We start from the raw sequence: 57,671 nt of genomic DNA, 5'->3' as shown, positions 1-57,671 counted from the left end.
CATGGTCTTCGGCGACCTGGTCGCCGGCGAGGTGAATGTGCGGATCTGGATTCACCCGGACTACCGCAAGCAGGGGTACGGCACGGCCGCGTTGCGCAAGTCGCGCTCGGAGATGGCCGCGTACTTCCCGGCGGTGCCGTTGGTGGTTCGGGCGCCTGCCGCCGGCTCGTAACGCCTCGGCCCCCGGCGTCACACCGATCGACCACCGGCGTCACACCGATCGGCCCCCGGCGTCACACCGATCGACCACCGGCGTCACACCGATCGACCACCGGCGTCACACCGATCGACATTCCGCAGACCCCTTCTCGGGTGGATTCAAGGTTTGGTTGCAACAGTGGTTTCTGCTGCGGCTGACAGTAGTTGGTTGAGTCGGTTGGTGGGGTTGTCCCAGCCGAAGCGTTTTCGGGGTCGTCCGTTGAGTTCGTCGGCGACGTAGGCGAGGTATTCGGCGGAGTGCACGGATAGGTCGGTGCCCTTCGGGAAATATTGGCGCAGAAGGCCGTTGGTGTTCTCGTTGCTGCCCCGTTGCCACGGTGAATGGGGGTCACAAAAGTAGATTTCGATTCCGGCGTCGACGCTGATACGGGCGTGTTGCGCCATTTCGTGGCCCTGGTCCCAGGTCACCGTGCGCCGCAGTGTGGACGGTAGTTCCCTGATGGCGGCGATCATGGCATCGGCGACGACATCGGCGGTGCGTGAGGTGGGCAGGTGCAGCAGCCGCACGTAACCGGTCGAGCGTTCGACCAGGGTGCCGATCTGAGATCCCTGATTCGCACCGATGATCAGATCGCCCTCCCAGTGCCCCGGCACGGCACGATCGTCGGCCTCAGCGGGACGCTCGCTGATGTTGACCATGCCCACCATGCGACCGCGGGCCGGGGCCGCGCCGGTGCGTTTGCGCGGTTTACGCAAGGTCCGTCGGGTGCGCAGGCAGCGGGTCAGCTCACGGCGTAACTCGCCGCGTCCTTGCACGTAGAGCTCTTTGTAGAGAGTTTCATGCGACATCTGCATCTCCGGGCGGTCGGGGTACGTCAGCGCCAGCACCCCGGCGATCTGAGCCGGGCTGTAGCGCTTGATCAACAACGCTTGCACCTGCTCGCGCAGCTCGACACAGCGGCTCAATTTGGTCGCCTTGGGTCGGCGCGCCCGGGCCTCACTGCGCTGTTGAGCCAGCCGCGCCGAGTACGACACGCTCCTGGGGTGACGACGATACGGGGCCCCGAACCGGTGCCTGGCCCGATACCTGCCCGAATGGGCCGGCTCAGCTCCGCTGTTCTTATTGATCTCCCGAAGGATCGTCGACGCAGCGCGCCCTAGCCGACGAGCCATCGACCGAATCGACTCACCAGCAGCGATGCCGACCATGATCTCCTCACGCTCAGCGTGACTCAATCGCGGCCGCCGACACCCCCGAGCACTCTCAAGACGTGGATTCACACCACCAAACCTGGCGAACCATCGCCACCCGGTGGTACCCACCACGCCGACAGCGACCCCAGCATCCTCCGAAGAAACCCCCGCAGCAATCAGCTCCCAGAACCGACGCTGCACCGACACCAACTCAGCCGCACGACCCATCCTCAACACTTCCAATCACGAAGTGTTGCAACCACCCCTTGAACTCAAGTCGACTTTTCGCTGCAAAACGTTGGTCGATGTGACAGATGTGATTAGTTCGCGCGCCGAACGGTGCGTCTGCGCGACGTTGAGGTCTCGAGTTCGTAACATCTGCCCCAATGGCAACTACAGCATCACGGGTAGCAGTTCTGGTGACAGCCGCGGCGGTCGTCGTCGCGCTCGGTAGCGCGTGCACGCCGAAGCCCGCCGGGCCCGAACCGACCGCCGAGAAGTTCTTCGCAGCGCTGGCTACCGGTGACACCGCGCGGGCCGCCGAGCTCAGCGACCGGCCCGTCGAGGCACGCGAAGCGCTGAACGACGCCTGGGCGGGCCTGCAGGCCACGCACCTCGACACGCAGATTCTCGGCTCGAAGTACGCCGAGGACACCGGCAGCATCACCTACCGCTACACCTGGCATCTGCCCAAGGACCGCACCTGGACCTACGACGGCCAGCTGAACATGATTCGCGAGGAAGGCCGCTGGCAGGTGCGGTGGACCGCGACCGGACTGCATCCGAGGCTCGGCGAGAACCAGACGTTCGCGCTGCGGGCGGACGCGCCGCCGCGGGCATCGGTCATCGAGCGCGGGGGCTCCGAGGTGCTGGTGCCCGGCTATCTGTACAACTACTCGCTGGACGCGCGCGCCGCCGGTGAGGCGCTGATGCCGACCGCGCGCGCGGTCGTTGACGCCTTGCGGCCGTTCGACAACACGCTGGACCCGCAGCGCCTCGCCGAGCAGGCCAGCTCCGCCAAGCAGCCGTTGAACCTGATCACGCTGCGTCCATCCGACAACGACCGGGTCGCCGCAGCGATCGGTGCCCAGCCGGGTGTGGTCATCACGCCGCAGGCCGAAATGTTGCCCACCGACGAGACTTTCGCCCCGGCGATCGTCAACGAGGTCAAGAAGTCGGTGGTCGACCAACTCAGCGGTCAGGCGGGCTGGCGGGTGGTCATCGTCAACCAGAACGGTGTCGACGTCGACGTGCTCAACGAGGTGCCCGGTGCGCCGGCGCCCGCCGTCACGATCAGCCTCGACCGCGCGGTGCAGGACGCCGCGCAGAACGCCGTGAACTTCACCGGCAAGAAGGCGATGATCGTGGTGATCAAACCGTCGACGGGGGAGATCCTCGCCGTCGCGCAGAACGCGTCGGCCGACGCCGAAGGGCTCATCGCGACCAAAGGCCTGTACCCGCCGGGGTCGACCTTCAAGATGGTGACCGCCGGTGCGGCTATCGAACGCGACATGGCCACCCCGAACACGCTGCTTCCGTGTCCTGGATCCATGGACATCGGCCATCGGACGGTGCCGAACTACGGCGGCTTCGACCTGGGCACCGTGCCGATGTCGCGGGCGTTCGCCAGCTCGTGCAACACCACGTTCGCCGAATTGGCCAGCCGGATGCCGCCGCGCGGGCTGACGAAAGCCGCGGCGAAGTACGGCATCGGCACGGACTACCAGATCGAGGGGCTGACGACCGTGACGGGTTCCGTCCCGCCGACGGTGGACCTCGCCGAGCGCACCGAAGACGGCTTCGGCCAGGGCAAGGTGCTTGCCAGCCCCTTCGGGATGGCCATGGCCGCGGCGACTGTCGCCGCTGGGAAAACACCTGTGCCGCAATTGATTCAGGGCAAGCAGACAGTGGTCGACGGTACGCCGGAGCCGATCAGCCCGAAGATGCTCGACGGGCTGCGGCCGATGATGCGACTGGTGGTGACCAACGGCACGGCGAAGGACCTGCAGGGGGCGGGCGACGTGCGGGGCAAGACCGGCGAAGCTGAGTTCGCGGGCGGTTCGCACTCCTGGTTCGCCGGCTACCGCGGCGACATGGCGTTCGCCGCGCTGATCGTCGGCGGCGGGTCCTCGGAGTACGCGGTGCGGATGCTCAAAGGGATGCTCGACGGGTTGCCGCCGGACTATCTGGCCTGAGTAGCCTGGTTGCCGAAGGCATGAGAAGGCCATGAGAAGGCTATGACGGGTATCGACAACCACGACGCCATGCGCGTCTCAGACGCCGACCGCAACGGCACGCTGCGGCGGCTGCACAATGCCGTCGCTCTCGGCCTGATCGACATCGAGGAGTTCGAGGAGCGCTCGGCCGCTGTGGCCTTGGCCCGGCAGCACTCCGAACTCGACGCGCTCGTCGGCGATCTGCCCGGCCCGGGGGCGATCGTCACGTCGGCCGCCGACCGGGTGGAGTTGCGCGGTGTGCTCGGTTCACTCAAGCGACAGGGCGAATGGACGGTGCCGAGCCGGCTCTCCCTGCGCCGTCGGATGGGTTCGGTGGATCTCGACCTGACCAGGGCGCGATTCGCGGGTCCGATGATCGTCATCGAACTCGACCTGATGTTCGGCGGGCTCGAACTGCGACTGCCGGACGGCGCCAGCGCCTCCATCGACGATGTGGAGGTCAACGTGGGCAGCGCACACGACCATCGGCGGGACGCACCGGCCGAGGGCACGCCGCACGTCATCCTGACCGGCAAGGTGGTCTGCGGCTCGGTGGACATCCGCGGGCCGCGCAGGTCTTGGCGGTTCAGCCCGTTCGACCGCCGGTAGCCTCGACTACCCTGGTGACATGCCCGTTCGTACCGCCCTTCGCCCCGGCGTGGTGTCGCCGACGTTGCCGGTGCCCAACTCGATCGCCCGCCCCGAATACGCAGGCAAGTCGACCGCGCGCGAGGGCAGCGAGCCCTGGGTGCAGACGCCCGAGGTGATCGAGAAGATGCGGGTGGCGGGACGGATCGCGGCGGGTGCGCTGGCCGAGGCCGGCAAGGCGGTCGAGCCCGGCGTGACGACTGACAAGCTGGACCGCATCGCGCACGAGTACATGGTCGATCACGGCGCCTATCCATCGACGCTGGGCTACAAGGGCTATCCGAAGTCCTGCTGCACCTCGCTGAACGAGATCATCTGCCACGGTATCCCCGACGACACGGTGGTCGAGGACGGCGACATCGTCAACATCGACGTGACCGCGTACATCGACGGCGTGCACGGCGACACCAATGCGACGTTCCTGGCCGGCGACGTGTCCGAAGAACACCGACTCCTCGTCGAGCGCACGCATGAAGCGACGATGCGCGCGATCAAGGCCGTCAAACCGGGCCGACAGTTGTCCGTTGTCGGCCGGGTCATCGAGGCTTACGCAAACCGATTCGGCTACAACGTCGTTCGTGACTTCACCGGCCACGGCATCGGCACCACCTTCCACAATGGTCTGGTGGTGCTGCACTACGACCAGCCCGCGGTGAACACCGTGCTGGAACCGGGCATGACGTTCACCATCGAGCCGATGATCAACCTCGGCGGCTTGGACTACGAGATCTGGGACGACGGCTGGACCGTCGCCACCGTCGACAAGAAGTGGACCGCGCAGTTCGAGCACACGCTGGTGGTCACCGACGACGGCGCCGAGATCCTGACCCTCACCGGCTAGGGCGCTCGATTGTGAATCTGACGACGCCGGGGCGCCATTTTCCGTCGCCGGTTTCACAATCGGTGGGCGGTGCGCTGCTCGTCGCCGGCACGACGTCGGACGCCGGCAAGTCGATGGTGGTGGCCGGGCTGTGCCGGCTGTTGGCACGCAAGGGTATTCGCGTCGCACCGTTCAAGGCGCAGAACATGTCCAACAACTCCGCGGTGACCGTCGACGGTGGCGAGATCGGCCGCGCGCAGGCGAAGCAGGCGCGCGCAGCGGGTCTTTCCCCGCACACGCGGTTCAATCCGATCCTGCTCAAACCCGGCAGCGACCGCACCTCCCAACTGGTGGTGCGCGGGCAGGTCGCCGACACTGTCAGCGCCCGCGACTACATCACCCACCGGGACCGCCTGGCGGCGGTGGTACGCGACGAGCTGACGCGACTTCGTACCGAGTTCGACGTCGTCATCTGCGAAGGCGCCGGTTCGCCTGCCGAGATCAACTTGCGCGCAACCGATCTGGCAAACATGGGCCTGGCGCAGACTGCGGGGCTTCCGGTGATCGTCGTCGGTGACATCGACCGCGGCGGGTTGCTCGCCCACTTCTTCGGCACGGTCGCGGTGCTGGAGCCCGACGATCAACGGCTGATCGCGGGGTTCGTCGTCAACAAGTTCCGGGGCGACCCGGCTCTGCTCGCCCCGGGGCTGGCGCAACTGGAGAAGCTGTCGGGACGGCCGACTTACGGCGTCATCCCGTACACCGAGGGATTGTGGCTCGATACCGAAGACTCGGTGTCGGTAATGGCACATCGTGTCGTCGGAGAACCGCAGGCGCCGCGCGGCCGGGAGTGGTTGCGGGTGGCGGCAATTCGGCTGCCCCGCATCTCCAACTCGACCGACGTCGAGGCCCTGGCGTGCGAACCGGGCGTGCTGGTGCGCTGGGTGGTGGACCCCGCCGAACTCGCCGACGTCGACGTCGTACTGCTGCCAGGAAGCAAGGCCACCGTGGCCGACCTGGACTGGCTGCGTCGCAGCGGGCTGGCCGACGCGCTGACCGCCCACGCCGCTCGCGGCCGACCGGTGCTCGGAATATGCGGCGGGTTTCAGATGCTGTGCTCGCACATCGACGATGCGGTGGAGTCGCGCGCCGGAACAGTGCCGGGCTTGAACCTGCTGGACGCCGACATCTTCTTCGCCGCAGCCAAGACGTTACGCCGCCACGAAGATCCGTTGTCGGGCTACGAGATTCATCACGGTCAGGTCAGCCGCTCGACGGAGGAGGACTGGCTCGGCATCGGCCTGCGGCGCGGGGTCGTGTACGGCACCCACTGGCACGGCGTGCTCGACAATGACGCCGTCCGGCGCGCGTGGCTGGCCGAGATCGCCGACGCCGCCGGCCGCAGCGAGTTCGTCGTCGCCGAGGACGTCGATGTCGGTGCCCGGCGCGACGCCCAGCTCGACCTGATGGCCGACCTGCTGACCAGCCATCTCGACATCGACGCGGTGCTCACCCTGCTGTCCGACGGCGCGCCCGGCAGACCCGTCGTCGAGACCGGGCTGCGCCCATGAGGCGCACGATCGTGGCGGTGCTCGTCGCGGCGATGCTGACCGGGTGCGCCCACGAGATCGCCGGCACCCCGACATGGCCGGGCGCGAGGCTGGACCGGGCGGTGCTCACCGCCGCAGACCTGCCGCGGGGCGTGCAGTACGACCGCGTCGAGCGCGAACCGGGGCAGGGCGCGGCAGGAGGTGCCCCACCGGCCATGCTGTCGCGACCGGTGGGCTGTTCGGACGGGCTCACCCGGGTGATCGCCGAATCGGGAGAGCGGGGGCCGGGCAGCGCCGCCGAATACATCGTCGGCTACGACGGCGCCCGCATCGTGATGACGGTGCTGACATGGCGTCTCGATCTCGAGAAGCTGGCTGCGACGGCCGAGCGGTGCGCGAACTTCCAGACGTTCTTCGACCCGTTCTCCGCAGGCATCCCCATGACCACGAAGAAGATCGACAGCGCCCGTCCAGACGCACTCGTCTACGAGCAGACGATGCGGCTCGCCGGCGTGGACAGCAGCATCTACTTCTCGTTCGAGAACGTCGGCGCCATGGCGGTGTACGGCATCGCCTTTCCGGTGCCGAATCCGTCGGTACCCGTCAAAGCCGCGCTGCCCCAGACCTTTCTGGACATCGCGGCCGCGCAGGCGCAGCGCATCCCGGCGGCCTGAGCCCGGCGTTCACTCCCCGCGAAACGACCGCGGCGCTCCTGCGGCCGCTGTAGCGTGGCCCAATGCCATCCACCACGGTCAGCGTCGACGGGATCAGCGTGCCCGTCGACGTGGCGGGTCCTGACAAGGGCTCGGTGGTGGTGCTGCTCGGCGCGGCGCATCAGTCCCCGGCCGCCTACGGCGCGATCTGTCAACGGCTGCACACGGCATCGCTGCGGACCGTCGTGCTGCCGCCCGATCCGCGGCTGACCGCCAAGTCCGTCGTCGCCATCCTCGACGCGCTCGACGTGAAGTGGGCGTTGCTGGTCGGCGACCGCATCGGTGGGGAACTGGCGTGGGAACTCGCCGCCACCCGGCTGGACCGGTTCATCGGGTTGGTCGTCATCGACCGCGGACATCCGCGCGTCGCCGACGCCGCCGGCATCGTGCGCGACGAGCATTGCCCGCCCGTCGAGATGAACACCACCGCGTTGGTCAGCACACCCGCCGCCCGCGCGATCGCGCGCGCCAGTCAGCGGTATGTGTACGGCGACTACCGGATGGTGGACCTGCTCGCCCGGCGCAATGCCCAGGAGTCGACGGCGCAGCTCGCCGCCGAGATCGTGATGCGCACCAGCACCTGGTAGCTCACCTGTCTTCGCGCGCGTTGCGCGCTCAGCCAGATGCCTCGGGGTTGGATGGTCGGCATCCTGTCTTCGCGCGCGTTGCGCGCTCAGCCAGATGCCTCCTCCGGCGTCCAGGCCTGGGGCAGCGCCGGGCTTCCCGGGAACAGGTAATCGACGAAAGCCTTTGCGGTGGGCTGTGGTTCGTGATTGGCCAGCCCCGGCCGCTCGTTCGCTTCGATGAAGACGTACTCCGGCTCGGTGACATCGGGCACCAGCAGGTCGATACCGGTCACGGGGATGCCGATCGCGTGCGCTGCCTGGACCGCTACCTCGGACAGGTGCGGGTGCACCTTCGCGGTCACATCGTGAATCGTGCCGCCCTGATGCAGGTTCGCGGTCCGGCGCACACGCAGCCGCTGCCCCTCGGGCAGCACGTCGTCGAACGACCAGCCCGCCTCACGGACCGTCGCCTCGGTGACCGCGTCGATCGGAATGCGGGACTCGCCGCCGGTCGCCGCTTCCCGGCGCCGGCTCTGCGTCTCGATCAGCTCACGGACGGTGTGATGTCCGGTGCCGACGATCTCCGCCGGCCTGCGCACCGCGGCGGCCACCACCTTGCCGTCGATCACCACCAGGCGCAGGTCGTCGCCGGGCGCGCGCTGCTCGATCAACACGTGCGGATGCTCCTCGCGCGCACGAGCCAGCGCGGCGTCCAACTCGTCCGGGCCGCTGACCCCGACCGTGATGCCCTTGCCCTGCTCCCCGCGGGTCGGTTTGACCACGACGTCGCCGACCTCCTCGAGGAAGGCATGGTCCTTCTCGTCGAAGGTCGCCAGCCGACCCTTCGGCACCGCGATGCCCTTCTCGGACACCAGGCGCCGGGTGAGCCGCTTGTCGTCGCAGCGGGCCATCGCCACCGCCGAGGTGTACTCCGACAACGACTCCCGGGTGAGCACGCTGCGGCCGCCGTGCGATAGGCGCATCTCGCCGGCGCCCGCGTCGAGCACCTCCACCCAGATGCCCCGGCGCATCGCCTCCTCGGCGATGATCCGCGCATACGGGTTCAGATCGTCGATGGTTTCGGGCGGGTGGGTGAACAGCGGCTCGTTGATCGCGTTCTTGCGCTTGACCGCCATCACGGGCACGCGTTCGAAGCCGAGCTTCTCGTACAGCGAGATCGCCGCGACGTTGTCGTGACTCACCGACAGATCCATGTAGGCGCGGCCGCGTTCGCGGTAGAGCGCGGCCAGCGCGCGGGTCAGCGCCGCCCCGACGCCGGGCAGGCTGGTGGTGGGGTCGACCGCCAACGTCCACAGGCTCGAGCCGTCCTCTGGGTCGGAGAACAGCCGTTTGTGATCGACGCCGGTGACCGTGCCGACCACGGTGCCGTCGTCGTCGCGCACCGCGACCAGGTAATCGAGCGAATCCTGGGTCTCGTGGTTCTGCCACAGCACCTCGACGGGCCCGGGCACCATCCCGCACCGCACGTAGACGCGGTTCATCTCGTCGGCGTCGTCGGCGCTCTGCAGATCCCGAACAGAGAACCCGGTGGGTGACTTGTCCGGTTCGTCGTCCTCGGTGAACCTCAGGCGGTAGGTGTGGCTCGGGTCGATGAACAGCTCCGCGGGAGCCATCGACACCAGCACGTGGGGTTCGCGCGCGTAGATGCAGATGTCGCGACGGCCCGGCCCCTCGTGCCGCAACACTTCGGCGAGCTTCTCGGGATCGGCGAACGTCTGCCCGAAAATGAGCCGCCCCCAGCCCATTTCGATGACGACATCGTCGGCCATCGCGTCGACGAGGTGCTGCGGGGAAGCGTGGTGCAGGCCGAGGGTGATCTCCTCGGTGTGATCTGTCTCAGGGTCCAGCGCGGTCATGCCGCCGGCCCGGTGATCCCGTGTCGCTGCAACCACAGCTCCAGCAACGCGAGTTGCCACAGCTCGTTGCCGCGCAGCGGGGTGAGCCGACCGTTCGGGTCGGCGAGCAACCGGTCGATCGCCGCGGGCCGGAACAGGTCGCGTTCCTTGGCGGCCGGCGCGTACAGCGCGTCGCGCACCATGTCCAGATACGGACCCTCGAGGTGCGTGAGTGCGGGCACCGGGAAGTAGCCCTTCGGCCGGTCGATGACCTCGCTCGGAATGACCTGCCGCGCAGCCTGTTTCAGCACGCCTTTGCCCTCGTGAGCGATCTTCAGCTCGGGCGGGCACGTCGCGGCGAGCTCGACGAGTTCGTGGTCCAGGAACGGAACCCGGCCCTCCAATCCCCATGCCATCGTCATGTTGTCGACCCGCTTGACCGGGTCGTCGACGAGCATGACGGTGGTGTCGAGGCGCAGCGCACGATCGATGCCCGTCTCGGCGCCCGCCCGCGCGAAGTTCTCGGTGACGAATCGCAAGCTCGGGTCGTCACCGGTCTGGTACGTCGGCGAGACGAGTGCGTCGTACCCGGCGCGGTCACGGTCGAAGAACGCCTTGCGGTAGCTGGCCACCGAACCGTCGACCGATGCGGCCTCGGGTGCGCCCAGCGGGGGATACCAGTGGTAGCCGGCGAACACCTCGTCGGCGCCCTGACCGGACTGGACGACCTTGACGTGCTTGGCCACTTCCTGGCTCAGCAGATAGAAGGCCACGCAGTCGTGGCTGACCATCGGCTCGCTCATGGCGCCGATCGCACCGTCGAGCGCGGGCAGCATGCGGTCGGTCCCGATGCGGATCTGGTGGTGGTCGGTGCCGAAGCGCTCGGCGATGATGTCGGAGTACTTGAACTCGTCGCCTGCCACCCCGCCCACCGACTCGAAACCGATGGAGAACGTCGCCAGGCCGTGCTGACCCGCCTCGGCCAGCAGCCCGACGATCAAGCTGGAGTCCACGCCGCCGGAGAGAAGGCAGCCCACCGGCACGTCGGCGACCAGGCGGCGGTCGACGGCCACGCGCAGTGCGTCGAGGACGGCGTCCTCCCAGTCGCGCTCGGACCAGTCGGTCCGGTCCGCACTGCGGGTGAAGTCGGGTTCCCAGTAGACCGTGGTCGTGGTCCGGCCGTCGGGTTCGATGGCCACGAGCGACGCCGGTGGCACCTTGGTCACGCCGCGCAGGACCGTGCGCGGTGCGGGCACCACCGAGTGGAAGGTCATGTAGTGGTGCAGGGCGACCGGATCGATGCGGGTGTCTATCGATCCGTCCCTGCCGCCGCCGGCCAGCAACGCGGGCAGCGACGACGCGAAGCGGATGCGTTCCGCGGTCTGGGTGAGATACAGCGGTTTGATGCCGAGCCGGTCGCGGCCGAGCAGGACCCGGCCGCTGTCTCGTTCGACGATCGCGAACGCGAACATGCCGTACAGGCGGTCGACGAACCGGTCGCCCCAGTGGTGGTACGCCTTGAGCAGGACCTCGGTGTCGCTGTGCGAGAAGAAGCGGTAGCCGTGCTCGCCGAGATCACGGCGCAGCTGCTTGTAGTTGTAGATGCAGCCGTTCCAGGCAACGGCGAGGCCGAGTTCGGAGTCGAGCATGGGCTGACCGCCCGCTTCGGACAGGTCGATGATCTTCAGGCGGCGGTGACCCAGCGCGACGCGGCCCTGAGACCACACGCCCGCCGAGTCGGGGCCCCGAGGCGTCATCGCCTCGGCCATGGCCGACACAGCTGTCACGTCGGGCACCCGGCCGTCGAGGCGCACCTCACCGGTGGCTCCACACACGTCAAGGACATTACCCCTGTGCAAGATGGCGCACCGGGTGACGGGTGTGACACGGGTCTACTGAGCTGGCTACTCAGCGGTGCCCGGTGCGAATAAACTCGCCACCTCGTGATCCGAGTGATCTGACGTCGAGGAAGGGCCCACAGCGGATGAGCGCCACATCGGGCATGGTGTCGCAGGCCGATCTCGAGCGCCTGGTGGCCGCGGGGGACATCGACACGGTGATCGTCGCGTTCTGCGACATGCAGGGCAGGCTGACCGGCAAACGGGTATCGGGCCGATTGTTCGTCGAAGAAGTCGCGGAGCACGGCGCCGAGTGCTGCAACTATCTGCTGGCCGTCGACGTCGACATGAACACCGTCGACGGGTACGCGATGTCGAGCTGGGAGACCGGTTACGGCGACATGGTGATGACGCCGGACTTCTCGACCCTGCGGCTGCTGCCATGGCTGCCCGGGACGGCGCTTGTGATGGCCGACCTGGGCTGGCTCGACGGAACACCCGTCGGGCAGGCCCCGCGCAGCATCCTGAACTGTCAGATCGACCGGCTCGCCGAACGCGGCCTGGTGCCTTACGCCGGCACCGAGCTCGAGTTCATGGTGTTCGACGACAGCTTCCGCGAGGCCTGGGCGAAGGGATACCGCGGACTGACCGCAGCGTCGGACTACAACGTCGACTACGCGATGCTCGGCTCGACGCGCATGGAGCCGCTGCTGCGCGACATCCGGCTCGGCATGGCCGGCGCGGGCATGTACTGCGAGGGCGTCAAGGGCGAATGCAACCTCGGCCAGCAGGAGATCGCGTTCCGCTACGACCATGCGCGCGTCACCTGCGACAACCACACGATCTACAAGAACGGCGCCAAGGAGATCGCCGACCAGCACGGCAAGAGCTTGACGTTCATGGCGAAATACGATGAGCGCGAGGGCAACAGCTGCCACATCCACATCTCGTTGCGGGGTGCGGACGGGTCTGCGGTCTTTTCCGACGACGACGATCCGCTGGGCATGTCGGCGCTGTTCCGCAGCTTCGTCGCCGGACAGCTGGCGACGATGCGCGAGCTCACGCTGCTCTACGCGCCGAACATCAACTCCTACAAGCGTTTCGTCGACAGCAGCTTCGCCCCGACCGCCATCGCGTGGGGGCTGGACAACCGGACCTGCGCGCTGCGGGTCGTCGGCCACGGTCACGGCATGCGGATGGAGAACCGTGCCCCCGGTGGCGACGTCAACCAGTACCTCGCGGTGTCGGCATTGATCGCAGGCGGCCTGTACGGCATCGAGCGCGAACTCGAGCTGCCCGAGCCGGTCGAGGGTAACGCGTATGCCAGTGGCGCCGAACGGCTTCCGACCACGCTGGCCGAGGCCGCGGCGTTGTTCGAGAAGTCCGAGGTCGCGCGGGCGGCGTTCGGGGACGAGGTCGTCGAGCATTACCTCAACAACGCCCGCGTCGAGCTGGCGGCCTTCAACTCCGCAGTCACGGACTGGGAGAGGATGCGCGGCTTTGAGCGGCTCTAGTTCTGCCCGGCAGGAAACGGTGCGGCCCGTGCTCGGGCTCACCACCTATCTGCAGCAGGCACAGACCGGTGTGTGGGACGTTCGCGCGAGCTTTCTGCCCGCCATCTACTTCGAGGGTGTGGCGTTGGCGGGCGGTATTGCGATCCTGCTTCCGCCGCAGCCGGTCGACGACGACGTCGCCGAGCGGGTCCTCGACGGTCTCGACGGCTTGATCATCACCGGCGGTCGTGACGTTGTGCCGACGCACTACGGCCAAGCGCCGCATCCGGCCACCGACGAGGACGTCGCCGACAACCGGCGCCGCGACGAGTTCGAGTTCGCGCTGGTGCGTGGAGCGATGCGGCGCGGCATGCCGGTGCTGGGCATCTGCCGCGGCGCCCAGGTGCTCAACGTCGCCCTGGGCGGGACCCTGCACCAGCACCTGCCCGACGTCATCGGCCACACCCGCCATCAGCAGGGCAACGCGGTGTTCGCCACCTCGACGGTGCGCACCGTGCCGGGCACGCGACTGGCCGGGTTGATCGGCGAGTCGTCGGACGCCCAGTGCTACCACCACCAGGCCATCGACGAGCTCGGCGACGGACTGCTGGTCTGCGCGCGCGACGAGGACGGGGTGATCGAGGCGGTCGAAGTTGCGGACAGGTGGGTGTTGGCGGTGCAGTGGCATCCCGAAGAGCGGCTCGACGACCTGCGCCTGTTCGCCGCGGTCGTCGAAGCCGCGGGCGCATACGCGAACGAAAGGGTCCAGGCTTGAGCGCATCCGAGGTGGTCAATCCCGCGACCGAGGGAGTGTTGCGCACCGTCGAGCAGACCGACCAAGACGCTGTCGACGGCGCGGTGGCGCGGGCGAAGGCGGCGCAACGGGATTGGGCGCGGCAGTCACCCGCGGCGCGCGCCGCCGCGCTGCGTGACTTCGCCGCGACGGTGGACGCGCACGTCGACGAGTTGGCGGCGCTGGAGGTCGCCAACTCTGGGCACCCGATCGGCAACGCGAGGTGGGAGGCCGGCCACGTCCGCGACGTGCTGCAGTTCTACGCCGCGGTACCGGAACGCTTGTCCGGCAAGCAGATTCCGGTGGCTGGTGGGATCGACGTGACGTTTCACGAGCCGCTGGGGGTGGTCGGCGTCATCACGCCGTGGAACTTCCCGATGACGATCGCCTCGTGGGGCTTCGCCCCGGCGCTCGCCGCGGGCAACGCGGTGCTGGTCAAACCCGCCGAGTGGACACCCCTGACCACGATGCGGTTGGGGGAGTTGGCCGTCGAGGCCGGCATACCCGCCGACCTGTTCGCAGTGCTGCCCGGAAAAGGCTCGGTGGTCGGCGAACGGTTCGTCACGCACCCCGACGTGCGCAAGATCGTCTTCACCGGATCGACCGAGGTCGGCACCCGGGTGATGGCGGGTGCCGCCGAACAGGTCAAGCGCGTCACGCTGGAGTTGGGCGGCAAGAGCGCCAACATCGTGTTCGACGACTGCGATCTGGAGCAGGCCGCGGCGACCGCGCCGTACGGCGTGTTCGACAACGCCGGCCAGGACTGCTGCGCGCGCAGCCGAATCCTGGTGCAGCGCAGCGTCTATGACCGCTTCATGGAGCTTTTCGAGCCCGCTGTCAAGGGCGTCGTCGTGGGCGATCCCCGGGCCGCGGCCACTGAAATGGGCCCGCTGGTGTCCAGAACGCACCGGGACACCGTCGCCTCCTTCGTTCCCGACGACGCGCCCGTCGCGTTCCGGGGCTCGGCGCCGTCGGGGCCGGGATACTGGTTCGCGCCGACCGTGCTCACCCCGCCGCGGACCGACCGCACTGTGCGCGAGGAGATCTTCGGCCCGGTCGTCACCGTGCTGCCGTTCGACGACGAGGCCGATGCGATCGCGCTCGCCAACGACACCGCCTACGGCTTGTCCGGGTCGATCTGGACCGACAACCTGTCGCGGGCGGTCCGGGTGTCGCGCGCTGTGGAGGCGGGCAACCTGTCGGTCAACTCGCATTCGTCGGTGCGCTACAACACGCCGTTCGGTGGGTTCAAGCAGTCCGGTCTGGGCCGCGAACTCGGCCCGGACGCGCCGCTGTCGTTCACCGAGACCAAGAACGTCTTCTTCGCGGTGCGGGAGGCCTGATGGACCTGACTCGACGGCTGGCCGGCAAGGTGGCCGTGATCACCGGCGGCGCCAGCGGAATCGGCCTGGCGGCCGCGCGACGTATGCGCGCCGAAGGCGCCGTCGTCGTCCTCGGCGACGTCGACGCCACGACCGGCAAGAGCGTCGCCGACGACCTCAACGTGACCTTCGTCCAGGTCGACGTCTCGGACGAGGTTGCGGTGGACAACCTGTTCGACACCGCGTTCGAGGTGCACGGCGGCGTCGACATCGCGTTCAACAACGCGGGCATCTCGCCGCCGGAGGACGACCTGATCGAGAGCACCGGGCTGGACGGGTGGCAGCGGGTGCAGGACGTCAACCTGAAGTCGGTGTTCCTGTGCTGCAAGGCGGCGCTGCGCCACATGGTGCCCCAGCAGAAGGGCTCGATCATCAACACCGCGTCGTTCGTTGCCGTGATGGGGTCGGCCACCTCGCAGATCTCCTACACCGCGTCCAAGGGCGGTGTGCTGGCGATGTCGAGAGAACTGGGCGTGCAGTATGCGCGCCAGGGGATCCGGGTCAACGCGCTGTGTCCCGGCCCGGTGAACACGCCGCTGCTGCGGGAGTTGTTCGCCAAGGATCCGGAGCGCGCGGCGAGGCGGCTGGTGCACATCCCGGTCGGGCGGTTCGCCGAACCCGAGGAGCTGGCCGCCGCGGTGGCGTTCCTCGCCAGCGACGACGCGTCGTTCATCACGGCCTCGTCGTTTCTTGTCGACGGTGGCATCAGCGGCCACTACGTCACGCCGCTGTAGCGGGTATTTCGGCGTTACATTGAGACCCGTGAACGAGCCTGTCGAGCATGCGTCGGCGACGGCCGACGTCGACACGGCCGGCTGGACCCAGCGCTTTGACTTGCTGTCGGACCCGCACCGGCTCGAGATCCTGCTGACCCTGCACCGGGTACCGGGCATCCGCGTCGGTGAACTCGCCGCCGCGCTGGGCCGTTCCGAGAACGCAGTGTCGCAAGCGCTTCGCGTGCTGCGCCAACAGGGCTGGGTCAGTGCGACGCGTGTGGGTCGCGGGGTCAGCTACCGCCTCGACGACGACATCGTGCACGACCTGCTGCACTGGATCGGCGCCCGGCACAACTAGCTTCGCCCCACGTGAACATCTGTTCAGCTAGACAGGTCTAGTAGGGTTGCGGGGGTGGCCTACCAGTACGTCGCCATGCACATGAGCGACGGCATCGTCAGCGCGCCGACCTCCGTCGTCTTCGGCCTGATTGCCGTCCTTTCCGTCGGGTTCTGCGCGGCCAAGGCACGCGACGAACTCGACGAACGCACGGTGCCGCTGGCCGGCCTCGTCGCCGCGTTCATCTTCGCTGTCCAGATGGTGAACTTCCCGATCCTGCCCGGGGTGAGCGGGCACCTGCTCGGCGGCGCGCTCGCGGCGATCCTGGTCGGCCCGTTCACCGGGGCGCTGTGCATCGCGATCGTGCTCGTGGTGCAGGCGCTGTTGTTCGCCGACGGCGGCGTGACGGCGCTGGGCACCAACATCACGAACATGGCCGTCATCGGGGTGGCCGCCGGATACTCGACGGCCGTGCTGCTCTACGCGCTGGCCCGGCGGCGCGGTGACGTCCCGGTGGCCGGCCTCGGTGCCATCTCGTTCGTCGCGGCGCTCATCGGAACAGTCTGTGCAGCAATGGGATTCGTTCTCGAATACGCGATCGGCGGCGCAGCCACGACGTCGGCGCATGCGGTCGCCGGCTACATGCTCGGCACGCATGCGCTGATCGGAATCGGGGAGGGGTTGATCACCGCGGTCACCGTGATGGCCGTCGCGCGTTCGCGCCCCGACCTCGTGTACCTGTTGCGCCGGACTCGACGGGAGGTCGCGGCGTGAAGCGCTGGCGGTTCTGGGCGGGGTTCGCGATCGCCACACTGCTGATCGCGGGCGTGGTGTCCTACTTCGCCAGTTCCAGCCCCGACGGGCTCGATTCGGCGACCCTGCGTGGCTGCGAGGTCGTGACGAGGACCGACGGTGAGGCGTTGACCGGTGACTGCATCGCCCGGCACGCCGACGAACACAGCCTGGCGGCGTCCCCGTTGGCCGACTACGCGATCGGCGGCCGCAACGGCACCGGCGGCGTTGCGGGGGTCATCGGCGTGCTGGCAACCGTGGTGCTCGCAGGTTCGGTGTTCTGGTTGATCGCCCGAACCCGCAAGCCGGACGACAGCCGGCGGCGCTAGCGATGGGTGCAGGCGCTCATCCGCTCTACCGCCACGACGACTCCGCCGTGCATCACGCGCCCGCCGAGGTGAAGATCGTCTGCCTGCTCGTGTTCGTGCTCGCCGTCGTCGCGACCCCGCGGGAGATGTTCTGGCCGTTCGCCGTCTACGCCGCGATCGTCCTCGGCGTCTGGCGGCTCGCGCACATCCGGCTGCGGTGGATCCTGCCGCGGATGTTGATCGAGGCGCCGTTCCTGGTGCTTGCCGCGCTGCTGCCGTTCGCCGAAGGCGGCGAGCGTGTCGACGTTGCGGGGCTACAACTCTCGGTGACTGGACTGTGGGCGGCGTGGGGAATCGTCATCAAGGGCACGCTGGGCGTGGCGGCGGCGCTGACGGTTGCGGCCACCACCGCGACGACCGAGTTGCCGACCGCGTTGAGCCGGCTCGGGATGCCGGCGGTGGTGACCTCGGTGCTGGTGCTGATGATCCGCTACGTCGACCTGCTGGCCGCCGAGGCGGGCCGGATGCGGATGGCGCGCATCTCGCGGGGCGACTCGCCGCGGGTGCTGCATCAGGCGGGCGCGATCGCCAAGGGCATCGGGGCGCTGTTCCTGCGCTCCTACGAGCGCGGGGAGCGGGTGTACGTGGCGATGCTGTCGCGCGGATTCGACGGCAACGCACCGGATCTGGCGGTGATCGGCGCCCCGCCCCCCGCGCGCACCGCGCAGTGGGCGGCCGTGATGACTCCTGCGGTCGCCGCGGTGGCGATCGCCTCGACCGCGTGGGTGCTGCGATGACCGCGATCGACATCGACGGGTTGCGACACGTCTATCCCGATGGCCATGTGGCGCTCGACGGCGTCGACTTGACCGTCGCAGCCGGTGAGCGCATCGCGGTGCTCGGCCCCAACGGTGCTGGCAAGACCACACTGATGCTGCACTTGAACGGCGTCCTGGCCGCCACCTCCGGCGCGGTGCGAATCGGCGGTGTCACGTTGAGCCGCAAGAGCCTTCACGACATCCGCCGCAGCGTCGGGCTCGTCTTCCAGGACCCCGACGACCAGTTGTTCATGCCGACCGTCGCCCAGGACGTCGCGTTCGGTCCCGCGAACTTCGGGCTGCGCGGCGAGGAGTTGGCGGCGCGGGTCAGCCAGGCGCTGAGCACCGTGTCGCTCACCGAACACGCCGACCGCAGCCCCACCCACCTGTCGGCAGGTCAACGCCGCCGCGCCGCGTTGGCGACCGTGCTGGCGTGTCAGCCCGACATTCTCGTGCTCGACGAGCCGTCGGCCAACCTCGATCCCGTCGCGCGCCGCGAACTGGCTCAGACGCTGTCGGGTCTGGAGGCGACGATGCTGATCGTCACCCACGACCTGCCCTACGCCGCCCAACTGTGCGAGCGGGCGGTGGTCATGGACGCCGGGGTGATCGTCGCCGACGGGCCGATCCGCGAAATCCTGGCCGACGCCGAACTCCTTGCAGCACACCGCCTGGAGCTGCCCTGGGGCTTCGAGGTGCCGGCCAGCTAGTGGCGCTTGGACGGCGGCCACGGCGGTTCGCCGCACAGCGCCAGTAGCGCGTTCTCGACGACCTCCGGCAGCGCCGGATGGATCCAGTACTGGCCGCGCGCCATCTCCTGTGCGGGCAGGTCGAACGCCATGGCCTGGACGAGGGGCTGGATCAACGACGACGCCTGGTGGCCCATGATGTGCGCGCCGAGAAGCAGGCCGGTCTCGTCGTCGACAATCAGCTTGGCCATGCCGCTGGTGTCCTCCATCGCCCATCCGTACGCGACATCGGCGTAGTCCTGGACCTTCACCTTGATCCGGAAACCTTTTGCGCGCGCTTGGTTCTCGGTCAAGCCGACGCTGGCGATCTGGGGCTCGGTGAAGACCGCGGAGGGCACATGGCGATGGTTGGCGGGCATCAGCGCGTCGGTGTCGTCCCAGTCCTGCAGCAGGTTGTGCTTGACGACGCGCGCCTCGTGGTTGGCGACGTGCTTGAGCTGATAGTCCGACGACACGTCACCGAGCGCGAAAATGCCACGCGCCGTTGTGCGTTGATACTCGTCGACGACGACCTGGCCGCCGCCCGTGACCTTGACGCCGGCCTGCTCGGCGTCGAGGAGGTCGCCGTTGGGCACCCGGCCCGTGGCCACCAGCAGGGCGTCGCCGTGCAGCGTCGAGCCGTCCTCGCAGGTGATCTCCACACCGTCACGGGCCTGACGCGCGTCGGCCAGCTCGTGATGGTTGCGGACCTCCCACTTCTTGGCGGCGATGTCGGTGAATCGCATCGCAAGGTCGTCGTCGTGGCCGCGCAGCAGGGTGCTCCCGCGGATCAACAGCGTCACCCGGCTGCCCAGCGACGAGAAGATGTGGGCGAACTCGCAGGCGACGTAACCGCCGCCGACGATGATGAGGTGTTCGGGGACCTCGGGGATGCGCATGATCGTGTCGCTCGTGTGGTGGGGCACACCGCATTCGCTGACCGCGTCGGGCACGACCGCGCGCGAACCGGCGGCGATGACCACCTGGTCGGCGGTGAACTCGTCGCCGTCGTCGGTGCGCAACGCGTAGCGGCCGTCGGGCCTGGTGGGCCGGAAGCGGGTGTGGCTGCCGAACACCTCGATGTTCGGCGACGATCGGCGGTAGTTCTCGCCGCCGGCCGCGATCGGGTCGATCCGCCCGAACACCCGCGAGACGATGTCGGGCCACCGGACGCCGTCGACATGGGCGTCGACGCCGAATTTCGCTGCGTCCGAGACCTGTTGGGCCACACCGGCCGAGTACACGAACATCTTGGTCGGGATGCAGCCCACGTTCAGGCAGGTGCCGCCGAAGATTCCCTGCTCGCAGATCGCGACCTTCTTGTCGGCGTATCGCTCGTCGAGAATCGAGTTGCCGGAACCGGTTCCGATAAGAGCGATGTCGAAGTGGGTCATACGGTTCGGCCTCCTCGGGATCGGGTGGTGGCATCGGAGCAGGGGGCGGCCGGGCGGCCGAGGTACCAGTCGAGCCACGCGGTCAGCTCGCGATAAGCGGCCTGCCGCGGTTCGGGCATCGACAGGAACACGTCGTGCTTGGCGTCGACGATCGGCACAACCGTGGAACGGTTGCCGATGCACCCCGCCCAGCGCGCGATCTGCCTGACGTCGAGCACCGCGTCACCGCGCTGGATCTCCTCGACGCGTCCCGGATCCCTGATCTCCCGCACACTGCGGTCCGAGCGCAGGATCAGGTTCGGGACACCGACGTCGAGTCCGCGGTGCAGTTTGGCGTGGCCCCGGCGGATCGCGTGGATCCAGCCGAACGTGACGGGGAATCCGCCGACCGGTTTCCACTTCAGGTCGTAGTCGAAGTCACCGTGGTAGTCGCGGTGCAGCGTCGTGCCGTATCCGCCTTCGGTCGGCGGGCGCACGACCATCCGCTTGCGCAAGCGCGAAACAGCGCGCAGCGCTGCGCGGGTAGGCGCGGTGCGCAGGATCGGCGGCCCCTGCAAGTCCAGCCACGGGCTGTTCAGCACTAGCCCGCCGACCCGTTTGCGGTCGGTCAGCCCGCGACTGCGCAGCCGGTCCAGCCACAGCGACACGATGAGGCCGCCGGCCGAGTGGCCGTACACCAGCACCTCGGCCGGCGACACCGAAGCGATGATGTCGAGCGCGCGCTCGAGTTCGGCGTCGTAGCGGGACAGGTCGGTGGTGAAGTGCGGGGTCTGTCCCTCTCGCCACGATCGCCCGCATTTGTGCAGGTCGATGGCGTAGAACGCGAACCCGCGGGCGGCGAAGTGGTCGGCGAGCTCGGTGTTGAAGAAGTAGTCGGTGAAGCCGTGCACCAGCAGAACCGCTCGCGTGGACGACGGGTCGGGTTCACCGCGGCGGACCAGCGTCGCGAAGAGTTCGCCCTCGCCGTCAAGGTCAGCGCCGAGCGTCATCGTGTGCTGCCAGTAGCCCGGCAGTACGTCGGCCTTCCAGTCGGGCACGACAGCAACGATAGTCGGCGCAGCCCCGCTGTCGGGCCGAGCGATACCTCATCGGCGAGCGGGGATTGAGACCGTCCGTTGCGGGCTAACCTGATGACCGACCATGGCCGCGACCACGGAGGATCACGAGTTCAGTGTCTGAGCAACTGGAGAAGACGGACGTCGTGCTCGTGGGAGCGGGCATCATGAGCGGCACGCTGGGTGCCTTGCTGCGGCTGCTGGAGCCGGACTGGTCGATCACGCTCGTCGAGCGTCTCGACGCGGCGGCGGCCGAGAGCAGCGACGCGTGGAACAACGCGGGCACCGGCCACTCGGCGCTGTGCGAGCTGAACTACACCCCGCAGAAGTCCGACGGCTCGATCGACATCACGAAGGCGGTGCGCGTCAACGAGCAGTTCCAGGTGACACGCCAGTTCTGGGCCTCGGCGGTGGAGAACGGGGTGATCACCGACCCGCGCAGCTTCCTCAACCCGGTGCCGCACGTGAGCTTCGTGCACGGCGGAACCAATGTCGGCTATCTGCGGCGGCGCTACGAAACCCTGGTGACCAACCCGCTGTTCGCCGGCATGGAGTTCATCGACGACGAGGACGAGTTCGCCCGCCGGCTGCCGCTGATGGCCGACAATCGCGACTTCTCCGAACCGGTGGCGCTGAACTGGACGCAGCAGGGCACCGACGTCGACTTCGGCGCGCTGTCGCGCCAGCTGATCGGTTATGTCGCCCAGCGCGGCATGACGACGCGTTTCGGTCACGAGGTGCGCGATCTGCGCCAGGAGTCCGACGGCTCGTGGACCCTGAAGATCGTCAACCTGCGCACGGGCCGCAACAGCAAGCTGAACGCCGGGTTCGTGTTCGTCGGCGCCGGCGGCGGTGCGCTGAACCTGCTGCAGAAGGCGGGCATGAAGGAAGCCAAGGGCTTCGGCGGCTTTCCGGTCAGCGGCAAGTTCCTGCGCACCGACGTGCCGAGCGTGACCGCGGCGCACCGGGCCAAGGTCTATGGCCAGCCGCCGGTCGGCGCCCCGCCGATGTCGGTGCCCCACCTGGACGCGCGCGCCATCAACGGCAAGTCCTGGTTGCTGTTCGGGCCGTTCGCCGGGTGGTCGCCGAAGTTCCTCAAGCAGGGCGACGTACTGGACCTGCCCGAGTCCATCACGCTGAACAACGTCGCGTCGATGGTCAACGTCGGGCTCACCCAGTTCGGGCTGCTGAAGTATCTGGTCGGCCAGTTGATGTTGTCCGATGCCGAGCGTATCGACGCGCTGCGCGAATTCGCGCCCAGCGCAAGGGAATCCGACTGGGAGCTCAACGTCGCCGGCCAGCGGGTCCAGGTCATCTGCGGCAAGAGCGGCAAGGGCGTGCTGGACTTCGGGACCACGGTGCTGGCCGCAGGTGACGGCACGATCGCCGGGCTGCTCGGCGCATCGCCGGGAGCGTCGACCGCGGTGCCCGCGATGCTCGACGTGATGCAGCGCTGCTTCGGCAAGCACTACCCGAGGTGGGAGCCGAAGATCAGGGAGATGGTGCCGTCGCTGGGCCACGAGCTGTCCGCGGAACCCGCGCTGTTCGATGAAGTGTGGTCGCACGGAACCCGCGTGCTGCGCCTCGACGAACCGTCCGCGGTGGCCACGGGATGACAATTGCGTTGCGCCGCAGCTGGTCCGGGGACCTCGACGCCGCGACGCTGTACGAACTGCTCAAGCTGCGGGTCGAGGTGTTCGTCGTCGAGCAGGCGACCCCGTACCCCGAACTCGACGGGCGCGACCTGCTGGGCGAGACCAGGCACTTCTGGCTGGAAACCCCTACCGGAGAAGTGATTTCGACGTTGCGGCTGATGGAGGAACACCCGGGCGGTCGCAAGGGCTTCCGGATCGGGCGGGTGTGCACCAAGCGGCAGGCCCGCGGGCACGGGCACGGAACGCGACTGCTGCAGGCCGCGCTGGCCGAGGTGGGTGACTATCCCTGCCGGATCGACGCGCAGACGTACCTGGCCGACATGTACGCCCGGCTCGGCTTCGTGCGCGACGGCGAGGAGTTCCTCGAGGACGGCATTCCGCACGTCCCTATGCTGAAGCCGTGACCTACCCGTTCAGCGCGATAGTCGGACACGATCGGCTACGGCTGGCGCTGCTGCTGTGCGCGATCCGCCCCGACATCGGCGGCGTCCTGATCCGCGGCGAGAAGGGCACCGCGAAGTCGACTGCGGTCCGGGGGTTGGCCCATGTGCTGGAGGCGGTCGACGGAGCCGCGGAGTCGGTGACGTCGGGGCGCGGCGGGCGGCTGGTGGAGCTGCCGATCGGCGCCACCGAGGACCGGGTGGTCGGGTCGCTCGATCTGCAGAAGGTGCTGCGCGACGGTGAGCACGCCTTCTCTCCGGGACTGCTGGCCCGCGCACACGGCGGCGTGCTGTACGTCGACGAGGTGAACCTGCTGCACGACCATCTGGTCGACGTGCTGCTCGACGCCGCCGCGATGGGCCGCGTGCACGTCGAGCGCGACGGGGTCTCACACAGCCACGACGCCCGGTTCGTGTTGATCGGCACGATGAATCCCGAAGAGGGCGAGCTGCGTCCGCAGCTGCTCGACAGGTTCGGCTTGACGGTCGACGTGCGGGCGTCGCGCGACGTCGACGTGCGCGTCGAGGTGATCCGGCAACGGATGGCGTACGAGGCCGACCCGGACGGTTTCGCTCAGCGCTACGCGGCCGCCGACGCCGAGTTGGCTGCGCGCATCTCGGGCGCTCGCGCTGTTGTCGGCTCGATTCGTCTGCCGGACACCGAATTACGTCGCATCGCGGCATTGTGTGCGGCGTTCGACGTCGACGGTATGCGCGCCGACCTCGTTGTCGCCAGGACGGCCGTCGCGCATGCCGCATGGCGCGGCGCCGACGAGGTGACCGAAGAGGACATCCGTGTGGCCGCCGAACTCGCGCTGCCGCACCGTCGCCGTCGTGATCCTTTCGACGACCCGGGCTTGGATCCCGGGCAACTCGACGACGCGATGGCGCAGGCCGACCAGGCCGCCGACGACGACCCCGAGCCTGAACCGGATCCCGACCCGCCGGGCGGTGGCTCGACGCAAGACGGATCGAATGGCCAAGCAGCGCAACAAGACTCGGGTGGTACATCGGGGAGCAGCGCTGCGCCGTCGGCGGTGTTCCGCACCCGTTCGCTGGTGGTGCCGGGGGTGGGCGAGGGCGCGCCGGGCCGCCGCTCGCGCGCGCGCAACCGCACCGGCAAGACGATCTCGGCGACCAGTGACGCGCAGACCGGTCACGGCGTGCATGGGTTCGGCACCCTGCTGGCCACCCTGGAGCGACAGCGGATACCGGGCCGGCCGCGGCCGCAACCGGGCGACGTGCGACGCGCGATCAGGGAGGGACGCGAGGGCAATCTGGTGATCTTCGTCGTGGACGCCTCGGGGTCGATGGCCGCGCGGGACCGGATGTCCGCGGTCGGCGGTGCGACGTTGTCGCTGCTGCGCGACGCCTATCAACGGCGCGACAAGGTCGCCGTCGTCACGTTTCGCCAGCAGACCGCCCAGGTGCTGCTGCCTCCGACGTCGTCGGTCCACATCGCGAGCAGGCGCCTGGCGCGCTTCGACACCGGCGGCAAGACGCCGCTGGCGCAGGGGCTGTTGGCGGCTCGCGACCTCGTGGTGCGCGAGAAGGCGCGCGACCGCGCGCGCCGCAGCCTGGTGGTCGTGCTCACCGACGGGCGCGCCACCGGCGGCCCCGACCCGGTGGGCCGCGCGCGACAGGCAGCCGCCCGGTTGGTCGCCGAAGGCGCGGCCGCGGTGGTGGTGGACTGCGAGACCTCCTATGTGCGACTGGGGCTGGCGGCAGAGCTCGCCGAGCAGTTGGGCGCCCCCGCGGTGCGGCTGGCGCAGCTGCGTGCCGACAACCTCACCGACGTGGTCCGCACAGCCGCCTGATCCAGGTTCAGAAGAACGAGGAAGGGTCCCGTCGATGCCGAAAGGTCAGCCGCTCACGATCCCCGACGACGGGCTGACCACCCGAGCGCGTCGCAACGCGCCGCTGCTCGCCGTGCACACCGGTGCGGGCAAGGGCAAGTCGACCGCCGCGTTCGGCATGGCGCTGCGGGCTTGGAACCAGGGCTTCGACATCGCGGTGTTCCAGTTCGTCAAGAGCGCGAAGTGGAAGGTGGGCGAAGAAGCGGCCTTCCGCGAGCTCGGCAGGCTGCACGACGAGCGCGGCGTCGGCGGGCCGGTGCAGTGGCACAAGATGGGGTCCGGTTGGTCGTGGACAATGGACAAGTCGCGCAAGCAGGGTGAGGAGGTCGACCACGGCGCGGCCGCGGCCGACGGGTGGGCCGAGATCGCGCGGCGGCTCGCCGACGAGCGCCACGAGTTCTATGTGCTCGACGAGTTCACGTATCCGCTGAAGTGGGGCTGGATCGACGTCGAGGAAGTGGTCGCGACGCTGACGGCTCGCCGCGGTCGGCAGCACGTCGTCATCACCGGCCGCGACGCGCCGCAGCCACTGCTGGACGCCGCCGATCTGGTCACCGAGATGACGAAGGTCAAGCACCCGATGGACGTCGGCCGCAAGGGCCAGAAGGGCATCGAATGGTGACTCCTTCTTGCGCGAGCGTGCGTGTTTGCACACGCCACGCCGCGCTTCTGCATGCGTTTGCGCACGTTCGCGCCGGTGCGAGCGTGCGCAGAGTGTCGGAATTTTCCGGCGTGTCGGCTACAGACGCGCACGCTCGCGGTGATCAGATTCACGCTCGCGCGGTGGCGGCGTGAGCAGGGCGACTCCCGCCGTCGTGATCGCCGCGCCCGCCTCGGGGAGCGGTAAGACCACCGTCGCAACCGGTCTGATGGGCGCGCTGCGACGGGCCGGCCGGGCAGTCGCGCCGTTCAAGGTCGGCCCCGACTACATCGACCCCGGCTACCACGCGCTGGCGACCCGCCGGCCGGGCCGCAACCTCGACCCCGTCCTGATGGGCGAGAACCTCATCGGACCGCTGTACCGGCACGGCAGCGCAACCGCCGACATCGCGATCGTCGAAGGCGTCATGGGCCTGTTCGACGGGCGCATCGACCAGTCTTCGCCGGCAACGGCGTTCGGGTCCACCGCGCATGTGGCCGCGCTGCTGGGCGCGCCGGTCGTCATGGTCGTCGACGCGCGCGGTCAGAGCCACAGCATCGCCGCACTGCTGCATGGCTTTTCGACGTTCGACGCGTCGGTCCACGTCGCCGGGGTCATCCTCAACCGGGTGGGCTCGACGCGTCACGAGGAGGTGCTGCGGCAGGCCTGCGGACATGCCGGAGTCGCGGTGTTCGGCGCGATCCCGCGCACCGAGGACCTGGCGGTTCCCTCGAGGCATCTCGGACTTGTGACCGCCGTCGAACACGGCGAGCGCGCGCATGCGGCGGTCGAGGCGATGACGACGCTCGTCGGCCGCCACGTGGACCTCGTCGGCATCGCCGCGCTGGCCGAGAGCCGCGTCGTCGACGATCCGTGGGACGCAGCCGAGGTGACGCCCGTCGGCGGACACGCCACGGTGGCATTGGCGTCGGGCCGGGCGTTCACGTTCGGCTATGCCGAGCATCGCGAAATGCTCGCCGCCGCCGGAGCCGAGGTCGTCGAGTTCGACCCGCTCACCGATCCGCTGCCACCAGATACGGCGGCGATCGTCGTACCCGGTGGTTTCCCCGAGGAATTCGTCGCCGAACTGTCCGCCAACGACGTGGCGCGCGCGCAGATCAAGCAGTTGGCGGCGGCTGGCGCGCCGGTGCACGCCGAATGCGCGGGACTGACCTACCTCGTCGACGACCTCGACGGCCACCCGATGTGCGGGGTGCTGTCCGGGTCGGCGACCTTCACCGACCGCCTCACCCTCGGCTACCGGGAAGCGGTCGTCGTCGCCGACTCGCCGCTGCACTCGATCGGCGACCGGCTGATGGGCCACGAATTCCACCGCACCGCAGTCACTTTCGCCGACGACTATGCGCCGGCCTGGATCTTCTCCGGCCCAGACGTCACGCGACGACGGGACGGAGCCGTCGACGGAGGAGTGCACGCCGGCTTCCTGCACACTCACCCGGTCGTCCACCCGCGGGCGATCAGCCGCTTCGTGGCTGCGGCGGCAACCTCTAAGCTCGCGCCGATGAGCCGCTTGCGCGAAGAGGATCGGAACCAGTGACCGAGAACGCCTACCTCGTCGGACTGCGCTTGACCGGCAGGAAGGTCGTCGTCGTCGGCGGCGGCAGCGTCGCGCAGCGCCGATTGCCGCTGCTGGTTGCCAACGGCGCGGACGTCCACGTCATCGCCCGCGACGCCACGCCCGCGGTCGAGGCTTTCAGTCGGCAGAAGCCCGGAATCTCCTTATCCCTCCGCGACTTTCGCGCCGGTGACCTCGAGGACGCCTGGTATGCGATCGCCGCCACCGACGACCCCGCGGTCAACGCCGCCGTCGTCGCCGAGGCCGAGCGCCGCCACATCTTCTGTGTACGCGCCGATGTGGCCGTCGAAGGCTCTGCGGTCACGCCCGCGTCGTTCGAGTACGAGGGGCTGTCGGTCGGGGTACTCGCCGGCGGAGAGCATCGCCGCTCGGCGGCGATCCGGTCGGCGATCCACGAAGCCATGCAACAGGGGCTCATCGCGCCGGACATGTCGGCGACCGCCGGCGTCATTCACGGCGGTGTGGCGCTGGTCGGCGGGGGACCGGGCGACCCGGAGCTGATCACCGTCCGCGGTCGCCGACTGCTGGCGCACGCCGACGTCGTCGTCGCCGACCGGCTCGCCCCGCAGGAACTGCTGGCCGAGATGCCCCCGCACGTCGAGGTCATCGACGCCTCCAAGATCCCGTACGGCCGGGCGATGGCTCAGGACGCGATCAACGGCATCCTCATCGACCGTGCGAGGGCCGGAAAGTTCGTCGTGCGGCTCAAAGGCGGCGACCCGTTCGTGTTCGCGCGCGGCTACGAAGAGGTGCTGGCCTGCGCCGACGCCGGAATCCCGGTCACGGTCGTACCGGGTGTGACCAGTGCCATAGGCGTGCCCGCGCTGGCGGGCGTCCCGGTCACCCATCGCCACGTCACGCACGAGTTCGTGGTGGTCAGCGGCCACGTCGCGCCGGGGCATCCCGAATCGTTAGTGAATTGGAATGCCTTGGCCGCGCTGTCCGGCACGATCGTGTTGCTGATGGCGGTCGAACGCATCGAACTTTTCGCCGAGGCGCTGCTGGAAGGCGGACGACCAGCGGATACGCCGGTGTTGGTGGTGCAGCACGGTTCGACGGCGGCGCAGCGGACTTTGCGCGCGACTCTCGCCGATGCCGCAGAACGCATCCGCGAGGACGGAATTCGGCCTCCGGCGATCATCGTGATCGGCCCGGTGGCGGCCTTCGGCGGTTAAAGGATTCTTAAGAGTACTGTAAGGTAACCCGCATGACGGCTCTCAATGACGCAGAGCGCGCTGCCATGCGCCGTGACGCCGAGGGCAGGGCAAACCGGCCATCGAACCGGTTGATGACCGCCCGCTCCCCGATGAACGACGAGCGACCGGCAGCTGAGCGCGCGGCCAGGTATCCGGCCTGGCTGCCGTCGCGCCGGTTCATCGCCGCGGTCATCGCGATCGGCGGGATGCAGCTGCTCGCGACCATGGACAGCACGGTCGCCATCGTCGCGCTGCCCAAGATCCAGGACGAGCTGAGCCTGTCCGACGCCGGCCGCAGCTGGGTCATCACGGCTTACGTGCTGACCTTCGGCGGGCTGATGCTGCTCGGCGGGCGGTTGGGCGACACGATCGGGCGTAAGCGCACGTTCATCGTCGGCGTCGCGCTGTTCACGATCGCCTCGATCCTGTGCGGTCTCGCCTGGAACGAGGCGACGCTAGTGACTGCCCGACTGCTGCAGGGCGTGGGCGCGGCGATCGCGTCGCCGACCGCGCTGGCGCTGATCGCGACGACGTTCCCCAAGGGTCCGGCGCGCAACGCGGCGACGGCCATCTTCGCGGCGATGACGGGTATCGGCTCGGTGATGGGCCTGATCGTCGGTGGCGCGCTGACCGAGGTGTCATGGCGCTGGGCCTTCCTGATCAACGTGCCGATCGGGTTGGTGATGATCCACCTGGCGCGCAAGACGCTGCGCGAGACCAGCCGCGAGCGGCTCAAGCTCGACGCGACGGGCGCGATCCTGGCCACGCTCGGCTGCACTGCCGCGGTGTTCGGGTTCTCGATGGGACCCGAGCAGGGGTGGCTGTCGCCGATCACGCTGGGTTCCGGCCTCGCCGCCGGCGCGGCGCTGCTCGCCTTCCTCTACGTCGAGCGCAGCGCCGCCAACCCCGTGATGCCGTTCGACCTGTTCAAGGACCGCAACCGGGTGGCGACGTTCGCCGCGGTGTTCCTGGCCGGCGGCGTTATGTTCACGCTGACCGTGCTCATCGGGCTCTACGTGCAGGACATCATGGGTTACAGCCCGCTGCGGGCCGGCATCGGCTTCATCCCGTTCGTGATCGCTCTGGGGATCGGCCTCGGCCTGTCGTCGCAGCTGGTGCAGATGTTCCCGCCGCGAATGCTGGTGATCGCCGGCGGCGTGCTGGTGCTGGGCGCGATGATCTACGGGTCCACGCTGGACGCCAACATCCCGTACTTCCCCAACCTGGTGCTGCCGATCACCGTCGGCGGCATGGGCATCGGCATGATCGTCGTGCCGCTGATGCTGTCGGCGATCGCGGGTGTGGGCTTCGACCAGATCGGCCCGGTGTCGGCCATCGCCCTGATGCTGCAGAACCTCGGCGGGCCCGTCGTCCTCGCGGTGATCCAGGCCGTCATCACGTCGCGCACGCTGTACCTGGGCGGCACCACCGGCCCGGTCAGCGACATGAACGCCGCGCAGCTGCATGCCCTCGACCAGGGCTATACCTATGGCCTGCTGTGGGTCGCCGCGGTCGCGGTGATCGTCGGGTGCGCCTCGCTGTTCATCGGTTACACCGCCGCGCAGGTGGCGCACGCGCAGGAAGTCAAGGACGCGATCGACTCCGGAGAGCTTTAGCTCGACATTTGGGCCGGGGAGAGCTTTAGCTCGACATCGGGCCGGCGAGCGCTCTAGCCGCACTCGGTAGGGTGGCTATCCATGTCTGCCGTCGGCGGTTCCTCCGAATCGACAGACCGTCCGGTGCCGGCCGCATCTGAGCCGCTGGCGCGCTCGGTGCTGGGCCCGGCGATCCTCGCGATCACCGGCATGCAGCTCATGTCGACGCTCGACGGCACGATCGTCATCGTCGCGCTGCCGCGGATGCAGGCCGATCTCGGCCTGACCGACGTGAGCAAGAGCTGGGTGATCACCGCGTATGTGCTGGCTTTCGGCGGCCTGCTGCTGCTCGGCGGACGTGTCGGCGACGCGATAGGTCACAAGCGGGCGTTCCTGTCCGGCGTCGGCGTTTTCACGATCGCCTCGCTGGTCTGCGGCCTGGCCACAGATCCGGCCACTCTGATCGCGGCGCGGGCGGTGCAGGGGACCGGGGCAGCGGTGGCAGCTCCGACCGGTCTGGCGTTGATCGCGACGACGTACGCGGTCGGGCATGCGCGTAACCGCGCGTTGGCCGTCTCGGCGGCGATGCAGGGCATCGGCTCGGTGCTGGGCCTGGTGCTCGGCGGCGCGCTGACCGTGATCTCCTGGCGGCTGGCGTTTCTCATCAACGTGCCGATCGGCATCGTGATCGTCGTCATCGCGGTCACCCGGCTCGCCGAAACCCATCACGTGCGGCTCAAGCTCGATGTCACCGGCGCGCTGCTGGCCACGCTGGGCTGCGCGTCGGCGGTGCTGGTCTTCACGCAGGGCCCGCCGCGGGGATGGATCGATCCAATGGTGATCGGCGCCGCGGTGGCGTCGGCGGTCTTCTTCGTCGGGTTCCTGTTCGTGGAGCGCACTGCGCAGCACCCGATCGTCCCGTTCTCGGTGTTCGACAATCGCAACCGGGTGATGACGTTCGTCTCGCTGTTCCTCGCCGGCGGCGTGCTGCTGACGTTGACCGTGATGATCGGCCTGCTGGTGCAGGACGTCCTGGGCTATTCGGCGCTGAAGGCGGGCATCTGCTTCATCCCGTTCGCGCTGGCGTTCGGCGTCGGCAGCGCGGTGGCGGCGCGGCTGGCCCCGCATGTCGCACCCCGCTGGCTGCTCATCGGCGCGGGCGTCTTCGTGCTCGGCGCGATGCTGTACGGCTCGACGCTGGACCGCACCATCCCGTACTTCCCCGACCTGTTCGCGCCGATCGTGGTCGGCGGCTTCGGCATCGGCGCGATCGCGGTCATCCTGCCGCTGTGCGCGATCGCCGGCGTCGGGCCCGGTGAGATCGGTCCGGTCTCGTCGATCACGCTGATGGTGCAGAACCTCGGCGGCCCGGTGGTGCTCGTCGTCGTCCAAGCCGTGCAGACGTCGCGCACGCTGTACCTCGGCGGGACGACCGGACCGGTGAAGGACATGTCACCAACTCAGCTCGATGCGCTGGCCGCCGGCTACACCTACTCGTTGCTGTGGGTTGCCGGTGTGGCGGTGATCGTCGGCGTCGCCGCGTTCTGGATCGGTTTCTCCGCGCGCCAGATCGCGGCCGCGCAGCACACCAAAGAGGCGGTGGAGGCCGGCGAGCTGTAGCTTTCGCGGTCAGTAAGGTTGTCGGCTGTGATCACCCGCATGTCGGAGCTGTTTCTGCGCACCCTGCGCGACGACCCGGCCGACGCCGAAGTGCCCAGCCACAAATTGCTGATCCGCGCCGGCTACATCCGGCCGGTCGGGCCCGGGCTGTACAGCTGGCTGCCGCTCGGGCTGCGGGTGCTGCGCAACGTCGAGCGGGTCGTGCGCCACGAGATGGCCGCCATCGGCGGGCAGGAGATCCTGTTCCCCGCGCTGCTGCCCAGGGCGCCGTACGAGACCACCAACCGATGGACCGAGTACGGAGAGAGCCTGTTTCGCCTGCAGGACCGCCGCTGCAACGAGTATCTGCTGGGCCCCACCCACGAGGAGCTGTTCACCCTGACGGTGAAGGGGGAGTGCAGCAGCTACAAGGATTTCCCGCTGCTGCTGTTCCAGATCCAGACCAAGTACCGCGACGAGGCGCGGCCACGGGCGGGCATCCTGCGCGGACGCGAGTTCGTGATGAAGGACTCGTACTCGTTCGACGTCGACGACGACGGCCTGGCGGCGCAGTACGCGGCGCATCGCCAGGCGTACCAGCGCATCTTCGACACGCTGGGCGTGCGCTACGTCATCGTCTCGGCGGTGTCGGGCGCGATGGGAGGCAGCGCGTCGGAGGAGTTCCTCGCCGAGAGCGAGATCGGCGAGGACACGTTCGTGCGGTGCGTGCAATCGGGTTACGCCGCCAACGTCGAGGCGGTCACCACCGCTGTTCCTGCGCCCCTGCCGATCGACGGCCAGCCAGCGGCCACTGTCTACGACACCCCGGACACGCCGACGATCGCGACGCTGGTCGACTGGGCCAATTCGGCGCTGGACCGTGAGGTGACCGCGGCCGACACGCTGAAGAACGTCATGCTCAAGACGCGGCAGCCCGGCGGCGAATGGGAACTGCTGGGGATCGGTGTGCCCGGTGACCGGGAAGTCGACGACAAACGGCTCGGCGCCGCGCTCGAACCCGCGGAGTACGCGTTGCTCGACGACGCCGACTTCGCTCGCCACCCTTTCCTGGCCAAAGGCTATATCGGCCCGAAGGCGTTGCAGGACAACGGTATTCGCTACCTCGTCGATCCGCGTGTCGTGGGCGGCACGGCGTGGATCACCGGAGCCGACGAGCCGGGCCGCCATGTCGTCGGCCTGGTCGCCGGTCGCGACTTCGTCCCCGACGGCACGATCGAGGCCGCCGAGGTGCGCGACGGTGACCCCTCGCCGGACGGCGCCGGACCGCTGGTGTCGGCCCGCGGTATCGAGATCGGCCACATCTTCCAGCTGGGCCGCAAGTACACCGACGCGTTCGAGGTCGACGTGCTCGGCGAGAACGGCAAGCCGGTTCGGTTGACGATGGGCTCCTACGGCATCGGCGTGTCGCGACTGGTCGCCGTCATCGCCGAACAGCACCACGACGAGCTCGGCCTGCGCTGGCCGTCGGCGGTGTCGCCGTTCGCCGTACACGTCGTCATCGCGAACAAGGACGCCGCCGCCCGCGCCGGCGCCGAAGGCTTGGCGGCCGAGCTCGACCGGCTCGGGCACGACGTGCTGCTCGACGACCGGCAGGCCTCGCCGGGCGTCAAGTTCAAGGACGCCGAGCTGCTCGGTGTGCCGTGGATCGTGGTGGTCGGTCGCGGCTGGGCCGACGGGGTCGTCGAGCTGCGCAACCGGTTCACCGGGGAGAAGCGCGACGTCGCCGTCGACGCCGCGGCGGCCGACATCTCGGCCGTGCTGGCTTCGCCGAACGTGCGCTGAGCGCGAAAAACAGCCCTTGAAATCGCCGTGACCGCACGCTCGGCGAAACGGTGCGCCGTTACTCGTGGCCGCCGGGAAACGCGACCGTGACCGGGGTCGTGCCGAGCACCTGCCGCCAGCGCGCGGCCGTCACGGCGCTCTGCGTCAGCGCCGCGACGCCGAACGCGCGGTCCTGTTCGGTCTTGGCCTGCTCGACGACGGCCCGCCACGCGACGGCGCCGTCCTCCTCCATACGAACCGCGAGCTTCGCGGCGTCGGCGGGTGTCTGGACGTCGATCGGCAGCTGGTAACCGGCGGCGGGCACGGGGCCCGCGATCGAGCGGGCCTCGAGCATGGCCAGCGCGGCCTCACGGCGCGCCCGGTGTTCGGCCATCGTCTTCGACACCAGGTCGTTGACCTCCGGCGTCGAGTGCGCCGACACCACCCCGTACCCGTAGATGGTCGCGTGCTCGGTGGCGATCGCGTCGAACAGCGCCCCGTCGGCCGGGTCCGAGGGCCGCGGCGGCTCGACCGACGTCATTGCGGCCGTCCGGGCTCGGCGAGGGCCACCGTGGGCGCCGCCGTGCACGCCGCGGCGATCGACGCGACCAACCCGGCGCGGTAGCCGGAGAGCTTGGCCGCCAGTTCGGTGGCGGTGGCCGCCGACCCGCGCAGCGCGTTGGCGACGTCGGCTACCGTCGGCGCCCTCGCCGGCTCCGCGGTCGTGCTGGTCGGGGTACTGGTAGGCGCCTCGTTGCCGCGCATCCGGACCAGCTCATCGGAAAGCGCCTGGGCGTGGGCAGCGCGTTCGGCCGCCACCGCGGTCAACGCCTGCGCGACGGCGCCGCGCTGTTCGGCGGCGGCATCGGTGGCCAGCTGGCTGTCGGAGCGCGCTCGGTCCAGCTGGGCGGCGAGCTCGTCGACCTCGGGCGGAGGCGGCGGCGACCCACATGCCGCAGCGGTCGCGCCGAGCAGGGCCAACGCCGCGGCCGAGGCCAGCACGCGTCGCCTGCTGAGGGTCGGCAGAGGGCTCGGCACGAGCAACATCTTGCCATTGCGCTGAAGATCGCATCGGTGCTCGTTTGGCGTTTACCGCGGCGGTGCTGGCGTATCGTTGGGAGTCGATTCGGCGGTTGTGCCGCGGTAATCGGGTCCGGACAACTCAAGACGAGGAGCTCGCCGTGACGGAGCGTTCTGCGGCATTGCCGTCGCAGAAAGAGGTGATCGAGCTACTCGACGACGAGTTCGCGCGCGCAGGCTACGAAATCGAGGACGTAACCGTCGACGCCGCGGCGCGTCCGCCGCGCATCACGGTGGTCGCCGACGGCGACGACGGCCTCGATCTCGATTCGATCGCCGAGCTGTCGCGGGCCGCCTCAGCATTGCTCGACGAGGCCGACGCCAGATGGACACCGTACGTCCTCGAGGTGACCTCCCCGGGCGTGGACCGGCCGCTGACGTCCGAGAAGCACTACCGCCGGGCGCTCGGCCGCAAGATCGAACTGACGTTGTCCGACGGCACGCAGCTCACCGGCCGGCTCGGCGAAACCGTGAACGGCGTGGTGCGTCTGGTGGTCCGGGAAGGTCGCCAAGCCAACTTCTCGGTTCGTGAGCTCCCGCTCGAGGGGATTGCGAAAGCCGTTGTGCAGGTCGAATTCTCGCCTCCCAGTCCGCGAGAACTGGAGCTGGTCGGCCAATCTGGGAAGGAGGCTTGACGCGTGAACATCGACATGGCCGCGTTGCACGCCATCGAGGTCGACCGGGGTATTCCGGTGGGCGAACTCGTCGAGACCATCAAATCCGCGCTGCTGACCGCCTACCGGCACACCGAGGGACATGCCGCCGAGGCGCGCATCGAGATCGACCGCAAGTCCGGTGAAGTCAAGGTCATTGCCACCGAGGCCGACGAGGACGGCAATCCGATCACCGAATGGGATGACACCCCAGAGGGTTTCGGCCGCGTCGCCGCCACGACGGCACGCCAGGTGATGCTGCAGAGATTCCGCGATGCGGAGAACGAGAAGACCTACGGGGAGTTCTCGGCGCGGGAGGGCGACATCGTCGGCGGCGTGATCCAGCGCGATGCGCGCGCCAACGCCCGCGGCCTGGTCGTCGTGCGGATGGGCAGTGAGACGAAGGGTTCGGAGGGCGTCATCCCGGCTGCCGAGCAGGTGCCCGGTGAACGCTACGAACACGGTGACCGGTTGCGCTGCTATGTAGTCGGGGTCAGCCGTGGGGCGCGGGAACCGTTGATCACGCTGTCGCGCACCCATCCGAACCTGGTGCGCAAGCTGTTCTCTCTGGAGGTGCCCGAGATCGCCGAGGGGTCCGTCGAGATCGTGGCGGTCGCCCGCGAGGCCGGCCACCGCTCGAAGATCGCGGTCACCTCACGGGTGTCGGGCCTCAACGCCAAGGGCGCCTGCATCGGGCCGATGGGCCAGCGGGTGCGCAACGTCATGAGCGAGTTGTCGGGCGAGAAGATCGACATCATCGACTACGACCCCGACCCGGCGAAGTTCGTCGCCAACGCGCTGTCGCCCGCCAAGGTGGTCTCGGTGGCGGTCATCGACGAGACGGCCCGTGCCGCACGTGTCGTGGTACCCGACTTCCAGTTGTCGCTGGCGATCGGCAAGGAGGGGCAGAACGCACGGTTGGCAGCCCGGCTCACCGGTTGGCGCATCGACATCCGCAGCGACGCCGCCCCCAGCGGCAGTCCGAAACCCGATGCCGAACGGCCCGCGAACACCGCGCGCGGGGCAGCCGAAGAGTCCTGAGCCCGGCCCCACGCCGACCGGCGCAGCCATTTTCAATTACCCGCGACAGTGACGGTAGACTCACCTGTGATCCAGCGCGAGACTTCGGCTTCGGCGCAACGACGCAGCCCCGACGAACCTGTCGGACCGGTGCGGACCTGCGTGGGGTGCCGAAAGCGAGAGCTGGCCGTCGAACTGCTCAGGGTGGTCGCAGCCGGTGACGGGAACGGTGATCGTGCCGTGACCGTCGACCCGGCGAGAAAGCTGCCGGGGCGGGGTGCTTGGCTGCATCCCGATCCACAGTGCCTCGATGCGGCGATTCGGCGGCGAGCCTTCGGTCGAGCGCTGCGGATCACCGGTTCACCGGACGTATCCGCGGTGGTCGAGCACGTCGGCGCTCTCAGCAGCGCCGAAGCGCCCGGCCACTCCGGTCAAGAGAACAGGTAGCGAAGAACATGAGCACACCGTGAAGTCCCGATGACCATGCGTCATAGCTAACCCGAGGCGCGGCGCCTACCACCGCTGACGCCTCTAGAGATGGAGATGTAGTGGCAGGTAAGGCCCGTGTACACGAGTTGGCCAAGGAACTCGGTGTCACCAGTAAGGAAGTTCTCGCTCGGCTGAGCGAACAGGGCGAGTTCGTCAAGTCCGCGTCCTCCACGGTTGAGGCGCCGGTCGCCCGCCGGTTGCGGGAATCGTTCGGCGGCGGCAAGCCGGCCGCCGAGAAGGTCAAGGCGGACGGAAACGGCTCGCCGGCCGCGACGCCCGCCAAGAGCGCCGCTCCAGCGGCGCCCCCGGCGGCGCCCGCCCCGAAGCCAGCGGCCCCGGCCGCCGCCGCTCCGCCCGTCGCACCCCCGCCAGCAGCGGCCGCCCCGCCGGCCGCGCCGGCTGTGCGTCCCGGTCCGACACCCGGCCCGCGGCCCGGTCCTGCGCCGAGCGCGCCCAAGCCCGCGCCGCGGGTGCCGCGCGTCGGCAACAACCCGTTCTCGTCGCAGCAGCCGGTCGACCGGCCGATACCGCGTCCGCAAGGTCCTCGGCCCGGCCCCGGCGGCCCGCGCCCCGGCGCCCCTCGGCCCGGTATGTCGCCGAGCAACATGCCGCCGCGTCCCGGCGGACCCCGGCCCCCGCGCCCCGGTGGCGGCCCACGGCCGGGCCCCGGCGGCGGTCCCCGTCCCGGTGCGGGACAAGGCGGTCGTCCCGGTGGCGCAGGCGGCGGCGGTAACTACCGCGGCGGCGGTGGCGGCGCCCCGGCCGGTGGTGGCGGCTATCGCGGCCGTCCCGGCGGCGGCGGTCGTCCCGGCCAGCGCGGTGGTGCGGCCGGTGCGTTCGGCCGTCCCGGCGGCGCCCCGAAGCGCGGTCGCAAGTCGAAGCGGGCGAAACGCGCCGAATACGAGAACATGCAGGCCCCGGTCGTCGGCGGCGTCCGGCTGCCGCACGGCAACGGTGAGACGATCCGGCTGGCCCGCGGCGCGTCGCTGAGCGATTTCGCCGAGAAGATCGACGCGAACCCGGCCGCGCTGGTGCAGGCCCTGTTCAATCTCGGCGAGATGGTCACCGCGACGCAGTCTGTCGGCGACGACACCCTCGAGCTGCTCGGCAGCGAGATGAACTACAAAGTTCAGGTCGTCTCGCCGGAAGACGAGGACCGCGAGCTGCTGGAGAGCTTCGACCTGTCCTACGGAGAAGACTCCGGAGACGAGGACGACCTCGAGCAGCGTCCGCCGGTGGTCACCGTCATGGGCCACGTCGACCACGGCAAGACCCGACTGCTCGACACGATCCGTAACGCCACCGTGCGCGAGGGTGAGGCCGGCGGCATCACCCAGCACATCGGCGCCTACCAGGTCGCCGTCGACCTCGACGGCAACGAGCGACCCATCACCTTCATCGACACCCCCGGTCACGAGGCGTTCACCGCCATGCGTGCCCGCGGTGCGAAGGCCACCGACATCGCGATCCTGGTGGTCGCGGCCGACGACGGTGTCATGCCCCAGACGGTGGAAGCGGTCAACCACGCTCAAGCGGCCGACGTGCCGATCGTGGTGGCGGTCAACAAGATCGACAAGGAAGGTGCCGACCCGGCCAAGATCCGCGGTCAGCTCACCGAATACGGGCTGGTCCCCGAGGAGTACGGCGGCGACACGATGTTCGTCGACATCTCGGCCAAGGCCGGCACCAACATCGAGGCGTTGCTCGAAGCGGTCATCCTGACCGCGGACGCGTCGCTGGACCTGCGGGCCAACCCCGACATGGAGGCCCAGGGTGTGGCGATCGAGGCGCACTTGGACCGCGGCCGCGGCCCGGTGGCGACTGTGCTGATCCAGCGCGGCACGCTGCGGGTGGGCGACTCGGTGGTGGCCGGCGATGCCTACGGCCGCGTCCGCCGCATGGTCGACGAACACGGCGAGGACGTCGCCGAGGCGCTGCCGTCGCGGCCCGTCCAGGTCATCGGTTTCACCTCGGTGCCCGGCGCGGGCGACAACTTCCTCGTCGTCGACGAGGACCGCATCGCCCGTCAGATCGCCGACCGGCGCAGCGCGCGTAAACGCAACGCCCTGGCGGCCCGCAGCCGCAAGCGCATCAGCCTCGAGGACCTCGATTCGGCGCTGAAGGAAACCAGCCAGCTGAACCTGATCCTCAAAGGCGACAACGCGGGCACGGTCGAGGCGCTCGAGGAGGCCCTGCTGGGCATCCAGGTCGACGACGAGGTCGAGTTGCGCGTCATCGACCGCGGCGTGGGTGGCGTGACGGAGACCAACGTCAACCTGGCGTCGGCTTCGGATGCGATCATCATCGGCTTCAACGTCCGCGCCGAGGGCAAGGCCACCGAGCTGGCCAACCGCGAGGGTGTGGAGATCCGCTACTACTCGATCATCTACCAGGCCATCGACGAGATCGAGAGCGCGCTCAAGGGCATGCTCAAGCCGATCTACGAGGAGCGCGAACTCGGCCGGGCCGAGATCCGCGCGATCTTCCGGTCGTCGAAGGTCGGCAACATCGCCGGCTGCCTGGTCCAGTCGGGGATCATGCGGCGCAATGCCAAGGCCCGGTTGTTGCGCGACAACGTCGTGGTGGCCGAGAACCTCACCGTTTCCTCGTTGCGTCGCGAGAAGGACGACGTCACCGAGGTCCGCGAGGGCTACGAGTGCGGTCTGACGCTGACCTACTCCGACATCAAGGAAGGCGACGTCATCGAGACATACGAGCTGGTCGAGAAAGAGCGCACCTAGAGATGGCGGATCCGGCACGAGCACGCCGGCTGGCCAAGCGCATCTCGACCCTCGTCGCCTCGGCGATCGAGTACGAGATCAAGGATCCGCGGCTGACCGGCGTCACGATCACCGACGCCAAGGTCACCAACGACCTGCACGACGCGACCCTGTACTACACCGTGCTCGGCTCCTCGCTGTCCGAGGAGCCGGACTACGGAGCGGCGGCCGCGGCGCTGGAGAAGGCCAAGGGTGTGCTGCGGTCCAAGATGGGCGCGAGTCTCGGCGTGCGCTTCACTCCGACGCTGACGTTCGAGCGGGACACCGTCCCCGATGCCGCGGTCAAGATGGAGGAACTGCTCGCCCGCGCCCGCGCCGCGGATGAGGATTTGGCGAGAGTTCGGCAAGGCGCTAAGCACGCGGGGGACGCCGACCCGTACCGTGTCAATGAGGTGGAGGGCGAAGCAGTCCCCGGGGGGCCTGACGACGCTGAGGACATCGGTGACCGCGATAGACAAGACGACTGACGCTGCCGAAGTAGGCGATCGGGTCGACGCTCATGCCGCCGCCGATTTGCTCTCGGCTGCCGCGACGATCGGCGTGGTGTGCCACGTGTATCCCGATGCCGACACGATCGGTGCCGGGCTGGCGTTGGCGCTGGTGCTCGACCAGTTGGGCAAGAGCGTCCAGGTGAGCTTCGCCGAGCCGGCGGACCTGCCCGAATCGCTGCAATCGCTGCCCGGCGGGCACCTGCTCGTCGGCCCCGACGAGATGCGCCGCGATGTCGACCTGGTGGTCACCGTCGACATTCCCAGCATCAACCGGCTGGGAGCGCTGCGTGAACTGGCCGAGCACTGCCGTGAGGTGCTGGTCATCGATCACCACGCGTCGAATCAGCTGTTCGGCAGCGCGAACTACGTCGACGCTTCGGCCGACTCCACCACGATGCTGGTGGCCGATCTGCTGGACGCCTGGGGCAAACCGATCGACATCGGTGTCGCGCACTGCCTCTACGCGGGCCTGACCACCGACACCGGCTCGTTCCGGTGGGCCAGTCCACGCGCGCACCGGCTGGCCGCGCGCCTGGTCGACCTCGGCGTCGACAACGCTGCGATCAGCCGCACGCTGCTCGACACCCATCCGTTCGCTTGGCTGCCGATGCTGTCGCGGGTGCTGTCCTCGGCGGAGTTACTGCCCGAAGCCGCCGGCGGCCAGGGCCTGGTGTATGCCGTTGTGGGATACCAGGAATGGTCGAAGGCGCGGCCCGAAGAGGTCGAGAGCATCGTCGACATCGTGCGCACCACGGAGCAGGCCGAAGTGGCCGCGGTGCTCAAAGAGATCGAGCCTGCACGCTGGTCGGTGTCGATGCGAGCGAAGTCCTACGACCTGTCACCGGTCGCCAGCGGATTCGGGGGTGGCGGACACCGGTTCGCCGCCGGATACTCGGCCACCGGGTCCGCCGACGACGTGGTCAAGGCGTTGCACGCGGCCCTTGGCTGAACCCGTAGCGGAGCCACCGGACGGTCCGGTCGACGGCCGCCGCATCGCCGGGCTGGCGTTGCCGGCGCTCGGCGTGCTGGCCGCCGAACCGATCTATCTGCTGTTCGACCTCGCGGTGGTGGGCCGGCTGGGTGCTCTGGCGCTGGCCGGGCTGGCGATCGGCGGGCTGATCCTGACCACGCTGAGCTCGCAGATGACCTTTCTGTCCTACGGGACCACCGCGCGCTCGGCTCGTTTCTTCGGGGCGGGCGATCGCAAGGCGGCGGTCGGGGAGGGTGTGCAGGCGACGTGGCTGGCCCTCGGCCTGGGCGCCGTGATCATCTGTGCGGTAGAGGTTTTCGCGGTGCCGCTGGTGTCGGCGCTGGCCGGGTCGTCCGAAGGCGGGGAGATCGCCGACGAAGCCCTGAGTTGGGTGCGTATCGCGATCGTCGGGGTGCCCGCGATCCTGGTGTCGGCGGCCGGCAACGGGTGGATGCGCGGAGTGCAGGACGTGGTGCGGCCGCTGAGGTTCGTAGTGTTCGGGTTCGGGGTGTCGGCGGTGCTGTGTCCGCTGCTGGTCTACGGCTGGCTGGGGATGCCGAGGCTCGGGCTGGCGGGCTCAGCCGTGGCGAACATGGCGGGGCAGTGGCTGGCCGCCGCGCTGTTCTGCCGCGCGCTGGTGACCGAACAGGTGCCGTTGCGGATCCAGCCGCCGGTGTTGCGCGCGCAAGTGGTGATGGGCCGCGATCTGCTGATGCGGACGATGGCTTTCCAAGCCTGCTTCGTTTCGGCCGGTGCGGTCGCCGCCCGTTTCGGTGCGGCCGCCGTCGCCGCCCACCAGGTTGTGCTGCAGTTGTGGAATTTCCTTGCGCTGGTGCTGGATTCACTGGCGATCGCGGCACAGTCGTTGGTCGGTGCGGCGCTGGGGGCCGGCGAGTTGGGGCACGCGAAGTCGGTGGCGTGGCGGGTGACGATCTTCTCCACGTTGGCGTCGGCCGTGCTCGCCGTGGTGTTCGCCGTCGGCGCGTCGGTGTTTCCCAGTGTGTTCACCGACGACCAATCGGTGCTCGACGCGATCGGGGTGCCGTGGTGGTTCATGGTGGCCCAATTGCCTATTGCCGGAATTGTTTTCGCGCTGGACGGGGTGCTTCTCGGGGCCGGTGACGCCAAGTTCATGCGCAACGCGACGCTGACCAGCGCGTTGCTCGGCTTCCTGCCGTTGATCTGGCTGTCCCTGGCGTTCGGCTGGGGCCTGCTCGGGATCTGGTCGGGGTTGTCGACGTTCATGGTGCTGCGGCTGGTGTTCGTGGGCTGGCGCGCGTTCTCCGGCCGCTGGCTGGTTCCGGGGACTGGTTAACTTCTTGGCGCGAGCGTGCGTGTTTGCACACGACACGCCGCGCTTTTACGGCATTTTCCGCACCTTCGCGACGCGATCAGTGTGCGGTTTCACTTACCGGCGCGCTACCGCGGCCCAGCCGAACTCCGTCGTCTTGACTTTCACGTCACCGAAACCGGCGGCTGCCAACCGGTCCCGGAGCGTCGCCGGGTCGACGGGATTGTAGGTGTCACCCTCATGCGCGACGGCCAACTCGTCGCTGCCGAGGCTGTCGCTGGCCACCAGGGCGGCGCCGGGCCGCAGCACCCGGGCGACTTCGGCGAACAACTTGTCCTGCATCTCGACCGTCGGAACATGGTGCAGCATCGTGAAACACGCTGCGCCGGTGAATCTTCCGTCGTCGTAGGACAGCGTCGTCGCGTCCCCGCGCACGATTTCGACCGTCGGCACATCGGCGAACCGGTCCCGCAGCATCGCGGCCAGCTCGTCGTCGATCTCCACCGAGGTCAACCGCGCGACCGATTCGCTCAACACATCGGTCGTCGCGCCGTACCCCGGGCCGACCTCGAGCACGTCGTCACCGAGATCGATCTCACCCAGCGCCCACGGCAGGATGACTTCGCGGATCAACTGCCGCCACTCGTCGCTTCCGCAGTACTCGTGCGCTTCGTTCACGCTCGACAGCCTACGAGCGTGCGCAAAATGCCGCTGGAAGTCGGTGTGTCGTGTGCAAACACGCACCGTCGCGCAAATGTCAGGTTCAGCGGACCTGCGAGCGGCCTCGCTGCAGCACGGCGTCGCGGTTGGCGGCGATGTCGTCGCCGCTGGCGCTGCGCATCCACTCCCGCGCCGACGCGGCTTCGATCCAGAGCCCCTCGTTGGTCTGCGCCTCGTCGATGCGGTGATAGGACGCGAGCAGGGCGCGGACCGCGCGCTGATTGTTGCCGACGATCGACGCCGCCACCTGCCGTGCGCTCGCCAGCAGCTCGGCGTGCGGCACCACCTGGGTGACCAGTCCGGCGCGCAGTGCCTCTTCGGCCGACAGGTAATCACCGGTCAGACTCATCCGGCGCGCCATCCCGACACCGACTTTCTGCGGCAGCCGCACCGACAGCCCCCAGGTCGGGAGCAGGCCGACGCGGGCGTGGGTGTCGGCGAACCGGGCCTGCTCGGAGGCGATCAGGATGTCGCAGTAGAGCGCGAGCTCCAGCCCGCCGGTCACCGCCGCACCGTTGATTGCTCCGATCACCGGCTTCGTCATGGGCGGCCACTTGGGCGAGATATCGGGCAGCTCGGTCGTATCGCCGAGCTCTTTGAGGTCCAGGCCCGCGCAGAACACCGGGTCGGCGCCGGTGAGGATCACGACGTCCACGCCGTCGTCTGCTTGCGCATCGCCGAGCGCGGCGTAGAACCGCCTGCGCAGTTCCGCCGACAGCGCGTTGCGCGCCTGTGGCCGGTTCAGGGTGAGCGTGCGCACCCGGTCTTGGGTCGTGATCAGCAGGATGTCGGTACTCGCTGGGCCGGTCATGCCAATGAACCTATCGTGGACGCATGTGCCGAAACATCACCGAGCTACGCGGGCTCGAACCGGCGGCGAGCGACGAGGAGATCGAGGCTGCGGCGCGCCAGTACGTCCGCAAGGTCAGCGGGATCACCCGGCCGACGGCCGTCAACGCCGACGCCTTCGAGGCCGCCGTCGCCGAGGTTACCGAGACCACTCGGCGGCTGCTGTCCTCGCTGCCGCCGCGACGTCAGCCGCCCAGCACCGTGCCGCCGCTCCGTAGGCCTGAAGTACGCGCCCGGATCGCCGCCCGAACTGCGCGGTGACCACCGCGCTCAAGGAGTGGAGCGCGGCGGTGCACGCGCTGCTCGACGGCAGGCAAACAGTGCTGCTGCGCAAGGGCGGCGTCCACGAGAAGCGGTTCGCCGTCACCGCATCACGTTTCCTGCTCTTTCCGACCGTCGCCCACAGCCACGCCGAGCGGGTACGCCCTGAGCACCGCGACCTTCTCGCCGCCGCGGCCGGCGACAGCACCGAGGATGCGGTGGTGCTCCGCGCGGGCGCCGACGTCGTCGCCGCGATCGAGGTCAACCGCCCTGAGGCCCTCGAATGCATTGCGCGACACCACATCTGGACCGACGAGTCGATCGTGGCGGACCGTCTCGACTTCCGGCCCAAACACCGGCTCACCGCGCTCGTCGTGCGGGCAAGCCCGCTGCGCCAACCGCTGCAGCTCGCGCGCACGCCCGATTACGCCGGGTGCACCAGCTGGGTACCGCTGTCCGTCGACCCCGATTGGGCGCCGCCCGTCCATGACGACGCCACGCTTGACGAGATCGCCGACGACGTGCGCCGCTCAGTCGGTTGACGGAGGACGCGGACCTGCGGGCAGGACCAGCCGCGAGACACCGTCGCCCAGATACACGGTGTGGGTGGCGGAGGCGAGCGCAGAACCGGTGCCGAGCGGTTCCCCGGTGCCCAGGTTGCGGGCGAACCTCGGGTGCGACCCGCCGGCCACGAGCACACGGATCCTCGAGCCGGCGGAGAACCGGTGCGCCACGGCGTCCAGCTCGATTCGCACGATGCCCGAATCCGTTGCCGCACCGACATATCCGTCGCTGATATTGCGTGAGCGCCCTTTGGCGTCCACCTCGCTGATGCGCACCCACAGATCATTGTGCGGGTTGTCGCACGAATGCGAGAGCTCCAGCACGGGCGTGCCGACGACGTAGAGGTCGGTCGGCAGCCGGTCGCCGGTAAAGCTCAGCACGTCGGCCCGCTGGGCCAGTGCGGTGTCACGGCGGTAACCGCCATCCGGCGAGAGCAGCCGGCCGCCGACCGTGGGTGTCGGGTTCGCGGGGTTGTAGGTGAACGTCGCGGTGGGCGCCGTCTCGGGCGGCACCGCGTCACCGAGCCGGCCGCCGGGCTGCAGGTACCGCACCTGCTCGGGCATCTCCGGCGGCCACTCGGAGAGCTCCGTCCACCCCCGGCCGTTGATGAAGATGCGCACCGGGCGGCGGCGACGACCGGCGCGCCCGCTCAGGTGGGTGCCGAGCCAGTCCAGGGACTCGCGAATGACGGTCGGCGCGGCCTTGCCCATCACCTCGGCATGTGTCCACGAGCCGATCGTCAGCCCGACGGTCACTCCCCGCTCGTGCAGGCGCTGGTACTGCGCGAGCGTCTGTTCGAGGAACAGGTCCTGCCAGCCGCCGATCAGCAGCACCGGTATCTCGGTGCGGTCCAATGCCTCGCGGATGTTCAGCGACGTCCAGAACGGGTCGTCGGATTCGGGGTGGTCCAGCCAGGACTCCCACCACGACGCGCCGGAGCCCAGCAGCGCCCGGCCGGCCTCACCCGCGGGCAGCCGTGTCGTCGCGCGAGCCAGGGCGCGACGCGACCGCAGCTGGCCCCACAGCACGCGCAGCTTGTTGCGCTCCTCCTGGCGGGCCACCAGCTCGCTCCAGCCGAGGAAGTCGTTGAGCGCGAATGTGCCAGTGCCCCAGCGCGGACCGCTCACATCGTGCGGACCGACGGTGATGACGGCAGCCTTCATCTCGGGTGGTGGGTCCATCAGCAGCGCCCACTGCGTGAAGCCGAGATACGACAGCCCGATCGTGGCGAACGTTCCGGTGAACCAGTCCTGCCGGCGCAGCCAGGCCACCGTGTCGGCGCCGTCGGCGATCTCGTTGACCATCGGGTCGAACTCGCCACCGGAGCCGAATGTGCCGCGCACGCTCTGGAACACGACGTGATAGCCGCGCGACGCGTACACGCCGGCGTACAACGCCGCGAAAGGGAACCGGCGGCCGTAGGGGCAGCGGACCAGCACCGTGCCGGCCGGGTTGTCGGTCGCCGGCGCGTAGTGGTCGCCCTTGAGTTCGACGCCGTCGCGCATGGGGATGCTGACCTTGTGTACCTCGAAGCCGCACGTGTTCGGGGGCAGGCGGAACAGGCGCGAGAGGATGCGTCCGGCGAACCGCGCGGTCTTCGGACGGGAGGTGGCAGCAGCAGCGACGGTGGTCACCTTGTCGAGGCTACGCAGCCCGGGCTCGGGCACCCGCGCAACGCCCCTCAGCAGATCGAGCGGAAGCGCCTCAGAACACGTAGTGCGGGATCAGCTCGTGGGCACGCTGCAGATTGGTCTGCATGCAGTCGGGGTTCGGCTTGGAGTAGATCGGCGAATAGAACAGCGACTGCTGCAGCACTCCGTAGCTGGTGTCGAAGGCGATCATGCAGGTGACCCACCAGCGGTTGTTCCAGTCGGTGGGCTTCATGATCCAGTACTGCGCGGCGCGGTGCCCGTCGATGTCGAGTTCGACCGCGTCGGTGGGCAACGTCTGCTCGTAGGAGCGCCAGACGATCGCCTCGACGGCCATCTGATAGTTGCCGGCGTCGTACTTGCAGCGCAGCTGGTCCTCGGGAACCGGAGGCGTGAACGCCAGCCCGATGGCCTGGACCGCCTCGAGCGGGATCTGCTTGCACGGGTTGAACGGGGACGGGTTCGTCGTCTCGACGACGGGCCACTTGATCGACGTCGTCACGTTCGTCATCGGGAGCTCGTTCACGCTCACCTGCGGAACGCTCGCGGGATTGGTCTGCCACACCACGGTCACCGCGGCGACCAACGCGCACAGCACCGAGAGCAGGCGCAGCTTGGCGGCCATCACACCCCTTTGTCCGTCGGTCCGACCCTGCGGGGAGTGTAGCGGGCGCCCGCCGGCCGCCGAGGAGGAAAGAGAACATGTTCCAGTTGCCGGCGAGTCGGTGACATCGCCTTAAGTAGGCTGGTCGGTTGTGACACGCGACGGCCGACGACCCACCCTCTGGGCGATCAGCGACCTGCACACGGGTCACACCGGCAACAAACCGGTGACCGAGTCGCTGCACCCGGCCTCGCCGGATGACTGGCTCATCGTCGCCGGCGACGTCGCCGAACGCACCGACGAGATCCGCTGGGCCCTGGATCTGCTGCGCAAGCGGTTTGCCAAGGTGATCTGGATCCCGGGCAACCACGAGCTGTGGACCACCAACCGCGACCCGATGCAGATCTTCGGCAGGGCCCGGTACGACTACCTGGTCAACCTGTGCGACGAGATGGGCATCGTCACGCCCGAGCACCCGTTCCCGGTGTGGACGGAGGAGGGCGGCCCGGCGACCATCGTGCCGATGTTCCTGCTGTACGACTACACCTTCCTGCCCGCAGGTGCGGCGACGAAGGCCGAGGGGCTGGCGATCGCGCGGGAACGCAACATCATCGGCACCGACGAGTACCTGCTGTCGGCCGAACCGTATGCGACGCGCGACGCCTGGTGCCGCGACCGCGTGGCCCACACCCGCAAGCGGCTCGAGGATCTCGACTGGATGACCCCGACGGTTCTGGTCAACCACTTCCCGATGGTCCGCGAGCCCTGCGACGCGATGTTCTACCCGGAGTTCTCACTGTGGTGCGGCACCACGGCAACCGCCGACTGGCACACCCGCTACAACGCGATCTGCTCGGTCTACGGGCACCTGCACATCCCGCGCACCACCTGGTACGACGGCGTGCGCTTCGAGGAAGTCTCGGTCGGATATCCGCGAGAGTGGCGGCGCCGCAAGCCGTATCGGTGGATGCGCCAGATCCTGCCCGATCCGCAGTACCCGCCCGGCTATCTCAACGAGTTCGGCGGCCACTTCGAGATCACCCGGGAGATGCGGGAGAACGCCGAGAAGATGCAGCAACGGATCCGCGACAGGCAAGCCTCGCGATGACGATCACCGCCTCGTTGCTATCCGGTGTGCTGCCCACGACGACTGGGCTGGCCGCCGCGGAACTGTATCGCGATCCGCCGGAGCTCGCGCCGCTGCCGGAGGAGGAGCCGCTGGTCGCCAGGTCGGTGGCCAAGCGCCGCAACGAGTTCGTCACCGTGCGGCACTGCGCGCGTCAAGCGCTCGGTGAGCTCGGGGTGGGGCCGGTGCCGATCCTCAAGGGGGACAAGGGCGAACCACGTTGGCCCGACGGCGTCGTCGGCTCGCTGACCCATTGTGACGGCTACCGCGGTGCTGCGGTGGGCCGGCAAGCCGAGGTGCGGTCGGTCGGCATCGACGCCGAACCGCACGGTGTGCTGCCCGACGGCGTGCTCGACGCGATAAGCCTGCCCGCCGAGCGAATGGAGCTGGCGCAGCTGCCGGGCGGTCTGCACTGGGATCGAATCCTGTTCTGCGCCAAGGAGGCAACGTACAAGGCGTGGTTCCCGCTGACCCACCGCTGGCTGGGCTTCGAGGATGCGCACATCGTCTTCGACGTCGACGACGGCGGGACCTCGGGCGGGTTCGTCTCGCGAATCCTCATCGATCCCGCCGCGGAGCATGGGCCGCCGCTGCAGGCCCTGCCCGGCCGGTGGTCGGTACGCGACGGTCTGGCGCTGACCGCGATCGTGCTGTGAGTGAAGCTGGTCTGGTCGTCGTCGACAAGCCCGCCGGCATGACGAGCCACGACGTCGTCGGCCGCTGCCGCCGGTTCTTCGGCACGCGCAAAGTGGGGCACGCCGGCACGCTCGACCCGATGGCGACCGGCGTGCTCGTCGTCGGAATCGGGCGGGCCACCAAGATTCTCGGCCTGCTGACGGCGACCGACAAAGGGTATTCCGCAACGATCCGGCTGGGCCAAACGACCACCACCGAAGACGCCGAAGGGCAAGTGCTGCAGACTGTTTCGGCCGACGGCGTCACCGACGCGCAAATCGAACAGGCGGTCGCCCGGCTGCGCGGCGAGATCGAGCAGGTGCCCTCGGCGGTCAGTGCGATCAAGGTCGACGGCCAGCGGGCCTACAAACTCGTCCGCGAAGGGCAGCCGGTCGTACTGGCGGCGCGCCGCGTCCGCATCGACCGCTTCGACGTCCTCGCCGTCCGTCGCACACCCGGTCTCGTCGACGTCGACGTCGAAGTCGACTGCTCCAGTGGCACGTACATCCGGGCCTTGGCGCGCGACGTCGGCGCTGCGCTGGGAGTCGGCGGGCACCTCACGGCGTTGCGGCGCACCCGGGTCGGCGGCTTCGGATTGCGCGAGGCGCGCACGCTCGACGACCTCGCCGACGCGCCGCGGTTGTCCTACAGCCTCGACGCCGCATGCCTATTGGCGTTTGCGCGCCGCGACCTGACCGCCGCCGAGGCCGAGGACGCCCGCCAAGGCCGTCCGCTCGAACCCGCCGGTATCGACGGCGTCTACGCGGCGGCGGCCCCGGACGGGCAGGTGATCGCGTTGCTGCAAGACCGGTCGGAGCGCACCAAGTCGGTGGTGGTGCTGCGCCCGGCGACGCTGTAGTCCGGGACTTGTCGCCAACTTCGTTAAACGGACAGTCTTCGCGGCGCATACTGTCAGCGGCGTCTAGAGATCGGAGTCATCATGGCGTCTCCGTACAAGCTCCTCCAAATAGCGCTGGCCGTCATCGGAGTGCTCGCGCTGTGCCTGTATCCCCTTGCGGTGGTGTGGCCGTCAGGCTGGGCATGGCATCCGGGACCGCCGCATCATTCCGACTACTTCATGATGATCGTCGGGATCTACATCACGCTCGGCGTCTTCCTGATCAACGCAGCGCGTGATCCACGGGCGAACCTCAGTTTGATCTGGTTTGCGGTGTGGTCGAGCGTCGTGCACGCGGTCATCATGGCCGTGCAGGCGTTGCGCGGGGAACGCGAGATCGGGCACCTGTGGGGTGACGTGCCGGCACTGCTGCTCATCGCAATCGTGCTGTCGGTTCTCGTGCGGGCGGCCGGGCTCACGCGTTCCGAACTCCCGGCAGACCAGCGAAGCTAGCTCGCGACCACCCAGATCGCCTCTGCTGCAGGGCTTCCCAGCTCGACCGTCGTGTCGCCGCCGTCGATGGATTCGATCGCCACCGATATCATTCCTGCGAAGTCGCGGCGGGCCAGCACCCGCAGCCGTGAGTCGAGGTTGATGCCGACGCTCTCGAAGTAGCGCAGCATCTCCGGGTCGGCGTCGGAGATCCGCGCGATCGTGCCGGTGTCCCCGTCGTGGCAGGCCGACAACTGGCGCGCGTCCGGCGTGGGCACCTGGCCGTCAGCGGCGGGGATCGGGTCGCCGTGCGGATCGCGGGTCGGATGGCCGAGCTTCGCGTCGATGCGGTCCAGCATCCGGTCGGACACGGCGTGCTCGAGCACCTCGGCCTCGTCGTGCACCTCGTCCCAGCTGTAACCCAACTCGCGGACGAGGAACGTCTCCATCAGCCGGTGGCGACGCACCATCGCCAGCGCGGCGGCCCGGCCGGCCTCGGTCAGCGTCACCGCGCCGTACTTCTCGTGGTCGACCAGTCCCTGGTCGGCGAGCTTGCGGATCGACTCCGAGGCCGTGCTGGCCGAAACGCCGAGCCGCTCGGCGAGCAGCTTGGTGCTGATCTTCTCCTGCGACCACTCCTGAACGGTCCAGATGACCTTCAGGTAGTCCTGCGCAACCGTCGTCAGGTCGCGCGCATCACCGGCAGGATTCACAGTGACAAAGTTTAGGCAATGGTCACCTCATCTGGGCATCCAGCGAAGCACCGAGCCCCCGGCGCGCCGTAGTCTTGGTTTCGTGCAGCGCTGGCGGGGACAAGACGAGATCCCAACCGACTGGGGCCGATGCGTCGTCACCATCGGGGTCTTCGACGGTGTGCATCGCGGCCACCAGGAGCTGATCAACCACGCGGTCAAGGCCGCCCGTTCCCGCGGTGTCCCGGCGGTGCTGATGACGTTCGACCCGCACCCGATGGAGGTCGTGTTCCCGGGCAGCCATCCCGCCCAGCTGACGACGCTGACCCGGCGCGCCGAACTGGTCGAGGAACTCGGCATCGACGTGTTCCTGGTCATGCCCTTCACCGCCGACTTCATGAAGCTGACCCCCGAGCGCTACATCCACGAACTGCTGGTCGAACGACTGCACGTGGTGGAGGTCGTGGTGGGGGAGAACTTCACCTTCGGCAAGAAGGCCGCGGGCAACGTCGCGCTGCTGCGCAAGGCCGGCGAGCGGTTCGGCTTCGCCGTCGAGAGCATGTCGCTGGTTTCCGAGCACCACCAGGACGAGACCGTCGCGTTCTCGTCGACCTACATCCGGTCCTGCGTCGACGCCGGGGACGTCGTCGCGGCCGCCGAAGCGCTGGGCCGCCCACACCGCGTCGAGGGCGTGGTGGTCCGCGGGGACGGACGCGGCAAGGTACTCGGTTTCCCCACTGCCAACGTGGCGCCGCCGATGTACTCGGCGATCCCCGCCGACGGCGTCTACGCGGCCTGCTTCACCGTGCTCGGTCACGGACCGATCACCGGCAGCGTCGTCCCGGGTGAGCGATACCAGGCCGCGGTGTCGGTCGGCACCAACCCGACCTTCTCCGGGCGCACGCGCACCGTCGAGGCGTTCGTGCTCGACACCGACGCCGACCTGTACGGCCAGCACGTCGCGGTCGACTTCGTCGTGCGGCTGCGCGGGCAGGAGAAGTTCGCGACGGTGCAGGAGCTGGTCGAGCAGATGGGCCGCGACACCGAGCACGCCCGCTCGATCCTGTCCCGCTGAGCCGCGCCCGCGTTCCGCGGATTTCATTACCCGGACGCGCCGCTGCTAGACTCCGTGCCGACCTGGCGTGCGCTGCAGTTCGCGGCGGCTGCGCCTTCCCGGGCCCGGCTCGGCCCTTCCCGCGAACTGAGAAGATGGAGTTGTTTCGTGGCGCTCACCGCCGAACAGAAGAAAAGCATCCTGAGCGAGTACGGCCTGCATGACACCGACACCGGCTCGCCGGAGGCGCAGGTCGCGCTGCTGACCAAGCGGATCACCGACCTGACCGAGCACCTGAAGGTGCACAAGCACGACCACCACTCGCGGCGCGGGCTGCTGTTGCTGGTCGGCCGTCGCCGCCGGCTGCTCAAGTACGTCGCCCAGGTCGACGTGCAGCGCTACCGCTCGCTGATCGAGCGCCTCGGGCTGCGTCGCTGACGCGAATTTCGGCCCAGTACCTGCGGCAGAGTACGATGGCCTCGTTCGACTGCCGATTCGGCTCGAACGACCAGGGTGCGGTCTTCGCAGCTCCGCGAGCACCGTTCCCGCGCGTCATAACCGGACCTGCCTGATCGCGCGGTCTTCGGTAGTGGCTGCCGGACGAGTTGCCGGCAGCTTCGATCGACGGCCGTAGCCGCATCGAGGCCGGTGGTTCGGTAGCTGTGACGCCGCGAAAACAGCTGAACAGTGCAAGCACTGAACCCAGAGAGGCCATACGGACACCCATGTCTGTAGTTGAAATTGAAGACGGCGTGTACGAGTCGACCGCCGTCATCGACAACGGAAGCTTCGGCTCCCGCACCATCCGCTTCGAGGCCGGCCGGCTCGCCCAGCAGGCCGCCGGATCGGCCGTCGCCTATCTCGACGACGAGACCATGCTGCTGTCGGCCACGTCGGCCAGCAAGAACCCCAAGGACCACTTCGACTTCTTCCCGCTGACGGTCGACGTCGAGGAGCGCATGTACGCCGCCGGGCGCATCCCCGGCTCGTTCTTCCGCCGCGAAGGCCGCCCCTCAACCGACGCGATCCTGACCTGCCGGTTGATCGACCGGCCCCTGCGCCCATCGTTTGTCGACGGGTTGCGCAACGAGATCCAGGTCGTGGTGACGGTGATGTCGCTGGACCCCAAGGATCTCTACGACGTGCTGGCGATCAACGCCGCCTCGATGTCCACCCAGCTGGCGGGCCTGCCGTTCTCCGGTCCGATCGGCGGTGTGCGGGTCGCGCTGATCGACGGGACCTGGGTCGCGTTCCCGACCGTCGAGCAGCTCGAGCGGGCCGTGTTCGACATGGTGGTCGCGGGTCGCGTCCTCGAAGACGGTGACGTCGCGATCATGATGGTCGAGGCCGAAGCCACCGACAACGTCGTCGAGTTGGTCAACGGCGGCGCCCAGGCGCCGACGGAAGCCGTGGTCGCCGAGGGCCTGGAGGCCGCCAAGCCGTTCATCAAGGTGCTGTGCGAGGCGCAGCAGGAGCTGGCCGGCCGCGCGGCGAAGCCGGTCGGGGAGTACCCCGTGTTCCCCGAATACGGCGACGACGTCTACTACGCGGTCGCCTCGGTGGCGACCGACGCCCTGTCCGAGGCGCTGACCATCGCCGGCAAGCAGGAGCGCAACGACCGCACCGACGAGATCAAGGCCGAGGTGCTGCAGCGGCTGGCCGAGCAGTACGCCGGCCGCGAGAAAGAGGTCGGCGCCGCGTTCCGGTCGCTGACCAAAAAGCTTGTGCGCCAACGGATTCTGACCGATCATTTCCGCATCGACGGCCGTGGCATCACCGACATCCGCGCGCTGAGCGCCGAGGTCGCGGTGGTGCCGCGAGCGCACGGCAGCGCGCTGTTCGAGCGCGGCGAGACGCAGATCCTCGGTGTCACCACGCTCGACATGATGAAGCTGGCCCAGCAGATCGACTCGCTGGGGCCCGAAACCAGCAAGCGCTACATGCACCACTACAACTTCCCGCCGTATTCGACCGGTGAGACCGGCCGCGTCGGCTCGCCGAAGCGCCGCGAGATCGGCCACGGTGCGCTGGCCGAGCGGGCGCTGGTTCCGGTGCTGCCGAGCGTCGAGGAGTTCCCGTACGCGATCCGTCAGGTGTCGGAGGCGTTGGGCTCCAACGGCTCCACGTCGATGGGCTCGGTGTGCGCGTCGACGCTCGCGCTGCTCAACGCCGGGGTGCCGTTGAAGGCGCCGGTCGCGGGTATCGCGATGGGCCTGGTGTCCGACGACATCGAAGTCGAGGGTGGTGGCGTCGAAAGACGCTTCGTCGCGCTGACCGACATCCTCGGTGCCGAGGATGCCTTCGGCGACATGGACTTCAAGGTCGCGGGTACCAAGGAGTTCGTCACCGCACTGCAGCTGGACACCAAGCTCGACGGGATTCCGTCTCAGGTGCTGGCCGGTGCGCTGTCGCAGGCCAAGGACGCCCGGCTGACCATCCTCGAGGTGATGGCCGAGGCGATCGACCGGCCCGACGAGATAAGCCCGTACGCGCCGCGGATCACCACGATCAAGGTGCCGGTCGACAAGATCGGCGAGGTGATCGGCCCGAAGGGCAAGATGATCAACTCGATCACCGAGGAGACCGGTGCGTCGATATCCATCGAGGACGACGGCACGGTTTTCGTCGGCGCGACCGACGGTCCCTCGGCGCAGGCGGCCATCGACAAGATCAACGCGATCGCCAACCCGCAACTGCCCAAGGTGGGGGAGCGGTTCCTCGGAACTGTCGTCAAGACAACCGATTTCGGCGCATTCGTGTCGCTGTTGCCGGGCCGCGACGGGCTCGTGCACATCTCGAAGCTGGGGCGCGGCAAGCGGATCGCCAAGGTGGAGGACGTCGTCAAGGTCGGCGACAAGCTGCGCGTCGAGATCGCCGACATCGACAACCGGGGCAAGATCTCGCTGATCCTGGTCGCCGAGGAAGACTCCGCGGAGTCGGCCGAGACGGCACCGGCAGATGCCGCCGCGGCGAGCAGCTAGCGAATTGCGCCGCGGCGAACGCGGCGACGGATCGTCACTGGCGGTGCGCCGCACCGTGTTGCCCGGTGGCCTGCGTGTGGTCACCGAGTACATCCCGTCCGTGCACTCCGCATCGGTGGGGCTGTGGGTCAACGTCGGTTCGCGCGACGAGGGCCCCAGCGTCGCCGGCGCGGCGCATTTCCTCGAGCACCTGCTGTTCAAGTCGACACCGACGCGCTCGGCGGTGGACATCGCCCAGGCGGTCGACGCCGTCGGTGGCGAACTGAACGCGTTCACCGCCCGCGAGCACACGTGCTACTACGCCCACGTGCTCGACTCCGACCTGGAGTTGGCCGTCGACCTGGTCGCCGATGTGGTGCTGCGGGGCAAGTGCGCCGTCGAGGACGTCGAGGTCGAACGCGACGTGGTGCTCGAAGAGATCGCCATGCGCGACGACGATCCCGAAGACACTCTCGGTGACGTGTTCCTGTCGGCGATGTTCGGCTCGCATCCGGTCGGCCGGCCGGTCATCGGCAGCGTCGAGTCGATCTCGTCGATGACCCGCGCGCAGCTGCACTCCTTCCACGTCCGGCGGTACACGCCGCAGCGGATGGTGCTGGCCGTGGCGGGCAACGTCGACCATGACGAAGTGGTCGCGCTGGCGCGCGAGTACTTCGGCGCTCGGCTCGTCCGTGGCCGCGAGCCGGTGGCGCCCCGCAGGGGGACCGGCCGGTTGAGCGGGCAACCGAGCCTGCAATTGGTCAGCCGCGACGCCGAGCAGACCCATCTGACGCTGGGCGTCCGCACGCCGGGACGTCACTGGGAGCACCGGTGGGCGTTGTCGGTGCTCAACACCGCGCTGGGCGGGGGCCTGAGTTCGCGGCTGTTCCAGGAGATTCGGGAGAGCCGCGGGCTGGCGTACTCGGTGTACTCGACGGTGGACACCTTCTCCGACAGCGGGGCGCTGTCGGTGTACGCCGGCTGCCTGCCGGAGCGGTTCGACGAGGTCGTCCGCGTGACGACCGATGTGCTGCAGGCCGTGGCCCGTGACGGGATCACCGAAGCCGAATGCCGGATAGCGAAGGGTTCGTTGCGCGGCGGCCTGGTGCTCGGCCTCGAAGACTCCGGGTCGCGGATGAACCGGATTGGACGTAGCGAGCTGCATTTCGGCGAACACCGCACCATTGAGCAGACGCTGGCCAACATCGACGCGGTCACGCTCGACGAGGTCAACACCGTGGCCCGCACGTTGTTGAACCGCCGGTACGGCGGCGCCGTGCTGGGACCACAAACCATGAAACAGTCACTGCCGCAACCTCTTCGGGCCCTCGCCGGCTGATCGGCTACTCTTGGGCCGATGACTCGACTGTCGCGGCGCCGTGTCCTGGTCGGTGGCTTGACGCTCGCAGCGGTTGCCTGCAGCCAGCGCCCCGCGGTGGCCGACCCTCTTCCCGGCGCGCCGATCGGCGACCGGATCGGTGAGTTGGAGGCGCGGCACAACGCGCTGATCGGCGTGTTCGCGGTCAACCTGGACACCGAGCGCACCATCGCACACCGTGCCCAGGACTCCTTCGCGATGTGCTCGACGTTCAAGGGTTACGCCGCCGCGCGAGTACTCCAGAAAGCCGAACGCGGTGAGCTCGCACTGACCGATCGCGTCACCATCGAGCGCAGCGACATCCTGCCGAACTCGCCGGTCACCGAGACTCGGGTCGGGCAGTCGATGACACTTGCCGAGTTGTGCGAGGCCGCACTGCAGCAGAGCGACAACGCCGCAGCAAACTGGCTGCTGCGCGTGCTCGGCGGGCCGTCGGCGATCACCGACTTCGCCCGTAGCATCGGCGATCCGCGTTCGCGGCTGGACCGGTGGGAGACCGAGTTGAACACAGCGATTCCCGGCGACCTCCGCGACACGTCCACACCTGAGGCCATCGGCGGCGGATTCCGTTCGATCCTGACCGGCGCAGTGCTCGCGGAGCCGCAACGCCGGCAACTCGACGAGTGGATGCGCGCGAATCGGACGTCGAGTGTGCGGCCGGCCCTGCCGCCGGGATGGACGACGGCCGACAAGACGGGCAGCGGCGATTACGCCAGCACCAACGACGTGGGCATCGCCTACGGGCCGAACGGTGAGCGCCTGCTGCTGTCGATCATGACGAGGACGGCCGGCAGCGATCCGAGCACGCCGAACAACCGCGCGTTGATCGCAGAACTGGCCGGACTACTCGTTCCGGCGCTGCTCACCTGATATTTCCACCAAACCGCCCCGGGCTCCCCGCAGCCGGGGCGGTTGGTCGAGCGGCAGCCCCCCACACGCTCCCCCACGCCAACCGCTGTACCGAAGGGTATGGCATCAGCGGCCGGGATTGAATCGGGGGAATCCCTATGTTTTCGGCCGCGGGCTCAGGCCAGGATGCTCGACGGCTCCGTGAACGGCAGGCACAGATCATTCGCGACCTGCCGGGACAGCAGCGCGCCCGCGTGGGTGGACAGCCCCCTGGCCAGGGTGGCGTCCGCTCGACAGGCGTCTCGCCAGCCCCGGTCGGCCAGCTCGAGGACGAACGGCATGGTGGCGTTGGTCAGGGCGAACGTCGACGTCCGCGGCACGGCACCAGGCATGTTCGCGACGCAGTAGAAGGCGGTGTCGTGGACGCTGTAGGTCGGGTCGTCGTGGGTG

55 protein-coding genes and 1 pseudogene (1 of these 56 running past the window's edge) are annotated in these 57,671 nt (G+C 68.8%); 43 read left to right on the top strand and 13 right to left on the bottom strand.

Annotated elements, in window-relative coordinates; genetic code table 11:
* A protein-coding gene (locus A5663_RS07745) for a GNAT family N-acetyltransferase (protein WP_068146253.1) crosses the window boundary here: on the top strand, positions 1-172 show its final stretch. Its footprint begins 488 nt before the window's first position; only the last 172 of its 660 coding nucleotides appear in the window; its start codon lies beyond the left edge, outside the window; its stop codon occupies positions 170-172.
* A gap of 146 nt (positions 173-318) precedes the next feature.
* Here A5663_RS07745 and A5663_RS07740 read toward each other — a convergent pair whose 3' ends face one another.
* Positions 319-1,581 (bottom strand): IS30 family transposase, encoded by a 1,263-nt coding sequence (locus A5663_RS07740; RefSeq protein ID WP_068146250.1) that lies wholly within the window; start codon positions 1,579-1,581, stop codon positions 319-321.
* A 158-nt stretch (positions 1,582-1,739) separates the two neighbouring features.
* Between A5663_RS07740 and A5663_RS07735 the strand changes: the two genes are divergently transcribed.
* From A5663_RS07735 to A5663_RS07710, 6 genes are all read left to right on the top strand, one after another.
* Complete coding sequence (locus A5663_RS07735; protein ID WP_068146249.1) at positions 1,740-3,548, top strand: penicillin-binding transpeptidase domain-containing protein; 1,809 nt, start codon at positions 1,740-1,742, stop codon at positions 3,546-3,548.
* 42 nt (positions 3,549-3,590) lie between these two features.
* Positions 3,591-4,178, top strand: coding sequence for a DUF1707 domain-containing protein (locus A5663_RS07730; RefSeq protein ID WP_068146243.1), 588 nt, complete (start codon positions 3,591-3,593; stop codon positions 4,176-4,178).
* Between the two features lie 19 nt (positions 4,179-4,197).
* Positions 4,198-5,058, top strand: coding sequence for a type I methionyl aminopeptidase (map, locus tag A5663_RS07725; protein ID WP_068146239.1), 861 nt, complete (start codon positions 4,198-4,200; stop codon positions 5,056-5,058).
* 62 nt (positions 5,059-5,120) lie between these two features.
* Positions 5,121-6,608 carry a cobyric acid synthase gene (locus A5663_RS07720; protein ID WP_197503329.1) on the top strand — a complete coding sequence of 496 codons (1,488 nt, stop codon included), beginning with the start codon at positions 5,121-5,123 and terminating at the stop codon, positions 6,606-6,608.
* Positions 6,605-7,261, top strand: a complete 657-nt coding sequence (locus A5663_RS07715) for a hypothetical protein (RefSeq protein ID WP_068146235.1) — start codon at positions 6,605-6,607, stop codon at positions 7,259-7,261. Before A5663_RS07720 ends, A5663_RS07715 begins: the two co-directional genes overlap by 4 nt.
* A gap of 62 nt (positions 7,262-7,323) precedes the next feature.
* A complete protein-coding gene (locus tag A5663_RS07710; protein ID WP_068146232.1) occupies positions 7,324-7,887 on the top strand; it encodes an alpha/beta fold hydrolase in 564 nt (187 codons plus the stop codon).
* An 86-nt stretch (positions 7,888-7,973) separates the two neighbouring features.
* On the opposite strand, the gene ngg is transcribed toward A5663_RS07710, so the two are convergent.
* Positions 7,974-9,743: an N-acetylglutaminylglutamine synthetase gene (gene ngg / locus A5663_RS07705; protein ID WP_068146228.1), complete on the bottom strand. Its 1,770-nt coding sequence runs from the start codon at positions 9,741-9,743 to the stop codon at positions 7,974-7,976.
* A complete protein-coding gene (locus A5663_RS07700) occupies positions 9,740-11,557 on the bottom strand; it encodes an N-acetylglutaminylglutamine amidotransferase (RefSeq protein WP_068146226.1) in 1,818 nt (605 codons plus the stop codon). Before A5663_RS07700 ends, ngg begins: the two co-directional genes overlap by 4 nt.
* 149 nt (positions 11,558-11,706) lie before the next feature.
* Between A5663_RS07700 and A5663_RS07695 the strand changes: the two genes are divergently transcribed.
* From A5663_RS07695 to A5663_RS07655, 9 genes are all read left to right on the top strand, one after another.
* Positions 11,707-13,074: a glutamine synthetase family protein gene (locus tag A5663_RS07695; protein ID WP_068146223.1), complete on the top strand. Its 1,368-nt coding sequence runs from the start codon at positions 11,707-11,709 to the stop codon at positions 13,072-13,074.
* Between the two features lie 19 nt (positions 13,075-13,093).
* On the top strand, positions 13,094-13,828 hold the full coding sequence (locus A5663_RS07690; protein ID WP_156744384.1) for a gamma-glutamyl-gamma-aminobutyrate hydrolase family protein: 735 nt from the start codon (positions 13,094-13,096) through the stop codon (positions 13,826-13,828).
* Complete coding sequence (locus A5663_RS07685; RefSeq protein ID WP_068146217.1) at positions 13,825-15,189, top strand: aldehyde dehydrogenase; 1,365 nt, start codon at positions 13,825-13,827, stop codon at positions 15,187-15,189. The genes A5663_RS07690 and A5663_RS07685 overlap by 4 nt, the downstream gene beginning before the upstream one ends.
* Entirely contained in the window at positions 15,186-15,962 is a 777-nt protein-coding gene (locus A5663_RS07680) for a 3-oxoacyl-ACP reductase (RefSeq protein WP_197503330.1), read from the top strand. Before A5663_RS07685 ends, A5663_RS07680 begins: the two co-directional genes overlap by 4 nt.
* 28 nt (positions 15,963-15,990) lie before the next feature.
* Positions 15,991-16,302: a helix-turn-helix transcriptional regulator gene (locus A5663_RS07675; protein ID WP_231976719.1), complete on the top strand. Its 312-nt coding sequence runs from the start codon at positions 15,991-15,993 to the stop codon at positions 16,300-16,302.
* 75 nt (positions 16,303-16,377) lie between these two features.
* Entirely contained in the window at positions 16,378-17,055 is a 678-nt protein-coding gene (locus A5663_RS07670) for an energy-coupling factor ABC transporter permease (RefSeq protein WP_068146324.1), read from the top strand.
* Complete coding sequence (locus tag A5663_RS07665; protein WP_068146208.1) at positions 17,052-17,402, top strand: PDGLE domain-containing protein; 351 nt, start codon at positions 17,052-17,054, stop codon at positions 17,400-17,402. Before A5663_RS07670 ends, A5663_RS07665 begins: the two co-directional genes overlap by 4 nt.
* Before the next feature lie 2 nt (positions 17,403-17,404).
* Positions 17,405-18,178, top strand: coding sequence for a cobalt ECF transporter T component CbiQ (gene cbiQ, locus A5663_RS07660; protein WP_068146207.1), 774 nt, complete (start codon positions 17,405-17,407; stop codon positions 18,176-18,178).
* Positions 18,175-18,909, top strand: coding sequence for an energy-coupling factor ABC transporter ATP-binding protein (locus A5663_RS07655; protein WP_068146322.1), 735 nt, complete (start codon positions 18,175-18,177; stop codon positions 18,907-18,909). The genes cbiQ and A5663_RS07655 overlap by 4 nt, the downstream gene beginning before the upstream one ends.
* Here the strand turns inward: A5663_RS07655 and mtr are convergent.
* Both mtr and A5663_RS07645 read right to left on the bottom strand, forming a co-directional pair.
* Positions 18,906-20,321 carry a mycothione reductase gene (gene mtr / locus A5663_RS07650; protein WP_068146203.1) on the bottom strand — a complete coding sequence of 472 codons (1,416 nt, stop codon included), beginning with the start codon at positions 20,319-20,321 and terminating at the stop codon, positions 18,906-18,908. The two genes, A5663_RS07655 and mtr, sit on opposite strands and share 4 nt — an antisense overlap.
* Entirely contained in the window at positions 20,318-21,310 is a 993-nt protein-coding gene (locus A5663_RS07645; protein WP_068146321.1) for an alpha/beta hydrolase, read from the bottom strand. Before A5663_RS07645 ends, mtr begins: the two co-directional genes overlap by 4 nt.
* A gap of 182 nt (positions 21,311-21,492) precedes the next feature.
* Here A5663_RS07645 and mqo point away from each other — a divergent pair, with 182 nt between their 5' ends.
* The 9 genes from mqo (at position 21,493) to A5663_RS07600 (ending at position 33,757) form a co-directional block, all read left to right on the top strand.
* Positions 21,493-22,992: a malate dehydrogenase (quinone) gene (mqo, locus tag A5663_RS07640; RefSeq protein WP_197503327.1), complete on the top strand. Its 1,500-nt coding sequence runs from the start codon at positions 21,493-21,495 to the stop codon at positions 22,990-22,992.
* Positions 22,989-23,435: a GNAT family N-acetyltransferase gene (locus A5663_RS07635; RefSeq protein ID WP_068146200.1), complete on the top strand. Its 447-nt coding sequence runs from the start codon at positions 22,989-22,991 to the stop codon at positions 23,433-23,435. The genes mqo and A5663_RS07635 overlap by 4 nt, the downstream gene beginning before the upstream one ends.
* Positions 23,432-25,288 carry a magnesium chelatase subunit D family protein gene (locus tag A5663_RS07630; protein WP_068146196.1) on the top strand — a complete coding sequence of 619 codons (1,857 nt, stop codon included), beginning with the start codon at positions 23,432-23,434 and terminating at the stop codon, positions 25,286-25,288. Before A5663_RS07635 ends, A5663_RS07630 begins: the two co-directional genes overlap by 4 nt.
* A gap of 34 nt (positions 25,289-25,322) precedes the next feature.
* Positions 25,323-25,949 carry a cob(I)yrinic acid a,c-diamide adenosyltransferase gene (gene cobO, locus A5663_RS07625; RefSeq protein ID WP_068146193.1) on the top strand — a complete coding sequence of 209 codons (627 nt, stop codon included), beginning with the start codon at positions 25,323-25,325 and terminating at the stop codon, positions 25,947-25,949.
* Between the two features lie 169 nt (positions 25,950-26,118).
* A complete protein-coding gene (locus A5663_RS07620; RefSeq protein ID WP_068146190.1) occupies positions 26,119-27,525 on the top strand; it encodes a cobyrinate a,c-diamide synthase in 1,407 nt (468 codons plus the stop codon).
* Positions 27,522-28,739: a uroporphyrinogen-III C-methyltransferase gene (gene cobA, locus A5663_RS07615; protein ID WP_068146186.1), complete on the top strand. Its 1,218-nt coding sequence runs from the start codon at positions 27,522-27,524 to the stop codon at positions 28,737-28,739. Before A5663_RS07620 ends, cobA begins: the two co-directional genes overlap by 4 nt.
* 32 nt (positions 28,740-28,771) lie before the next feature.
* Positions 28,772-30,376 carry an MFS transporter gene (locus A5663_RS07610; protein WP_068146180.1) on the top strand — a complete coding sequence of 535 codons (1,605 nt, stop codon included), beginning with the start codon at positions 28,772-28,774 and terminating at the stop codon, positions 30,374-30,376.
* 81 nt (positions 30,377-30,457) lie between these two features.
* Positions 30,458-31,975: an MFS transporter gene (locus A5663_RS07605; protein WP_068146177.1), complete on the top strand. Its 1,518-nt coding sequence runs from the start codon at positions 30,458-30,460 to the stop codon at positions 31,973-31,975.
* 27 nt (positions 31,976-32,002) lie between these two features.
* Positions 32,003-33,757, top strand: a complete 1,755-nt coding sequence (locus tag A5663_RS07600; protein WP_068146175.1) for a proline--tRNA ligase — start codon at positions 32,003-32,005, stop codon at positions 33,755-33,757.
* A gap of 58 nt (positions 33,758-33,815) precedes the next feature.
* Here A5663_RS07600 and A5663_RS07595 read toward each other — a convergent pair whose 3' ends face one another.
* Together A5663_RS07595 and A5663_RS07590 are read right to left on the bottom strand one after the other, a co-directional pair.
* On the bottom strand, positions 33,816-34,277 hold the full coding sequence (locus A5663_RS07595; protein WP_068146172.1) for a ferritin-like domain-containing protein: 462 nt from the start codon (positions 34,275-34,277) through the stop codon (positions 33,816-33,818).
* Positions 34,274-34,783 carry a hypothetical protein gene (locus A5663_RS07590; RefSeq protein WP_197503326.1) on the bottom strand — a complete coding sequence of 170 codons (510 nt, stop codon included), beginning with the start codon at positions 34,781-34,783 and terminating at the stop codon, positions 34,274-34,276. The genes A5663_RS07595 and A5663_RS07590 overlap by 4 nt, the downstream gene beginning before the upstream one ends.
* A 134-nt stretch (positions 34,784-34,917) precedes the next feature.
* Here A5663_RS07590 and rimP point away from each other — a divergent pair, with 134 nt between their 5' ends.
* The 7 genes from rimP to A5663_RS07555 all read left to right on the top strand — a co-directional run bounded on the left by rimP (position 34,918) and on the right by A5663_RS07555 (position 42,534).
* Positions 34,918-35,451 carry a ribosome maturation factor RimP gene (gene rimP, locus A5663_RS07585; protein WP_068146310.1) on the top strand — a complete coding sequence of 178 codons (534 nt, stop codon included), beginning with the start codon at positions 34,918-34,920 and terminating at the stop codon, positions 35,449-35,451.
* Positions 35,452-35,454: 3 nt separating this feature from the next.
* A complete protein-coding gene (nusA, locus tag A5663_RS07580; protein ID WP_068146168.1) occupies positions 35,455-36,510 on the top strand; it encodes a transcription termination factor NusA in 1,056 nt (351 codons plus the stop codon).
* 48 nt (positions 36,511-36,558) lie between these two features.
* Positions 36,559-36,936 (top strand): YlxR family protein, encoded by a 378-nt coding sequence (locus A5663_RS23775; RefSeq protein ID WP_369816598.1) that lies wholly within the window; start codon positions 36,559-36,561, stop codon positions 36,934-36,936.
* 101 nt (positions 36,937-37,037) lie between these two features.
* Positions 37,038-39,719 carry a translation initiation factor IF-2 gene (gene infB / locus A5663_RS07570; protein WP_068146163.1) on the top strand — a complete coding sequence of 894 codons (2,682 nt, stop codon included), beginning with the start codon at positions 37,038-37,040 and terminating at the stop codon, positions 39,717-39,719.
* A 2-nt stretch (positions 39,720-39,721) separates the two neighbouring features.
* A complete protein-coding gene (gene rbfA, locus A5663_RS07565; protein ID WP_068146160.1) occupies positions 39,722-40,225 on the top strand; it encodes a 30S ribosome-binding factor RbfA in 504 nt (167 codons plus the stop codon).
* Positions 40,200-41,198, top strand: a complete 999-nt coding sequence (locus A5663_RS07560; RefSeq protein ID WP_068146157.1) for a bifunctional oligoribonuclease/PAP phosphatase NrnA — start codon at positions 40,200-40,202, stop codon at positions 41,196-41,198. Before rbfA ends, A5663_RS07560 begins: the two co-directional genes overlap by 26 nt.
* Positions 41,191-42,534 (top strand): MATE family efflux transporter, encoded by a 1,344-nt coding sequence (locus A5663_RS07555; RefSeq protein ID WP_068146153.1) that lies wholly within the window; start codon positions 41,191-41,193, stop codon positions 42,532-42,534. Before A5663_RS07560 ends, A5663_RS07555 begins: the two co-directional genes overlap by 8 nt.
* 93 nt (positions 42,535-42,627) lie before the next feature.
* Here the strand turns inward: A5663_RS07555 and A5663_RS07550 are convergent, their stop codons facing one another.
* Positions 42,628-43,188, bottom strand: a complete 561-nt coding sequence (locus A5663_RS07550) for a class I SAM-dependent methyltransferase (RefSeq protein WP_068146151.1) — start codon at positions 43,186-43,188, stop codon at positions 42,628-42,630.
* Between the two features lie 85 nt (positions 43,189-43,273).
* On the bottom strand, positions 43,274-44,041 hold the full coding sequence (locus tag A5663_RS07545; protein WP_068146146.1) for an enoyl-CoA hydratase: 768 nt from the start codon (positions 44,039-44,041) through the stop codon (positions 43,274-43,276).
* Between the two features lie 23 nt (positions 44,042-44,064).
* On the opposite strand from A5663_RS07545, the gene A5663_RS07540 reads away from it, so the two are divergent.
* The gene (locus A5663_RS07540; RefSeq protein ID WP_068146144.1) at positions 44,065-44,340 is read left to right on the top strand and encodes a DUF2277 domain-containing protein; all 276 of its coding nucleotides are present in this window, start codon (positions 44,065-44,067) and stop codon (positions 44,338-44,340) included.
* Positions 44,337-44,882 carry a DUF1802 family protein gene (locus A5663_RS07535; protein ID WP_068146142.1) on the top strand — a complete coding sequence of 182 codons (546 nt, stop codon included), beginning with the start codon at positions 44,337-44,339 and terminating at the stop codon, positions 44,880-44,882. The genes A5663_RS07540 and A5663_RS07535 overlap by 4 nt, the downstream gene beginning before the upstream one ends.
* On the opposite strand, the gene A5663_RS07530 is transcribed toward A5663_RS07535, so the two are convergent.
* Positions 44,871-46,538, bottom strand: coding sequence for a CocE/NonD family hydrolase (locus A5663_RS07530; protein ID WP_068146308.1), 1,668 nt, complete (start codon positions 46,536-46,538; stop codon positions 44,871-44,873). The genes A5663_RS07535 and A5663_RS07530 overlap by 12 nt on opposite strands.
* A gap of 70 nt (positions 46,539-46,608) precedes the next feature.
* Positions 46,609-47,178 (bottom strand): DUF3558 domain-containing protein, encoded by a 570-nt coding sequence (locus A5663_RS07525; RefSeq protein WP_068146139.1) that lies wholly within the window; start codon positions 47,176-47,178, stop codon positions 46,609-46,611.
* Between the two features lie 130 nt (positions 47,179-47,308).
* On the opposite strand from A5663_RS07525, the gene A5663_RS07520 reads away from it, so the two are divergent.
* The 4 genes from A5663_RS07520 (at position 47,309) to A5663_RS07505 (ending at position 50,309) form a co-directional block, all read left to right on the top strand.
* Positions 47,309-48,265: a metallophosphoesterase gene (locus tag A5663_RS07520; RefSeq protein ID WP_068146134.1), complete on the top strand. Its 957-nt coding sequence runs from the start codon at positions 47,309-47,311 to the stop codon at positions 48,263-48,265.
* A 2-nt stretch (positions 48,266-48,267) separates the two neighbouring features.
* On the top strand, positions 48,268-48,939 hold the full coding sequence (locus A5663_RS07515; RefSeq protein ID WP_304443150.1) for a 4'-phosphopantetheinyl transferase: 672 nt from the start codon (positions 48,268-48,270) through the stop codon (positions 48,937-48,939).
* Positions 48,936-49,817 (top strand): tRNA pseudouridine(55) synthase TruB, encoded by an 882-nt coding sequence (gene truB, locus A5663_RS07510; RefSeq protein WP_068146130.1) that lies wholly within the window; start codon positions 48,936-48,938, stop codon positions 49,815-49,817. The genes A5663_RS07515 and truB overlap by 4 nt, the downstream gene beginning before the upstream one ends.
* An 81-nt stretch (positions 49,818-49,898) precedes the next feature.
* Entirely contained in the window at positions 49,899-50,309 is a 411-nt protein-coding gene (locus A5663_RS07505) for a DUF6632 domain-containing protein (RefSeq protein ID WP_068146127.1), read from the top strand.
* Here the strand turns inward: A5663_RS07505 and mntR are convergent.
* Positions 50,306-51,001, bottom strand: a complete 696-nt coding sequence (gene mntR / locus A5663_RS07500) for a manganese-binding transcriptional regulator MntR (RefSeq protein ID WP_068146122.1) — start codon at positions 50,999-51,001, stop codon at positions 50,306-50,308. The genes A5663_RS07505 and mntR overlap by 4 nt on opposite strands.
* An 82-nt stretch (positions 51,002-51,083) precedes the next feature.
* On the opposite strand from mntR, the gene A5663_RS07495 reads away from it, so the two are divergent.
* The 5 genes from A5663_RS07495 to bla all read left to right on the top strand — a co-directional run bounded on the left by A5663_RS07495 (position 51,084) and on the right by bla (position 57,242).
* Positions 51,084-52,055, top strand: a complete 972-nt coding sequence (locus A5663_RS07495) for a bifunctional riboflavin kinase/FAD synthetase (protein WP_068146118.1) — start codon at positions 51,084-51,086, stop codon at positions 52,053-52,055.
* 147 nt (positions 52,056-52,202) lie between these two features.
* Positions 52,203-52,472 (top strand): 30S ribosomal protein S15, encoded by a 270-nt coding sequence (gene rpsO, locus A5663_RS07490; protein WP_067224957.1) that lies wholly within the window; start codon positions 52,203-52,205, stop codon positions 52,470-52,472.
* A gap of 287 nt (positions 52,473-52,759) precedes the next feature.
* Positions 52,760-55,015 (top strand): polyribonucleotide nucleotidyltransferase, encoded by a 2,256-nt coding sequence (locus A5663_RS07485; RefSeq protein ID WP_068146113.1) that lies wholly within the window; start codon positions 52,760-52,762, stop codon positions 55,013-55,015.
* Complete coding sequence (locus A5663_RS07480) at positions 54,993-56,333, top strand: pitrilysin family protein (RefSeq protein WP_082973985.1); 1,341 nt, start codon at positions 54,993-54,995, stop codon at positions 56,331-56,333. The genes A5663_RS07485 and A5663_RS07480 overlap by 23 nt, the downstream gene beginning before the upstream one ends.
* Positions 56,334-56,351: 18 nt before the next feature.
* Complete coding sequence (gene bla / locus A5663_RS07475) at positions 56,352-57,242, top strand: class A beta-lactamase (RefSeq protein WP_068146108.1); 891 nt, start codon at positions 56,352-56,354, stop codon at positions 57,240-57,242.
* A gap of 155 nt (positions 57,243-57,397) precedes the next feature.
* On the opposite strand, the pseudogene A5663_RS07470 reads toward bla, so the two are convergent.
* Positions 57,398-57,671: pseudogene (locus tag A5663_RS07470) on the bottom strand (alanine dehydrogenase); the annotation flags it as partial.

Source organism: Mycobacterium sp. E740 (assembly GCF_001672895.1).
Classification (GTDB): Bacteria; Actinomycetota; Actinomycetes; order Mycobacteriales; family Mycobacteriaceae; genus Mycobacterium.
Note: the sequence above shows the minus strand (reverse complement) of the source record. Positions and strands in the feature narration are given on the sequence as shown.

What these genes read in the sequence shown, in the direction of transcription:
- A5663_RS07605 (WP_068146177.1), top strand. Translation starts at nt 30,458, where the DNA reads ATGTCTGCCGTCGGCGGTTCCTCCGAATCGACAGACCGTCCGGTGCCG.
- A5663_RS07540 (WP_068146144.1), top strand. Translation starts at nt 44,065, where the DNA reads ATGTGCCGAAACATCACCGAGCTACGCGGGCTCGAACCGGCGGCGAGC.
- A5663_RS07525 (WP_068146139.1), bottom strand. Translation starts at nt 47,178, where the DNA reads ATGGCCGCCAAGCTGCGCCTGCTCTCGGTGCTGTGCGCGTTGGTCGCC.
- A5663_RS07740 (WP_068146250.1), bottom strand. Translation starts at nt 1,581, where the DNA reads ATGGGTCGTGCGGCTGAGTTGGTGTCGGTGCAGCGTCGGTTCTGGGAG.
- A5663_RS07485 (WP_068146113.1), top strand. Translation starts at nt 52,760, where the DNA reads ATGTCTGTAGTTGAAATTGAAGACGGCGTGTACGAGTCGACCGCCGTC.
- A5663_RS07645 (WP_068146321.1), bottom strand. Translation starts at nt 21,310, where the DNA reads ATGACGCTCGGCGCTGACCTTGACGGCGAGGGCGAACTCTTCGCGACG.
- A5663_RS07715 (WP_068146235.1), top strand. Translation starts at nt 6,605, where the DNA reads ATGAGGCGCACGATCGTGGCGGTGCTCGTCGCGGCGATGCTGACCGGG.
- mtr (WP_068146203.1), bottom strand. Translation starts at nt 20,321, where the DNA reads ATGACCCACTTCGACATCGCTCTTATCGGAACCGGTTCCGGCAACTCG.
- cobO (WP_068146193.1), top strand. Translation starts at nt 25,323, where the DNA reads ATGCCGAAAGGTCAGCCGCTCACGATCCCCGACGACGGGCTGACCACC.
- A5663_RS07655 (WP_068146322.1), top strand. Translation starts at nt 18,175, where the DNA reads ATGACCGCGATCGACATCGACGGGTTGCGACACGTCTATCCCGATGGC.
- map (WP_068146239.1), top strand. Translation starts at nt 4,198, where the DNA reads ATGCCCGTTCGTACCGCCCTTCGCCCCGGCGTGGTGTCGCCGACGTTG.
- A5663_RS07545 (WP_068146146.1), bottom strand. Translation starts at nt 44,041, where the DNA reads ATGACCGGCCCAGCGAGTACCGACATCCTGCTGATCACGACCCAAGAC.
- rbfA (WP_068146160.1), top strand. Translation starts at nt 39,722, where the DNA reads ATGGCGGATCCGGCACGAGCACGCCGGCTGGCCAAGCGCATCTCGACC.
- bla (WP_068146108.1), top strand. Translation starts at nt 56,352, where the DNA reads ATGACTCGACTGTCGCGGCGCCGTGTCCTGGTCGGTGGCTTGACGCTC.
- A5663_RS07480 (WP_082973985.1), top strand. Translation starts at nt 54,993, where the DNA reads ATGCCGCCGCGGCGAGCAGCTAGCGAATTGCGCCGCGGCGAACGCGGC.
- A5663_RS07730 (WP_068146243.1), top strand. Translation starts at nt 3,591, where the DNA reads ATGACGGGTATCGACAACCACGACGCCATGCGCGTCTCAGACGCCGAC.
- A5663_RS07505 (WP_068146127.1), top strand. Translation starts at nt 49,899, where the DNA reads ATGGCGTCTCCGTACAAGCTCCTCCAAATAGCGCTGGCCGTCATCGGA.
- A5663_RS07670 (WP_068146324.1), top strand. Translation starts at nt 16,378, where the DNA reads ATGCACATGAGCGACGGCATCGTCAGCGCGCCGACCTCCGTCGTCTTC.
- cbiQ (WP_068146207.1), top strand. Translation starts at nt 17,405, where the DNA reads ATGGGTGCAGGCGCTCATCCGCTCTACCGCCACGACGACTCCGCCGTG.
- A5663_RS07635 (WP_068146200.1), top strand. Translation starts at nt 22,989, where the DNA reads ATGACAATTGCGTTGCGCCGCAGCTGGTCCGGGGACCTCGACGCCGCG.
- A5663_RS07695 (WP_068146223.1), top strand. Translation starts at nt 11,707, where the DNA reads ATGAGCGCCACATCGGGCATGGTGTCGCAGGCCGATCTCGAGCGCCTG.
- A5663_RS07595 (WP_068146172.1), bottom strand. Translation starts at nt 34,277, where the DNA reads ATGACGTCGGTCGAGCCGCCGCGGCCCTCGGACCCGGCCGACGGGGCG.
- A5663_RS07735 (WP_068146249.1), top strand. Translation starts at nt 1,740, where the DNA reads ATGGCAACTACAGCATCACGGGTAGCAGTTCTGGTGACAGCCGCGGCG.
- A5663_RS07610 (WP_068146180.1), top strand. Translation starts at nt 28,772, where the DNA reads ATGACGGCTCTCAATGACGCAGAGCGCGCTGCCATGCGCCGTGACGCC.
- A5663_RS07590 (WP_197503326.1), bottom strand. Translation starts at nt 34,783, where the DNA reads ATGTTGCTCGTGCCGAGCCCTCTGCCGACCCTCAGCAGGCGACGCGTG.
- ngg (WP_068146228.1), bottom strand. Translation starts at nt 9,743, where the DNA reads ATGACCGCGCTGGACCCTGAGACAGATCACACCGAGGAGATCACCCTC.
- A5663_RS07710 (WP_068146232.1), top strand. Translation starts at nt 7,324, where the DNA reads ATGCCATCCACCACGGTCAGCGTCGACGGGATCAGCGTGCCCGTCGAC.